The sequence below is a fragment of the Paenibacillus sp. MAHUQ-63 genome (assembly GCF_028765165.1).
GTDB lineage: Bacteria > Bacillota > Bacilli > Paenibacillales > NBRC-103111 > Paenibacillus_E.
In genome coordinates this window covers 1-45016 of the sequence record NZ_JARADB010000018.1, presented here as the reverse complement: position 1 = coordinate 45016, position 45016 = coordinate 1, and the positions used below count along the sequence as shown (strand labels likewise).

Annotated in this window: 42 protein-coding genes, 7 tRNA genes and 1 rRNA gene; 6 read left to right on the top strand and 44 right to left on the bottom strand. The window is 53.1% G+C overall.

Going from position 1 to position 45016, the window contains the following annotated elements:
* Positions 1-365 precede the first annotated feature (365 nt).
* A complete protein-coding gene (locus tag PUT07_RS35000; RefSeq protein WP_274473477.1) occupies positions 366-1238 on the bottom strand; it encodes a nucleotidyltransferase-like protein in 873 nt (290 codons plus the stop codon).
* Positions 1239-1360: 122 nt separating this feature from the next.
* Between PUT07_RS35000 and PUT07_RS34995 the strand changes: the two genes are divergently transcribed.
* The gene (locus PUT07_RS34995; RefSeq protein WP_274473476.1) at positions 1361-1765 is read left to right on the top strand and encodes a YgzB family protein; all 405 of its coding nucleotides are present in this window, start codon (positions 1361-1363) and stop codon (positions 1763-1765) included.
* A 54-nt stretch (positions 1766-1819) separates the two neighbouring features.
* Here the strand turns inward: PUT07_RS34995 and PUT07_RS34990 are convergent, their stop codons facing one another.
* From PUT07_RS34990 to PUT07_RS34920, 15 genes are all read right to left on the bottom strand, one after another.
* Complete coding sequence (locus tag PUT07_RS34990) at positions 1820-3532, bottom strand: glycosyl hydrolase family 18 protein (RefSeq protein WP_274473475.1); 1713 nt, start codon at positions 3530-3532, stop codon at positions 1820-1822.
* 123 nt (positions 3533-3655) lie between these two features.
* Positions 3656-4090, bottom strand: coding sequence for a peroxide-responsive transcriptional repressor PerR (gene perR, locus PUT07_RS34985; protein ID WP_274473473.1), 435 nt, complete (start codon positions 4088-4090; stop codon positions 3656-3658).
* A gap of 103 nt (positions 4091-4193) precedes the next feature.
* On the bottom strand, positions 4194-4775 hold the full coding sequence (locus tag PUT07_RS34980; RefSeq protein WP_274473471.1) for a DUF6677 family protein: 582 nt from the start codon (positions 4773-4775) through the stop codon (positions 4194-4196).
* 25 nt (positions 4776-4800) lie between these two features.
* Positions 4801-5109: a hypothetical protein gene (locus PUT07_RS34975; protein WP_274473470.1), complete on the bottom strand. Its 309-nt coding sequence runs from the start codon at positions 5107-5109 to the stop codon at positions 4801-4803.
* Complete coding sequence (locus PUT07_RS34970) at positions 5060-5662, bottom strand: RNA polymerase sigma factor (protein ID WP_274473469.1); 603 nt, start codon at positions 5660-5662, stop codon at positions 5060-5062. The genes PUT07_RS34975 and PUT07_RS34970 overlap by 50 nt, the downstream gene beginning before the upstream one ends.
* Before the next feature lie 61 nt (positions 5663-5723).
* Positions 5724-6431: an MgtC/SapB family protein gene (locus PUT07_RS34965; RefSeq protein ID WP_274473467.1), complete on the bottom strand. Its 708-nt coding sequence runs from the start codon at positions 6429-6431 to the stop codon at positions 5724-5726.
* Positions 6432-6484: 53 nt separating this feature from the next.
* The gene (locus tag PUT07_RS34960) at positions 6485-6976 is read right to left on the bottom strand and encodes a GNAT family N-acetyltransferase (protein ID WP_274473466.1); all 492 of its coding nucleotides are present in this window, start codon (positions 6974-6976) and stop codon (positions 6485-6487) included.
* A gap of 64 nt (positions 6977-7040) precedes the next feature.
* On the bottom strand, positions 7041-8492 hold the full coding sequence (gene gatB, locus PUT07_RS34955; protein ID WP_274473481.1) for an Asp-tRNA(Asn)/Glu-tRNA(Gln) amidotransferase subunit GatB: 1452 nt from the start codon (positions 8490-8492) through the stop codon (positions 7041-7043).
* Positions 8493-8525: 33 nt separating this feature from the next.
* On the bottom strand, positions 8526-9983 hold the full coding sequence (gene gatA / locus PUT07_RS34950; RefSeq protein WP_274473465.1) for an Asp-tRNA(Asn)/Glu-tRNA(Gln) amidotransferase subunit GatA: 1458 nt from the start codon (positions 9981-9983) through the stop codon (positions 8526-8528).
* Positions 9984-10024: 41 nt separating this feature from the next.
* On the bottom strand, positions 10025-10312 hold the full coding sequence (gene gatC, locus PUT07_RS34945; RefSeq protein WP_274473464.1) for an Asp-tRNA(Asn)/Glu-tRNA(Gln) amidotransferase subunit GatC: 288 nt from the start codon (positions 10310-10312) through the stop codon (positions 10025-10027).
* Between the two features lie 144 nt (positions 10313-10456).
* Positions 10457-11761, bottom strand: a complete 1305-nt coding sequence (locus PUT07_RS34940) for a TolC family protein (RefSeq protein ID WP_274473463.1) — start codon at positions 11759-11761, stop codon at positions 10457-10459.
* Between the two features lie 24 nt (positions 11762-11785).
* A complete protein-coding gene (locus PUT07_RS34935; protein WP_274473461.1) occupies positions 11786-12994 on the bottom strand; it encodes an ABC transporter permease in 1209 nt (402 codons plus the stop codon).
* Positions 12995-13002: 8 nt separating this feature from the next.
* Entirely contained in the window at positions 13003-14277 is a 1275-nt protein-coding gene (locus tag PUT07_RS34930; protein WP_274473460.1) for an HlyD family secretion protein, read from the bottom strand.
* Positions 14278-14298: 21 nt separating this feature from the next.
* Positions 14299-14865: a TetR/AcrR family transcriptional regulator gene (locus PUT07_RS34925; RefSeq protein WP_274473459.1), complete on the bottom strand. Its 567-nt coding sequence runs from the start codon at positions 14863-14865 to the stop codon at positions 14299-14301.
* Between the two features lie 142 nt (positions 14866-15007).
* Positions 15008-15382: an ATPase gene (locus PUT07_RS34920; protein WP_274473458.1), complete on the bottom strand. Its 375-nt coding sequence runs from the start codon at positions 15380-15382 to the stop codon at positions 15008-15010.
* A gap of 195 nt (positions 15383-15577) precedes the next feature.
* Between PUT07_RS34920 and PUT07_RS34915 the strand changes: the two genes are divergently transcribed.
* Positions 15578-15862: a DUF3817 domain-containing protein gene (locus PUT07_RS34915; RefSeq protein ID WP_274473457.1), complete on the top strand. Its 285-nt coding sequence runs from the start codon at positions 15578-15580 to the stop codon at positions 15860-15862.
* A 60-nt stretch (positions 15863-15922) separates the two neighbouring features.
* On the top strand, positions 15923-17320 hold the full coding sequence (locus PUT07_RS34910; protein ID WP_274473456.1) for an MATE family efflux transporter: 1398 nt from the start codon (positions 15923-15925) through the stop codon (positions 17318-17320).
* A 129-nt stretch (positions 17321-17449) separates the two neighbouring features.
* Here the strand turns inward: PUT07_RS34910 and PUT07_RS34905 are convergent, their stop codons facing one another.
* From PUT07_RS34905 to PUT07_RS34875, 7 genes are all read right to left on the bottom strand, one after another.
* On the bottom strand, positions 17450-17941 hold the full coding sequence (locus tag PUT07_RS34905) for a YhcH/YjgK/YiaL family protein (protein ID WP_274473455.1): 492 nt from the start codon (positions 17939-17941) through the stop codon (positions 17450-17452).
* A gap of 117 nt (positions 17942-18058) precedes the next feature.
* Positions 18059-18715: a fructose-6-phosphate aldolase gene (gene fsa / locus PUT07_RS34900; RefSeq protein ID WP_274473454.1), complete on the bottom strand. Its 657-nt coding sequence runs from the start codon at positions 18713-18715 to the stop codon at positions 18059-18061.
* A 31-nt stretch (positions 18716-18746) separates the two neighbouring features.
* Positions 18747-20777, bottom strand: a complete 2031-nt coding sequence (gene tkt / locus PUT07_RS34895) for a transketolase (protein ID WP_274473453.1) — start codon at positions 20775-20777, stop codon at positions 18747-18749.
* A gap of 1420 nt (positions 20778-22197) precedes the next feature.
* Positions 22198-22446 carry a hypothetical protein gene (locus PUT07_RS34890; RefSeq protein ID WP_274473452.1) on the bottom strand — a complete coding sequence of 83 codons (249 nt, stop codon included), beginning with the start codon at positions 22444-22446 and terminating at the stop codon, positions 22198-22200.
* Positions 22433-23446, bottom strand: a complete 1014-nt coding sequence (locus PUT07_RS34885; protein WP_274473451.1) for a zinc-binding alcohol dehydrogenase family protein — start codon at positions 23444-23446, stop codon at positions 22433-22435. The genes PUT07_RS34890 and PUT07_RS34885 overlap by 14 nt, the downstream gene beginning before the upstream one ends.
* Positions 23447-23460: 14 nt before the next feature.
* A complete protein-coding gene (locus PUT07_RS34880; RefSeq protein ID WP_274473450.1) occupies positions 23461-24405 on the bottom strand; it encodes an aldo/keto reductase in 945 nt (314 codons plus the stop codon).
* Positions 24402-25232, bottom strand: coding sequence for an amidohydrolase family protein (locus tag PUT07_RS34875; protein WP_274473449.1), 831 nt, complete (start codon positions 25230-25232; stop codon positions 24402-24404). The genes PUT07_RS34880 and PUT07_RS34875 overlap by 4 nt, the downstream gene beginning before the upstream one ends.
* A 152-nt stretch (positions 25233-25384) precedes the next feature.
* Between PUT07_RS34875 and PUT07_RS34870 the strand changes: the two genes are divergently transcribed.
* Entirely contained in the window at positions 25385-26248 is an 864-nt protein-coding gene (locus PUT07_RS34870) for an AraC family transcriptional regulator (protein WP_274473447.1), read from the top strand.
* Between the two features lie 3 nt (positions 26249-26251).
* Here PUT07_RS34870 and pelG read toward each other — a convergent pair whose 3' ends face one another.
* The 6 genes from pelG to PUT07_RS34840 are packed head-to-tail and all read right to left on the bottom strand — an operon-like array spanning position 26252 to position 33645.
* Positions 26252-27718, bottom strand: coding sequence for an exopolysaccharide Pel transporter PelG (pelG, locus tag PUT07_RS34865; RefSeq protein ID WP_274473446.1), 1467 nt, complete (start codon positions 27716-27718; stop codon positions 26252-26254).
* Positions 27718-29130 carry a GT4 family glycosyltransferase PelF gene (pelF, locus tag PUT07_RS34860; RefSeq protein ID WP_274473445.1) on the bottom strand — a complete coding sequence of 471 codons (1413 nt, stop codon included), beginning with the start codon at positions 29128-29130 and terminating at the stop codon, positions 27718-27720. The genes pelG and pelF overlap by 1 nt, the downstream gene beginning before the upstream one ends.
* Positions 29127-30971 carry a DUF2194 domain-containing protein gene (locus tag PUT07_RS34855; protein WP_274473444.1) on the bottom strand — a complete coding sequence of 615 codons (1845 nt, stop codon included), beginning with the start codon at positions 30969-30971 and terminating at the stop codon, positions 29127-29129. The genes pelF and PUT07_RS34855 overlap by 4 nt, the downstream gene beginning before the upstream one ends.
* Complete coding sequence (locus PUT07_RS34850) at positions 30931-31995, bottom strand: hypothetical protein (protein WP_274473443.1); 1065 nt, start codon at positions 31993-31995, stop codon at positions 30931-30933. Before PUT07_RS34850 ends, PUT07_RS34855 begins: the two co-directional genes overlap by 41 nt.
* 2 nt (positions 31996-31997) lie before the next feature.
* A complete protein-coding gene (locus PUT07_RS34845) occupies positions 31998-33227 on the bottom strand; it encodes a hypothetical protein (RefSeq protein ID WP_274473442.1) in 1230 nt (409 codons plus the stop codon).
* A gap of 16 nt (positions 33228-33243) precedes the next feature.
* Entirely contained in the window at positions 33244-33645 is a 402-nt protein-coding gene (locus PUT07_RS34840; protein WP_274473440.1) for a response regulator, read from the bottom strand.
* Positions 33646-33760: 115 nt separating this feature from the next.
* Between PUT07_RS34840 and PUT07_RS34835 the strand changes: the two genes are divergently transcribed.
* Complete coding sequence (locus PUT07_RS34835) at positions 33761-34594, top strand: endo alpha-1,4 polygalactosaminidase (protein WP_274473439.1); 834 nt, start codon at positions 33761-33763, stop codon at positions 34592-34594.
* A gap of 2 nt (positions 34595-34596) precedes the next feature.
* On the opposite strand, the gene PUT07_RS34830 is transcribed toward PUT07_RS34835, so the two are convergent.
* From PUT07_RS34830 to PUT07_RS34820, 3 genes are all read right to left on the bottom strand, one after another.
* Positions 34597-35529 carry an NAD-dependent epimerase/dehydratase family protein gene (locus PUT07_RS34830; RefSeq protein ID WP_274473437.1) on the bottom strand — a complete coding sequence of 311 codons (933 nt, stop codon included), beginning with the start codon at positions 35527-35529 and terminating at the stop codon, positions 34597-34599.
* A 182-nt stretch (positions 35530-35711) separates the two neighbouring features.
* Positions 35712-36968: a (Fe-S)-binding protein gene (locus tag PUT07_RS34825; RefSeq protein ID WP_274473479.1), complete on the bottom strand. Its 1257-nt coding sequence runs from the start codon at positions 36966-36968 to the stop codon at positions 35712-35714.
* A 64-nt stretch (positions 36969-37032) separates the two neighbouring features.
* On the bottom strand, positions 37033-38448 hold the full coding sequence (locus tag PUT07_RS34820) for an FAD-linked oxidase C-terminal domain-containing protein (protein WP_274473436.1): 1416 nt from the start codon (positions 38446-38448) through the stop codon (positions 37033-37035).
* Between the two features lie 119 nt (positions 38449-38567).
* Between PUT07_RS34820 and PUT07_RS34815 the strand changes: the two genes are divergently transcribed.
* On the top strand, positions 38568-39302 hold the full coding sequence (locus PUT07_RS34815) for a FadR/GntR family transcriptional regulator (protein ID WP_274473435.1): 735 nt from the start codon (positions 38568-38570) through the stop codon (positions 39300-39302).
* 1 nt (position 39303) lies between these two features.
* Here the strand turns inward: PUT07_RS34815 and PUT07_RS34810 are convergent, their stop codons facing one another.
* The 12 genes from PUT07_RS34810 to rrf form a co-directional block, all read right to left on the bottom strand.
* Positions 39304-39852, bottom strand: a complete 549-nt coding sequence (locus tag PUT07_RS34810; protein WP_274473434.1) for a D-lyxose/D-mannose family sugar isomerase — start codon at positions 39850-39852, stop codon at positions 39304-39306.
* 124 nt (positions 39853-39976) lie between these two features.
* The gene (locus PUT07_RS34805; RefSeq protein WP_274473432.1) at positions 39977-42262 is read right to left on the bottom strand and encodes a glycoside hydrolase family 95 protein; all 2286 of its coding nucleotides are present in this window, start codon (positions 42260-42262) and stop codon (positions 39977-39979) included.
* A gap of 153 nt (positions 42263-42415) precedes the next feature.
* The gene (locus PUT07_RS34800; protein WP_274473431.1) at positions 42416-43513 is read right to left on the bottom strand and encodes an alpha-L-fucosidase; all 1098 of its coding nucleotides are present in this window, start codon (positions 43511-43513) and stop codon (positions 42416-42418) included.
* 146 nt (positions 43514-43659) lie between these two features.
* Positions 43660-44103 carry a chemotaxis protein CheC gene (locus PUT07_RS34795; RefSeq protein WP_274473430.1) on the bottom strand — a complete coding sequence of 148 codons (444 nt, stop codon included), beginning with the start codon at positions 44101-44103 and terminating at the stop codon, positions 43660-43662.
* Positions 44104-44275: 172 nt separating this feature from the next.
* Positions 44276-44354, bottom strand: a tRNA-Leu gene (locus PUT07_RS34790).
* 6 nt (positions 44355-44360) lie between these two features.
* A tRNA-Leu gene (locus tag PUT07_RS34785) sits at positions 44361-44440 on the bottom strand.
* Position 44441: 1 nt separating this feature from the next.
* Positions 44442-44517: transfer RNA gene (locus PUT07_RS34780), tRNA-Thr, on the bottom strand.
* Between the two features lie 22 nt (positions 44518-44539).
* Positions 44540-44615, bottom strand: a tRNA-Phe gene (locus tag PUT07_RS34775).
* 15 nt (positions 44616-44630) lie between these two features.
* A tRNA-Asp gene (locus PUT07_RS34770) sits at positions 44631-44707 on the bottom strand.
* Between the two features lie 8 nt (positions 44708-44715).
* A tRNA-Val gene (locus PUT07_RS34765) sits at positions 44716-44791 on the bottom strand.
* Positions 44792-44801: 10 nt separating this feature from the next.
* Positions 44802-44876: transfer RNA gene (locus tag PUT07_RS34760), tRNA-Glu, on the bottom strand.
* A gap of 5 nt (positions 44877-44881) precedes the next feature.
* Positions 44882-44998 (bottom strand): 5S ribosomal RNA (gene rrf / locus PUT07_RS34755).
* Positions 44999-45016: the final 18 nt, after the last annotated feature.

The window sequence follows — 45016 nt, the reverse complement described above, 5'->3', positions numbered from 1 at the left end:
ATTGCTCGTCCTTATTGAAAGCTGAATAGCTCAATTGACTTGCTAGCGAGATTGTTAATCTCATTAATGAACGATTGCTCGTTCATGTTTACTCACTCGTTGTTCAGTTTTCAAAGATCAATGTCTTCCGTTTTTCTCGCCATCCGTTTAGCGGCGACTTTTATAATATATCACATCCGGGCTATTCAATGCAAGCTTTTTTTTAATTTCTTTTTTTCTTACCTTCGCTTGCATCTCTAATTCGTAAGCTTTCGTGTGAGCCGTTTTTAGCGGCGAGAGTTAATTTATCATAGAAACACATTCAAAGTCAAGCATTCTTTTAAAAATAAAAAAAGAATCAGATTTGCTCTGATTCTTCTCTGCAATCAGGATACGCTCGTGTAACGCAGCTCGATTTCCGCTGCTTCTTCATCGTTAATCATGGCGACTTCTTTGATCAAACCTTTTTTGACCAGCTTGTTCAATAACAATGGAAGCTCCGCTTTGATTTCGCTCAACTGCTCATGTTGTTGAAGCTCATCCGGACTGAGCGGCTGATCTTGCTCCTTGAGGATTTGAATAAACGCCTCGCAGCATCGCTCCATTTTGGACATCACCGAGAACTCACAGGCCAGCAAGACGAGCTGAACCCTCTGCTTAAGCGTCTCCTTGCTCATCGTCAATTCTTCATACAACTTATACACGCCTGGGTTGATCGCACGAATCTGCCTCCACACGGTGATTTCCGGATGGTAGCCATCTTCAATAATAACAATCCGAGCCCAATGATGAAGCGCCTCGAGAATGTTGTTATAAGCGTCGAGCAGATGCTCGTCTAGGATATATTCCTTGCTTTGAAGATATTTGCGAAGAAAAAGAGAGAACTCAACCAGCAGCTTATGTTCGCGCAGGTCAGCCGGAAATTCAAGGATGCGATGGCGCAGCCCTTCTAAATACGTGTTCTGATCCAGAAGTATCTCCCCTTTTAACAGCCAGTGAAGGATATTTCGGTTATGACCTTGACGTATCCATTGCTCGATGGAGGAAGGATCTATCCACCTTTCTTGTATCCTAGAATCGTCTCTTATATAATTAGAGGTATGATTGTTCAGGCTCAGGTCGTTCGTTACGATAAGTAGAAGGGTATCAAAGCCATCTGTCAGCGAGGGAAGTTGCTTAGGATTATCAACCGCCATGACGCTAATAATGCGCTCGTCATTTCGGAACTTAAGCAATAGCTGCTCTTTATCAATTCCCATGGGTGTCCAAAGCTCCTGTCTCCAATTGTTTATAACTTATTTCTACATGGTCAGAGGAGTTTCCTGCTGTATTCTGTGACAAATCATACAAAACTGAAGCAATTTTATGGGGGGAACATCACGTGCGTTTCAGATCAAGCAAAGTCAATGAATTCCGCTTATGGGGGCTTGCGCTCACAATGGGCGGCATGCTGCTAATGATTATCGGGCTGGCCGGAATCGTGTTCGACTGGGGACAAGCCGGCCGCATTATCGCCGTCATCTTCATGATTGTCGGAATGATCTCGATGCTCGTCAGTATGGGCATCTACTTCTGGGCCGGCATGCTTTCAACATCCGCTATCGCGCTGGATTGCCCGGAATGCGGCCGAAGAACCAAGATGCTCGGCAAGACAGACCGCTGCATGTTCTGCAAAACGATTCTGACGGTCGATCCGAAATACCAGCCGACAGCCGAGAATGAAACGGCGGCATCTCATATGCCCCAACTGGAGCCGAACCGCGATCACGAGCATAAGCCTCATTAAGATTCCTATAGAAGAACCCCAAAAGCCGATCCCTCAAAGGACCGGCTTTTCCTATTATTGCGCGCCCGGCAGCAGTCCGTCCTGGATCACTTTCCAGATCGGCAGCTGTTCGAACCCTCTCCGCCACGTAGCCACTCCGGCAAGATTATACTTGCGCACGAGCTCCAGCCTCGCTTTCATCGATGTTTCATCTTCAAGCCATATACGAATGAGCTTCTCCCCATCCTTGTACTCCACATAATTTTGACCGGCTTCCGGCAAATACACGGGCGTCAGCTTCTTATCTTTGATAATCGTCTGAGCAGCCTCCATCGTCAACGTCTTGGAGGACGCCGTCAGCTTGCCGTTCTTCGTCTCTTCCGTCCATTGGCGTGTATAAAACGGCACACCTAAGACCAGCTTAGAAGGAGGCACTTTATCCGCATTCAAAATTTGGGTTACCGACCGTTCCGTCCAGGCAATGGAGGACACAGAGCCGGATTTGGGGCTCGTCGCCCAGTACTCGTCATAGGCCATCACCATCATATAATCAACAACTTCAGCAAGAGCCGGCCTGTCATAAAACATCGACCACATCTCGTTGGTTGACTTCGGCGTGACATCAATGGACACCGATAAGCCTTGTTCATGCATGAACGGCGTCATTTCACGGACGAATTGAACCAGTGTTTCTTTATCTTTGAGATACACATTCTCAAAATCGATGTTGATGCCCTGCAGTTTATACGTTTGCGCAAAGCCAAGCAGTTGTTTGATGATTTTCATGCGCTTATCGTAGGTCGATAACGCTTGGGACGTTCGGTCGGGATCAAAGCCGTTGCTGAACAGCGCCCACACTTGATAATTGCGGGATTCCGCCCATTTGACATATGCAGCGTCGGCCAAGTTCTTAATGCGTCCCTCGCCGTCGGCGAGCGAGAACCAGGTCGGAGAGACGACCTGCAAGCCGGGCATATCGCCGATCTTGGTTGTGTCCGGGTTCTTGCTAATGACATGCTCCCATGTCAGATTCAGCTTACCGGTCGGCGGCTTCCAAGGCACATAAGTTTCCGCTTGCTCTTGGACAGGAATCGTCTCCTCATGGTCCGCCGCAACATCGGTCTTGCGCACATAACCGATTGGCCCGCTCGCCTGCTGTACACGATACCACTCGCCTTCTTCGCCGAGCAGATAAACGTCCTCGCCGGCTGGGATGCTGGAAACGATCGGCGCCTTGATCGAGGCAAACGTACGGATCGGCACCACTTCCTGTTTCGTCGGTTTGGCCCATTTCAGGGTCTCCCCTCTCTTGAACAACAGAACCGCACCCGATTGCTCGGACTCTCGAATTTCAAAAGGATACAGCTGACGAAGCGGCTCTACCGGCACATAAATGTCGCTTCCCTTCTTCTCTACAGGAAAAGACAGCGTAAGCGGCTTCTCATTCATGAAAGCCGAGAGCTCGGCCGTTTGGAGCCGCAGCACTTTATCCTTCGTGGTAATGATCACGGAATCGCTGCTCTTCTCATACAGTATGGAGGGATCGATCCATTCCTGAATGAGCTCCAGAGGCAGCTTTAATCCTTCTTTTTCACCAACCGCGCTTACTTTATAATAATTCCCTTGATAAAAGACCGGCTTGCTTAACTCATGATATTCGGTATCTACTTGCGTCCGATTCGGGGCGAATTGCTGCCATAGAAACGTAGCCGCACCCGCGGCGAACATCCCCATGACGAGCGAACAGATGAGAAGGACTTTCTTCGACGATCTTCTGCGCTGCTGCAAAATTTCACTTCCTTTATCCGATATAAAAAAGAAAAAACGCGCTCTTACCTCCCGAAACTGAAGAAGGTACGATCACGTTTCATTATACAACATAGGAACCGCTTATGAGGAATTCTGCGCAAGTTAATGCTTAGTAACCCCCGCGCAATCCGGGCAGACGCCATATACTTCCAACCGATAGCCGCCGACCTTAAAGCCTGTTTGGCTGGCAGCCTTATGCTCAATATCATGAATCGGCGGATATTCAAAGTCCGCGATCTTCCCGCATACATCGCAAACGGCATGGTAATGATCCGTCATATCCGCATCAAAACGGCTGGAACTGTCTCCATATGTCAATTCACGAACGAGTCCGGATTCAATAAACACTTTCAGGTTATTGTAAACGGTCGCTACGCTCATGTTAGGAAATTTGGATTCAAGGGACTTATAAATATCATCTGCTGTCGGATGCGTCATGGAATCCAGCAAATAGGCTAAAATCGCATGCCGCTGAGGCGTCATTCGAACACCTGTTGTTTTCAATTTAGCTAAAGCTTGTTCTAATTGTGCTGCCATGGTACACACCACCCGCTGTTAGTCGTTAAAACCTTACATTATATTGTACGTTCGGTTATTCCCATTTGTCAATGATGGTTGTGCGGAATGGTGTGTCCTAAGGCTATTTATTTTTGCGGGAATCCCAGAGGTAAAGCGCCATGCCGCCCACAACGAGAACGGCAGCCCCCAGATAGGAGCCCATGAAATCGAAAAGCCCGGTTACCCAGCGCGGTTTGTTGCTGAGCATGAAGAAGAGAACGCCGGCAACGATCAGCAGCACGCCCATATTCGTGCCTTTGATCAGCTTCTGCAGCGGATCTTGAAAATGGCTTTCATACGTACCGGCGAACTCTCCAAGCTCACTGCGGCGGTTGACATAATCCGTAATTTGCAGCGCGTCGAATAGATTGTAGAAGTAAATGACAGGCAGAAACAAGGCGAACAGCGTAACCGCGGGCACGCTTGTATCGTCTTGCGAAGCAAGCGATGTGATGATGAAAATATCGAGGATGAGCAGCATCATGAGGAATACGCCGCGTTGCATGAGGCCAAGGTAAAAATGGCCGGTCCCCGGGATGATGAAGGAGAGGACGCCGGCAACCCATTTCCGCTTGCGCGGAATCGGATAGTAAGGCGCATAGCTCGGATATGAGGATTCCGCCGAGTATGGGGGGATGTACGAGCTGTCTTTGGGCATTTGCATAGGGATAGCCTCCGTTCTGTTCATGTTATAAAAACTCTGATAAATGATGGATGTAAGCGGTTAGCTGTATGATTCCGGAATCGATATTCATGATTTTGTGAATCAAGCCCGATTGGAACAGTAGCACCGTTGCCGTCGCAGCGACCATACCGTTCATCCAAGCCTTGCTGCGGGTTCCTTGCGCATTCGCCGGCTGGACGGGGACCTTATCCTCTTGCACGGCAAGCATGATCCGTTCCGTTAACGATGGGTTCGGCTCGTGCACCGGCATTTCATCCAGCAGCTTATTTAGGTATTGCGTGAGCCGGATGTCTTCCTGCCCCTTGGGATTCATGAGGATTCACCTCCAACCATTTCTCTTTGAGCATCGCTTTGCCCCGGTATAGGCGGGTTTCCAGCGTTTTGACCGGCAGACCGGTAACCTCGGACATCTCCTGGTAGGAAAGCTGTTTGTAATGATACAAATACATAATGAGCCTGTACTTGTCCGGAAGCTCGGACAGCGCACCTTGCATCCGCTCCTGCTCATCACGCAAAAGAGCCTTCTCCTCCGGCTGCTCCCGGCTATCCGTAAACCAACCCTTCATCTTATCCAACAGCGCCTCATACGGCTTGCGCTTCTGAGAGCGCCGGTAATCCGTGACCAGATTCGTTGCCATCCGATATAACCAAGTCGTAAACTTAGCATCCCCGCGGAAATGGGATAAAGAACGAAACAGCTTGACGAAAACGTCCTGGGTTAAGTCCTCAGCAGTTTCCTTATGCCCCACCATCCGGTAAATAAGCGTATAAATATAGCTTTTGTGCCGCTCTACCAGCACCCGGTAAGCATCGGAGTGACCTTGACGGACCCGATCGATCAGCTGCTCATCCGTCAAATGTTCCATGCCTGACTTCCCCCCTTTCTCTTCGTCCATATGCTTAGACGTTCAGCAGAGAAGGACCCCTTCAACTTTTGCTTTTTTCGATCGCCACACCGCTAACGCCCTCAATTTGATTGATGCCTTCCAGCATGGTCACGATAATTGACGGATTAGGCACGGTTACATGAAACGTGATCTGCACCTGATTGGGCTTGTCATCGTTCTGCTGCTCTTCCATCGTGATCTTGCGGATATCGACTTTCTGTTTCCCGAGCAGCGTCGTGACGAGACCAAGCGTTCCCGGCTGGTCGACCGCCTGAATTTTGAGAATGCGGACCTTCTTCCCGTTAAAAAACTTATGCTCGAGCTTATTAAGGCTCCATAAAGAAATCAGCACCATAACGCATGCCAATACAGCCGGATAGTAAAAGCCCGCCCCTACGGCGAGCCCTATTCCCGCCACAACCCATAGGGAGGCCGCAGTCGTCAGTCCCGTAATCGATCTCCCGTTAAAAATAATCGTACCGGCACCTAAGAACCCGATGCCGCTAATGACTTGCGCCGCCAAACGCGACGGATCAATCCGCACGTTCACTTCGTTCACAAAAGCGCTGAATCCGTACATGGACAGCAGCATGACAAGCGCGGAGCCCACACAGACGAGAATGTGCGTGCGAAGTCCTGCCGCATGCGAGCTGACCTCCCGTTCGAAGCCGATTAACCCCCCAAGCAAAAGAGCCAGAACTAACCGTATGGTGATATGAATCTGATCAATAACCCATGGATTACTCATAGATATCCGCTCCCTCTTCGGCATGAATAGATGTGGCAACCGCCTAGCCCGCGTCACCTCGTCGCAGTCGGCCGCTCAAAGGTCGTTAATGACACGCCGGGCGGAACGGTAAATACACGTTTGGCCGCAAACCCGAAGTTCTCATAAAGCTGAATAGCCGGTGCATTCGCCGTTCCGGTGGAGACGATAAAAAGCTGGGCGCCAGCATGTTCTTGTTCTTGTAGTATATGTTCCAATAAAGCTCTAGCAATCCCGCGTCGAAAAAAATTCGGATGAACCATCATCCGGCAAATCGTCACCACGCAGCCTTCGCGGGAGAACGAAATCGCCCCGACGAGCTTGCCCTCTTCAGCTTCATTCTCTTCCTGCACATAGTAACCATAGAATGTCTCGTCCGCCTCGCGGATCGACTGGATGCCGTCTTTCAACGGAGGAATGTCATCAAAGCCGATTAACTCCGCTTCCACGCGGTAAGATGCGAGTTGTAACGCCAGCAAATGCAAAATGTCCTCATTCGTTTGCAGTGAAAGCGGTTGTATACGCATTCGGTAGCCCCCTCGATGAAAGTGAAAAAAGTGGTGACCGCCAAGCGATCACCACTTTACTTTATCATTTGCTGTTCAGGCACTCCACAATTAATTTGTTCACTAACCCTGGGTTCGCCTTGCCTTTGGTTTCTTTCATAACCTGTCCGACCAGGAAGCCCACGGCTTTGTCCTTGCCCGCTTTGAAGTCGGCCACTGATTGCGGATTGTTGTCCACCACTTGTTGGACTACCGCCTTGATGGCGCCTTCGTCGCTGATCTGAACGAGGCCTTGCTCTTCTACGATTTGCTGCGGATCCTTACCGGATTCAAGCATTCCCTTGAACACGGTTTTGGCGATCTTCGAGGAAATCGTGCCTTTCTCGATCAGCCCGATCATCTCGCCCAGGCCTTTGCCTGTAATTCGGACATCCGTTAGCTCCAAATTGTTCGCATTCAAATATCCGAGCAGATCGCCCATGATCCAGTTCGAGACGGCTTTGGCATCCTGCGTATAGTTCAAACTCTCTTCGAAAAAGTTAGCCAGCTTCATGGAAGAAGTGATGACATCCGCATCATAGCTAGGCAAGCCGTACTCACTGGTGTATCTTGCTTTGCGTGCATCCGGCAGCTCCGGAATGGTCGCTTGGACACGGGCTTTCCATTCATCGTCGATATACAGGCTCACGAGATCCGGATCCGGGAAGTAACGGTAGTCGTGCGCATCCTCTTTGCCGCGCATCGAGAGCGTGCGTCCCTGCGCATCGTCCCAGCGGCGCGTCTCCTGCTCAACTTCGCCTCCGCTGCGGAGAATGTCCGCTTGGCGGTATTCCTCGTATTCCAGGCCTCTCTGGACGCCGCGGAACGAGTTCATATTCTTAAGCTCAGCGCGCGTGCCGAATTTCTCCTGGCCGTATGGCCGCAGGGAGATGTTCGCGTCGCAGCGCATGGAGCCCTCTTCCATCTTGACGTCCGATACGTCGCAGTAAATCATGATCGCTCTCAGCTTCTCCAGGTATGCGCGCGCTTCCTCCGGCGAACGGAGATCCGGCTCGGAGACGATCTCGATGAGCGGCGTGCCGGCGCGGTTCAAGTCGACAAGCGAAGCATATCCGCCGTCTACGTGCGTCAGCTTGCCCGCATCTTCCTCCAAGTGAACGCGAGTTACGCCGATGCGCTTGGTCTCCCCGTTCACTTCGATATCAATCCAGCCGTTCAGACCGATCGGCTTGTCGTATTGGGAAGTTTGGTAAGCGTCCGGCGAATCCGGATAGAAATAGTTCTTGCGGTCAAATTTGCTATGGGTGGAAATGGTGCAGTTCAGCGCCATTGCAGCCTTCATCGCATATTCCACCGCTTGGCGGTTCAGTACCGGCAGTACGCCGGGGTGACCTAAGCAAACGGGACATGTATTCGAATTCGGAGGTGCACCGAACGAGGTTGCACAACCGCAAAATATTTTGGATGCCGTATGAAGCTCCACGTGAACCTCAAGACCGACGACCGTTTCATATTGGGTATCTGTTGCCGACAAAATGATTGCCTCCTTCGTTACTCAAGAACTGTGAACTTACAATTGCGGGCGCTGCTTATGGTGATCGGTATGCTGCTCGAAAGCGTGAGCGACACGCAGAAGCGTCGTCTCATCCAGCGCTTTGCCGATGACTTGCAGGCCAACCGGAAGCTCGTTCACGAATCCGCAAGGGACGCTGATTGCAGGAATACCCGCTAAACTGACCGGAATGGTCATGATATCGTTCAAATACATCGTGAGCGGGTCATCGCTTTGCTCGCCGATCTTGAAAGCAGGCGTCGGAGCCGTAGGCCCGATAATAATATCGAACTTCTCAAACACTTGATCGAAGTCTTGCTTGATCAAAGTACGCACTTGCTGTGCTTTCAAATAATAAGCATCGTAATAGCCCGAGCTTAATGCATAGGTGCCCAGCATGATCCGGCGCTTCACCTCAGGGCCGAAGCCTTCGCTGCGGGACAGATGGTACAAGTCGAGCAGGTTGTTCGCGTTGTCGGAGCGAACGCCGTAGCGAATGCCGTCAAAGCGCGCCAGGTTGGAGGAGGCTTCGGAGGAAGCCAGCAGATAGTAGGTAGCCACCGCATATTCGGAATGCGGCAGCGACACTTCTTCCCATGTAGCGCCCAGCCCTTCAAGCACTTTCAGCGCTTCCAGCACCTTGTCCTTCACGGCAGGGTCGATGCCTTGGCCCATGTATTCCTTCGGCACGCCGATACGCAGACCCTTCACATCTCCGGTCAATGCGCCGAGATAGTCCGGGATGTCCACTTTTGCCGAGGTCGAATCCTTCGGATCGTAGCCGGCAATCGCCTGCAGCAAGTAGGCGGAATCTTCCACGTTCTTCGTCAGCGGCCCGATCTGGTCGAGCGAAGAGGCGAACGCGACGAGACCATAGCGGGACACAAGACCGTACGTCGGCTTCAGCCCGACGATCCCGCAATAGGCTGCCGGTTGGCGGATCGAGCCGCCGGTGTCGGAGCCGAGCGAGAAGTACACCTCGCCTGCAGCCACCGCCGCAGCGGAGCCGCCGCTGGAGCCGCCCGGCACATAAGCCGTGTTCCACGGATTGTGGGTCGGATGGAAGGCGGAATTCTCGTTGGAGCCGCCCATGGCGAACTCGTCCATATTGAGCTTGCCGATCGTGACGGTTTGCGCTTCCTTCAGCTTGCTGACAACCGTCGCATCATAAATCGGATTGTAATTCGACAGGAACTTGCTGGCGCAAGTCGTTCTTAAGCCTTCCGTGACCATGTTATCCTTGATCCCGATCGGCAGACCGAACAGATCGCCGCGCGCTGCGCCGCTGGCAATCTGAGCGTCCAGCTTGGCCGCAGCCGCTCTTGCATTCTCTTCATCCAATGTAAGGAAAGCGCGAATCTTGCTCTCCACTTGCCCAATTCTTGTATAGGATTGATCCACGAGATCGGCAACGGTAATCTCTTTGCCTTGAAGCTTCTCGTGAATTTGTTGTAGGTTCAGATCAAACAAAGACAACGACAGGCACACCCTTTCATATGACTCTCTAATCTACAGAATTATTCCAAAACAGCAGGTACTTTGAACTGCCCGTCCTCATGATCCGGCGCATTGGCAAGCACTTTCTCAATCGGCAGCGAAGGTGTCACCACATCTTCACGCATCACGTTCGTCAGCGGCATAGCATGGCTCGTTGGCGCCACGCCTTCGGTATTCAGGCCGTTCAACTGATCTGCATATTGTAAAATGGCATTAAGCTGGCCGGTAAACAATTCTTTCTCATTCTCGCTCAGATCGAGTCTAGCCAACTTCGCGACATGATCGACATCTTTCCTTGTAATGCTCAAGTTTTCTACACCCCTTTGAACAGCATTTGGTCATTCTTTTCATTATATCCCAGAAATTTTGCGAACTCAATCCAGAAAAAACCACAGTCCCTTGACGGCTAAGGTTCTGAGAACCCGCAGCGCATCAGGGACTGTGGTTGCCTATTATTGAATGAACCCGGTGTCCATCGCTTTCGCTTTTTCCTTGAGCACATAATATTTAAGCTTGGCGGCGGCAAGAGCCGTCTCGCTCTGAGTCACTTTGATCTGAAATTTGTTCAGATCGTGCTTGGAGATAACGCCGATGTCGTAGCGGAGCTTCATCTTCTGCCAGTCCGCCTGCACGTCGCCCGCATTCCGCTGCTCGGTCAAAACGGCGTCGTAAGCGTTGCGGGCATCATGGTAGGTGGCTTGAATTTTCTTGGTCAATTCAAGCTGTGCCTGCTCGTTTTTCTGACCGCTGATGGCCACATTAACACCTAAATACGTATCCCCGTAAGTATTCTGGGTGACGGTATGGACCGTTTCCCAAACCGCTTCGTCGATGTTGTTGCCGGATGCTTTCATCTGATAAGAATTCCTCAGCAAGGTCATCGTGTCCGTTTCGGTTACTGGCTCCACCGTAATTGGAGCAATTTCTTTCAGCTGCAGATTGGGATCATAGGAAATTCCGATATCCGTAGAGAGCTGGACGAGCCCCAAACGATAATTGTTCAGCAGAGCGGCAGTGTCGTCCTTCTGCTTATTGACCGCTTTCTGCGCCGTCAAAATATCCTCCGGCGAGGCCAGGCCTTGCTGCGCCAGCAGCGTTGCCCGAAGCAGCTCCTTGTCAAGCACGCCGGCATACGCGTTCATGAAGTCAAGCTGCTTCTTCTGGCCGAGAAGCTGCGCATACTGCGCGATCGTCTGCAGCCGAATGCCGGCCTTCGCTTCGTCCGACTGCAGCTGCGAGTTGCGCTGATCCGTGCCGAGCTGATGCGCCGCCGTTTTCATTTGGGCCCGCTGGGCTGCGATGATGCTGTTCATGCCTCCGGCGAGAGCGCCCATGCCCTGCATCATTTGGTTCATAGCATTGTTCTGCATAACAGTCCAGGCAATATCGGACGGCTCCGTCAAATTCGGCAGCAGCGGATTGCCCGTATTCGTCACCTCCGCAGGCGTACTCGGCAGATGCCCCGGCGTGAACGAGGCTGCGCCCATCGCGTCCAGTGCGTCCATCTGGGCCTCCAAATCCGCCTTCTTGCTGCCTTGAGCGGCATATTTGAGCGCCAGCAGATTTAAATTATGGGAGTCTTTCAGCGCTTTATCCAACACAAAATCCAAATCTATAGAAGTTACCGTCTCCAGAACTTCTTCATGAACATAAACATTTTGCTCGGGTTCTTGCACCGTGTCCTCATCGGCATAGACCAAGCCGGAGCTGGCAACGAGAAGCAGTGCCGCCGTGAGGCTAATGAGCGTTTTTTTCACCAAAATCGCTTCCTTCCTGAATCGTTATACAGTGAGATTGGAGCCGGACGTCAGAACGGGCTGGGCGGGATCCTCTTTCTTTTTCGCGAAAACGACGAAACGCGTCAGCAGCATCGCAATGAAGTACGTTAATGCTCCGGTCAGAATGAGCGCGACGCAATCGTGCCAAACCACTTGAAAGTCATTGCCTTTCACGAACACGCTGCGCACGCCGTCCAAGAAATACGTAAGCGGCAGCATATGGCCGAGTACCTGCAGCGCTTTCGGCATCGCCTCAAAAGGCCAGGTGAAGCCCGACAGCATGAACGAAGGCACGGCAATCAGCATCGCCGTCTGTGTCGCTCCGAGCTGATTGCTTGAAAACAGGGAGATCAGATAGCCGATCCCGCTGACGGCGAAGGTGAAGCTGAGAATGATGCCGAGACCGACGAGCAGGCTGCCGCCCATCGGCGCGCCAAAGGCATACAGAGCAATCACCAAGGCGACGGATGTGTTAAACAGATTAATAAGAAAATAAGGTGCGGTTTTCACGTAAGCGATACGCCAAGGATTCGTCTTCCACGGTTCATAACGGCGCCAGGTGCCGGCGTCTTTCTCCCTTGTAATCGTCAGAGCGATTCCGAGAAACAACACTTGCTGCAGAATAGCCCCGACAAGGCCATACAGCATGAAGTCGCTATAGTTAAAAGCAGAGTTATACATAATCCGATACCGGTAAGGAATCGGCGACAACGTATTCATGACCTGCTCGTTCTGCAAGCCTTGCTGCAGCTGGAGCTTTTTCTGCGAATAGCCCATGCTGAACGTTGTGATGACCTCGTTCGCTCCCTTGGTCGCCGAGTTGGAGATCATCATGTTGCTGCCGTCGATCAGCGTGAGAAGCGGCAACGTTTCGCCATGCTTCAGCTTCGCTTCGAAATTAGCGGGGATAACGAGGCCAACCTTCGCTTCGCCGGTTTCCAGAGCCCGCTTCACTTCGTCTTCCGAGTGATATTCCTTCTTGATCTCGAACGACTCGCTCTGCTCGAAAGCTTGAATCACTTGCCGGCTGAGCGGGCTTTGATCCTCATCGATCACGACGGTCGCCATCTCCGTCACTTTGTGATGAACATAGATGGAACCGAAGAGCACTGTATACATGACCGGTACGAAGAACAAGATCAGAAACAGGCGCCGGTCCTTCAGAATGTGCATCCATTCCTCCGCTATCAGCTTGCCAATCCGAAGATCCATCTCCTTCATCATCCTTCCGTTTTACCGTTCCATTGCAGCGTCATGCCCGTCGTAGCCGTATCCGGCAATGCGCTCAAATCGATTTTGATGCCGAACGAGCGGATATCCGTTTCGCCTGAGGTTTGTGTCGCTTTCTTGATGGCGAAATCCGGCGCTGCCGCTACCGAGGTGATCGTACCTACGATTTCCTCGCCGGTGGACAACATCTTCATGCTGATCTTGCTGCCTGCTTGGAGTCCGGCGATATGCGTCTCGGGCAAGTAAAACTTCGCCCATCGCTTCTCGGCCGACTCCAGCGAGAAGACCGGGAAGCCCGAGCCGACGAGCTCGCCAACCTGTGCGGACTGGTACAGCACCACGCCGTCCGCCGGCGCCACCAGCTCCGTGTAGCTGAGGTACGTCTCCGCTTCCAGCTGCGCCGCTTTGGCCTGCTGCTCGCCGGACTGCGCCGACTTGACCGCGCCTTGCGCTTGCTGCACCGCCGCTTCCGCCGCCTTAACGTCGCCTTGTCTCACCTGCACGGTCCCGCGGTTCGCCTCCGCCAGCTTCAGCGATGCCTTCGCTTGTTCCAGCAGCGCCTCCGCTCCGCGAATCTCTTCCTCGCGCGGACCTTGATTCGCCATGTTCAGCTGCTGCTGCGCCAGATCGCGCTTCGTCTTCGCTTCCTCGTAGCTGATCTTCACTTTGTCCACGTCCGCTTGCGAGACGAGCCCCTGCTCCAGCAGCGCGTTCATCCGATTCAGATTCTGCTCGGCAAGCGCGTATACTTCAGAAGCCGCCTGGAACTGAATCTCCGCTTGCTTCTTCTCTTCCGGCCGGGCACCGCTCTTCAGCGCGTCCACTTTGGCTTGGGCGGCGTTAACCGCCGCTTGCGCCTGCGCCACCTGCTGCTCGGCGGTATCCGCCGTCACGGTCACGCCCGCGATGCCCTGCTGCTTCTTCGCCTGTGCCGTTGCCGTCGCGCCTTGCGCTTCGGCGATCTTGCCTTGGGCAAGCGCGACAGCCGCTTTGGCTTGCTCGACCTTCGCTTCAATCTCGGCGCTTTGCAATCGTGCCAGCACTTGCCCTTTTTTCACCGTATCCCCTTCTTTCACGAGGATCTCCGTCACTCTTCCGCCGACCTTGAAGCTGGCGCTCACTTCGTTCGACTCAATATAAGCGGTCGGATGCAGTTGATTGGCCGCATCGCTCTGGCTCGTCGCCTCTCGGGTCGTCAATAGAAAAGCGCTCGTCCCTATCACAACAGCCATCACAGAATAAACCATCGGTCGAATAAATCGCATGAAAATTCCCCCTACGTATAGCTAGTTCAAAAAATTGCCAAAATAAATCTGCAGCAAGCTTAAAATCTTCTCATCGGTCAATGGCTCGTTCTGCTTCTCCCAATCGAACACGAGCGCGACATACAGCTTAAATAAAATAAAAGCCGTCATTTTCGGCTCGCAAGCTTTCATCGTGCCGTTATGTATCGCCTTCTGAATATGCTCAGCGATAAACTGAACCACTTCCTTCTCGATACTGGCCATAGCCTCAATCGTAACCGGACTGCCGAATTGCTGAACTTCATGCGCCAGCTGGATGAGCAGCTCATGCTCTTTGCGGAACACAAGAATTTCATATAGGGCGCTATGAATTTTGGCGATCGGCGTTTCGCCTTCGGCAAGTGCTTTCCCGGCGACGTCCTTCATCTCGGCGATAAGCGATTGAATGATATCGTTCAGAAGCACTTCTTTATTTTCGAAAAACGTATAGATCGTCGCCTTGCCGACACCGGCAATTTTGGCGATTTGATCCATCGTCGTGCCTTTATACCCGAACAGGGAGAAAGATTTCTTCGCGGCTTCCATAATTAACTGTTTCTTGGCATCCATATGCGCACCTCAGAACTAAAATACTAAATTGGTTTTGTGTTCGGATACTAATGTACCACCATTTACCGAAATTATCAATCCATACGCAGAAAAAAAGAAAAAACCGCCACACGGGCGGTTTCCAATTCCTTATATATGACGCTTAAATCCAGGCCTTCAAGCCGATTTGTTTAATGAAATCCTCTCTGGACTGAACTTCCTTATCGCGCTCTTTGTCCGGCAGCGGCTCACCGTTCATCACTCTGCGGAATAGCTCCTCGTTCTTCGTGGCCAGCGCAAAATCGATCAGCGCTTCCTTCTCGATTTGTTCCGCTTCCTGAGACAGAATGACGGTTTCCAGCTCGATATCCGAAGCAGGCACGTAATAGTGCTTATTATCTTTAGGCACACGAATGACGTAATCGAAAATATTATCGTTATTCCGGTCGTAAGCAATGATATATCCGTATCCGCCGATCGGCAGGTTTTGTTCCAAACTGTCTCCAATTACAATGACTCTCTCGCCAAGACGAAGCATCCTATTTCCCCCTACCTCTACGAAACTACTAAAATTTAGTTACTAATGTTAAACTACTATTGTTAAGCTATTCCTATTATCCTACTAAAAAAACTAGATTGTGTCCAATTGAAAACATTTGTTCATACTCCCTACATATTTCTCGTTTACAATAGGATAGTTTTAACAATATTTTATGCTAAGGAGCTGTACGAGTTGCTAAACCAATCGCTAAAAACGCTGCGCTATGTCGGGTGGGCGGAAGGACTTTCTTTTCTAATTTTGCTGTGCATTGCCATGCCGCTCAAATATGCCCTCGATATGCCGCAAGCCGTAACCGTAGTCGGAATGGCTCACGGGGTTCTCTTCTCCCTCTATCTGCTGGCCATCGCCTGGGCAACGATGGCTCATCGCTGGACCGTGTGGCGTGTGCTAGGAGCGTTCCTGGCCGCTTTCATTCCTTTCGGTCCATGGATTCTCGACCGCCGGATTTCGAAATAGCGCTAAGTCATTGTAGAAAGAAGCATTTGATAGCAAGTCAGAAACAGCAGGAGGCTAACAATGCGTGATCATGCAAACGCACCTAAGAAAGCACGACCTTCACTAACGGAAGGCCCAATTACCAAAACATTGATCTTATTCTCCATGCCGATTCTATTAGGCAATGTGCTGCAGACGCTGAACGGTTCCATCAATACGGTCTGGATCGGCAAATATTTAGGCGAAGCCGGCCTGGCCGCAACGTCCAATGCCAACCTGATCATGTTCTTCCTGATCTCCTCCATCTTCGGCTTCGCGATGGCTGCGGTTATCCTGATCGGCCAAAATCTCGGGGCTCAGAAGACGCATGAAGCCAAAAAGGTGGTCGGGACGAGCACCGTCTTCTTCTTGATTCTATCGATTATCGTCGCCTTGTTTGGACTCATCTTCTCGCACACGATTCTAACGTGGATGAATACCCCGCTGGATGTGAAAGACCTTGCGGTTACCTATACGAGAATTATGTTCGCCGGCGTGCCGTTCATGTTCGGATTTAACCTGATCATGGCGATTTTGCGCGGTTCGGGTGATGCGAAAACGCCTTTCTATTTCCTGCTGTTGTCGGCTGTATTGGACGTTATTCTGAATCCGCTGCTGATCGACGGGATCGGGCCGTTCCCGAAGATGGGCATTGCCGGGTCTGCCGTCGCCACCTTCATCGCCCAACTGGTCAGCCTCGTGCTGCTCGTTATGTATTTGTACAGGAAAAAATATTTTCTGCGGATTACCCGGGAGGATCTCCCGCTGCTGCGCATTAATTGGACGATTATTCGGACCTTGGTGCAAAAGGGTGTGCCGATGGGACTCAACATGGTCGTCGTCTCCGTCAGCAACTTATTGCTGGTTCATCTCGTGAACTCGTACGGCTCCGAGTCGACGGCCGCCTTCGGCGTTGCGATGCAAATCTCCAGCTACGTGCAGATGCCGGCAATGGCCATTGGCGGAGCCGTCACCTCCATGGCCGCGCAGAATATCGGCGCGGGCAAATGGGACCGGGTGAACCGGATCACATGGACCGGCGTCGGGGTCAACATCGCCATGACGGGACTGATCGTCGTCGTGCTGCATCTGTTCAACCGCGAAGCCGTGTCGCTCTTCCTTCCGCCGGAAGGCAAGGCCATTGATCTGGGCGTTCACATCAATAATTTGACGCTATGGTCGTTTATTATTTTCGGCGTGTTTAACGTTGTCGCGGGTGTCGTACGTTCCGCCGGGGCGGTGGTGTTCCCGCTGTTGGTTGCTTTCGTCGCTTTGCTGCTGGTGCGGATTCCGCTGGCTACGGTGCTATCCCACCAATACGGCTTCGATGTCATTTGGTGGAGTTTCCCTGTCAGCTTTACCGTTGCTGCGGCGCTGAACCTGATCTACTACAAGTTCGGGAAATGGAAGCAAGCAAGAATGATTCCGGGAAAAGCTTAATGTTGGAGGACCGTCTTCAAGTCATTGTGACTTGGGGGCGGTTTTTTGGTTATCGAGGCATCGTTAGAAGAATAAAAAGAGGACCATCCCCCGGTCACGGCAGCCCCTTGGAGACAGTCCTCTATGTCGTTATAGCTGCAGCAAATCCTTATGTACCTTGACGACAACCTTCTTGTTCGCAGTCGGCGCTGTGACGGTACAGTTCGGACGGTGAACATCCGAAGGGAAACAGACCGCGAACATGCCTGGCTGCAAAATAACGCCGGTCTCCTGCTGTGCAGGATCGGATTCATAGAAAGCCACATCGTGCGTGTCAAATTTATTATCGCTTATTTTGGCACCTTCATGCAGCTTATAGAAACACAGCTTCTCCTCGCCGCGAATCAGGAATTGAATATCCGTATACACGACGTGAGATTCAGCCAGCTGCTCCGCGGCCGGACAAGTGACGACCTCCTGCACATTGGCATACATAAGCTGCCCGTTATCGCCTTCCAAATCGTAACGTCCAGGCTCCGCTTCACCTAGATTGCGGCTAACGATGTAATCGATTCCACGGCCGATAGCGGCCGGCCACAGATGGCGTTCCTTCTCGAAGTGCTGCAAATTGCTGATGATCATGCCTAATCCTCCCTCATCTTGTCCAATTTCAATCTCGAAATCCTACAATTACTATAGCGCATCCAGAGAAAAAAGACCCGCTTTAAATAAAGCGGATCTTTGCTTTAGGACCATAGATTAAAACGTTTTTTGGTTTGCGCCTTCCCAGTCAGCCAGGAATTTCTCGATGCCCGCATCGGTCAGCGGGTGTTTGCTCATGGATTCAATGACTTTATAAGGCACTGTTGCGATATGGGAACCTGCAAGCGCCGCCTCGATAACGTGAGCGGAGTGACGAACGCTCGCTGCGATAATTTCGGATTGGATGTTGTGCACTTGGAAAATTTGGCTGATTTCCTTGATCAAGTTCATCCCGACTTGGTTGATATCGTCCAAGCGGCCGATAAACGGCGATACGAAGGTTGCTCCTGCACGCGCAGCCAGAAGAGCTTGCGTCGAGGAGAAGATCAGTGTAACGTTCGTCGGAATGCCTAGTGCCCGGAACGCGCTTGTCGCTTGCAGACCGTCAAGTGTCATCGGCAGCTTAATGACGACATTCGGGCTCAGCTGAGCCAGCTTCTTGCCTTGCTCGATCATTTCGTCCGCTTTCAAGGAAACCACTTCGGCACTGATCGGAACATCGCCTACAATGGAGATAATTTCTTTCACGGTTTCGAAGAAATCTCTGCCTTCTTTGGCAATAAGTGAAGGGTTAGTCGTCACGCCTGCAACTACTCCTAGTGCGTGTGCTTTGCGAATTTCTTCTACATTGGCTGTGTCGATAAACAATTTCATCCTGATTCCCTACCTTTTCTCCCTCTGCGGGTTAATCTTGGAAATACTTCTGTCTGATTTGTTCTACGATTGCTTCTGCGGTAAAGCCATATTCACGAATCACCCGATCCGCCTTCGCAGATGCTCCGAATTTGCGGATGCCTACGACGAAGCCCTTGCCTCCTGTGATCTCGTCCCATCCGGCAGGATATGCCATCTCGATGACGACATTCGCCTTCGCATCAGGGCGAATCACCGCCTGCTGCACGTCGGCAGACTGCTGCTCGAAGAGTTCACGGCTTGGCATGGAAATGACGTTAGCTCCAATACCATATTGCGCCAACTGCTTCTTCACGTCAAGTGCAAGACTGACCTCGGAGCCTGTGGCAATGAGCTGCACATCCGGCTTCTCGCCGGGCGCCGCTTCAGCCAGAACGTAAGCCCCCTGATGAATATGGGCGAAAGCAAGCTGATCCGTGCCAGGCAGTACCGGCAGGTTCTGACGGGACAGGGCGAAGACGAACGGGCCTTCCTTCGCTTGGAGAACATACTCCCAAGCGGCCGCCGTTTCGTTCGCATCCGCAGGGCGGAACAATGTCAGGTCCGGAATCATCCGCAGGGATGGGATCTGCTCGATCGGCTGATGCGTCGGACCGTCCTCGCCGACCGCGATGCTGTCGTGCGTGAAAACGTACGCCACCGGCAGCTTCATCAGCGCGGACAAGCGGATAGCTCCGCGCAGGTAGTCGCTGAACACCAGGAAGGTGCCGCCGAATACCCGCACCCCGCCATGCAGCGTCATGCCGTTAAGCGCCGCGCCCATGGCGAACTCGCGAACGCCGAACCAGAAGTTGCGGCCGCTGTAATCCGCGGCGCTGAATGCGGCATCGCCGTTCAGCATCGTCATGTTGGAGCTCGCCAGGTCAGCCGAGCCGCCGACAAGCTGAGGCACCCGCTGCGCCAGGGCGTTGAGCACTTTGCCGGACGCGGTGCGCGTCGAGATCGCGCCGCTCTCCGGTGTGAAGCGCGGCACGTCGGCGTTCCAGTCCGCCGGCAGGTCGCCGCGGCTGGCGAGCTCGAATTGCTTGGCGAGCTCGGGGTATGCTTGCTGGTAGCCGCTCCACAGGAGCTCCCAGCTTTGTTGCGCTGCTGCGCCCTGCTGCTTGAAGTGCGCGAAGTGCTCGTATACTTCAGCCGGCACATAGAAGTCCGGCTCAAGCGGCCAGCCCAGCGACTGCTTCGTGAGGCGCAGCTCATCTTTGCCCAGCGGCGAGCCGTGCGTGCCGCCGTGGCCGCCTTTGCCGGCTTTATTCGGGGAGCCGTAGCCGATTGTGGTTTTGATCTCAATCAGCGTCGGACGGTTCGTATCCGCCTTAGCCTCTGCGATAGCAGCGGAGATCAGCGCGACGTTGTTTTCTTCTTCGACGCGAAGGTACTGCCAGCCGTAGGATTCTATCCGTGTCCGGACGTTCTCGGAGAACGACATGTTTAGTTCCCCGTCAAGCGAAATGTCGTTGGAATCGTATAGCACGATTAGCTTGCCCAATTTCAAATGTCCGGCCAGTGAAGCCGCTTCGGAGGAAACACCTTCCATGAGGTCGCCGTCACCGCAAATTGCGTACGTGTAGTGGTCCACGATCGGGAAGTTCGGCTTATTATAGACGGATGCCTGATGTGCCTCCGCCATCGCCATCCCTACAGCCATCGCTACGCCTTGACCGAGCGGACCCGTCGTCGCTTCTACGCCGACCGTATGGCCGTATTCCGGGTGTCCGGGCGTAAGGCTTCCCCATTGACGGAATTCCTTGATATCGTCCAGGGTCAGGCCGTATCCGCTAAGGTGCAGCAAGCTGTACAGCAGCATAGAGCCGTGTCCTGCCGACAGCACGAAGCGGTCGCGGTCTGCCCACTGTGCGTCAGCCGGGTTGTGCTTGAGATGCTGCGTCCACAATGCATAAGCCATTGGAGCCGCGCCCATCGGCATGCCGGGGTGACCCATCGCTGCTTTCTCGACGGCGTCGATGGTCAGCGTGCGGATGGAATTGATGCTTAACTCTTCAATGCCAACAGTTGTTTGATTCAAGATCTATTCGCCTCCATCATGTATGTTCGTGAGTAGTTCGTTTAGCTACTCCTTATTATAAAGATTGTTTCGGCATTCAAATAATTAATAGTTTCGATACTCACTATAGATGAGGTCTATAGTATTTGACCATGTTGCGGTGACTGTTCGAATAGGGGAGCCGCTAATGTGATTGACGGTGTAAGCGTCTGGGGAGGGCGCATCTGCGATATGGGTTAGCCGAACCCTGGCCATCGGAGGCTCGCCCTGGACGGGAAGCCCCAGGCCAGGGGCTCTAACGGACACAGCGGCCGCTAATCGCGTGAAAAGCGGCGCATTTCGCCGCTAACGGACACCAGGGGCCCTATTTGCCCAATTTCTGGGTGAAATCAGGCCCGAGCGGGCAAATAACGGCACTGGTGTCCGTTACCTTCTCTTCGAGGCCCTTGTCCGCCGAATAGGGGCCTCTCAGTCCGTTAGCGTGCCTCCCGTAGCTCACGCCGGCGGCTCGCCCCGCACAGGAAGCCTCCTGCCCAGCGGCTCTAACGGACACAGCGGCCGCTAATCGCGTGAAAAGCGGCGCATTTCGCCGCTAACGGACACCAGGGGCCTTATTTGCCCAGTTTCCGGGCGAAATCAGGCCCGAGCGAGCAAATAACGGCACTGGTGTCCGTTAGAATTCCCAAATGTCGCAAGATCATCGAATAACGGCCGCTGTGTCCGTTAGCTAGTCTACTAGTGTGCCGTCACCCGCCAAGAGTGCCTTATCCCCGCCGGTATCCGAATTTCCACCCAAAGTAGCTTATCCCGCCAGTATATAGATTCTGGCATGGCAGCTGCCTGCTCCATAAGCCGTCAGGTCATGCAGCACGCATTCTAACGGACACGGGAGCCGTTATTCTCGTGAAAACCGTGGTGTGCCGATTCTAACGGACACCCAAGGCCTTATTTGCCGATTTGGCAGCCAAAATCGAGTGAAAACAGGCTAATAACGGCACTGGAGTCCGTTACCTTCTCCTCGAGGCCCTTGCTCGCCGAATAGGGACCTCTCAGTCCGTTAGCGTGCCTCCCGCAGCTCACGCCGGTGGCTCGCCCGCACACGTTGCCCCCGGCCCGGCGGCGCTCTAACGGACACAGCGGCCGCTATTCGCGCGAAAAACGGCGCATTTCGCCGCTAACGGACACCAGGGGCCTTATTTGCCCAGTTTCCGGGCATAATCAGGCCCGAGCGGGCAAATAACGGCACTGGTGTCCGTTACCTTCTCCTCGAGGCCCTTGTTCGCCGAATAGGGACCTCTCAGTCCGTTAGCGTGCCTCCCGTAGCTCACGCCTGCGGCTCACCTCGCACAGGAAGCCCCGGACCGGCGGCGCTCTAACGGACACAGCGGCCGCTATTCGCGTGAAAAGCGGCGCATTTCGCCGCTAACGGACACCAGGGGCCTTATTTGCCCAGTTTCTGGGCGAAATCAGGCCCTAACAGGCGAATAACGGCACTGGAGTCCGTTACCTTCTCCTCGAGGCCCTTGCTCGCCGAATAGGGACCTCTCAGTCCGTTAGCGTGCCTCCCGCAGCTCACGCCGGTGGCTCGCCCCGCACACGTTGCCCCCTGCCCGGCAGCGGCGGACTCCACACCGCAAAAAACGCCCAACCGCCATAACAGCGGTTGAGCGCTTCTTTTACAAACATACAACGGCCTTAATCACCTTCGACTCCGGCTTCAGCCAAGTTTCGAATTGGCCGATCATCTCATCGAAGGAAGCACGGTGCGTAATATAACGCTCTACATCAATAACGCCGGCCTGCATGGCGGCCCGTACGGCAGCGAAATCCTCCAGCGTGGCATTGCGGCTGGCCATCAACGTCAGCTCCCTCTTATGGAACTCGGGATCGTGGAACGAGATATCGGCCTTCACGAGTCCGACATACACCAGCTTGCCGCCGTGGGCGACAAGCCCGAACGAATCCGTCATCGACCGGGCATTGCCTGTCGCGTCGAAGACAACGACCGGAAGCTCCCCGTTCGTCAGCTCCAGCAGCCGATCCTTCGGCTGCTCCAGCGCGTTCACCGTGTAGTCCGCCCCCGCCCAATTGCGGCAATACGCCAAGCGCTCCTCATTGATATCCATGGCGATGACGGTCGCGCCGCGCTGCTTGGCCAGAACCATGACGCCAAGCCCGATCGGCCCCCCGCCGATCACGAGCGCGGTCTGACCGGCGCGAAGCTCCGACCGGCGCACCGCATGGGCGCCAATGGCGAGCGGCTCCAGCATGGCCGCTTGCTCCAGCGTCAGCCCGTCGGTCTTGATCAAATGGCTGGCCGGTACAGCGATCAGCTCCCGCATCCCCCCGTCGACATGGACGCCAAGCACTTTCATGTCGGTGCAGCAGTTCGTCTTGCCCTCGCGGCAGGCAATGCAAGATCCGCAGTGGAGATAAGGCACAACGCTGACTTGATCGCCGACCGCAAGCCCCGTTACCCCGTCTCCGATTGATTCGATATAACCGGAAAGCTCATGCCCCAATACGCGCGGATAGCTGAAAAAGGGTTGGTTCCCTTTGTAAGCATGCAAGTCCGTTCCGCAGATGCCGATCCTTTGAATACGAACGATAGCCTCTCCGGCTCGAAGCTCAGGAGATTCCAGTTCTACCATTCGAAACTGCTCAATCTGTTCACATACGATCGCTTTCATTCGGTTGCCCTCCTCTACACAAACGTTCTTTCGTTATATTCAGATCTTCCGCTTAACCAAGATTTGTTATGAACCGGCTTCAGAATGTCCAGCACCTCTTGCAGCAGCTGAGTATCCATGGGTTCATCCGTCCATGCGATGTTCTTGCGGATATTCTCCGGGTTGGCGGTGCTGACCAGCGTCGTCGGGATCCGTTCGTCTGCTGTTGCGAACTGCACCGCCAGCTTGGCGATATCCGTGCCTTGGCGGGTGCAATGCTCCGCCGCCTCCCTGCAGGCCTGCTGAATATCAGCCGGTGCCGGGTGCCAGGCCGCCGGCGGTCTCGTGCTCAGCAGCCCCATCGAGAGCGGCGACGCATTCACCAAGCCGACGCCGTGCTGCTCGAGAAGCGGCACTACATCCAGCAATGACGTGTCATTCAAAGCGTAATGGCAATAAGACAGGACGGAATCCAGCGGTTTCACGGCCAGCGATTTTTCAAATACGGACAGCGGCAAGCCGGATACGCCGAAATACCGAATTTTGCCGGACTGCTTCAAGGCATCCAGCGCGGGAAACGCCCCTTCGGCAACCTCATGAAAAGGGACGAATTCAATATCGTGCAAATACAAAATATCGATATAATCGGTTTGCAGCCGCTTCAGGCTCTCATCGACGCTGCGAATGATCCGCTCGGTCGAGAAATCGAACTCGGCTTCCCCGTAACGCCCGGCCTTCGTCGACAAGATGAAGCGTGACCTATCCATTTGCCCGATCGCTTTCCCCAGCACCGTCTCCGCCTTGGTCAGTCCATAATACGGGGAGACGTCGATCAGGTTAATGCCTAAGTCAACAGCCTCATGCACGGTCCGGATGCTCTCCGCCTCATTCGTCTCCCGGAAAACGGAGCCGAGCGATGAAGCCCCGAAGCTCAGCACCGAGACGTCCAGCCCGGTTTGGCCTAATTGTCGGTATCTCATAATTTATAAAACTCCTTTGCGTTTAGTCCGAATAATCGTTCCCGTTCCCGATCCGTCCAAGTTTCCGGCAATGCGCGCTGCACGATCTGCATGACTTCATCGTAATCAGCCGCCAGCAGGCAAACCGGCCAATCGCTGCCGAACATCACCCGCTCCGACCCGAACACATCCAGCACATGCCGGATATATCCGGTGAAATCCGCTTCCTGCCAACGCTCATGATCCGCTTCCGTCACCATGCCCGACAGCTTGCAGTAGATGCCCGGATGCTTCGCGATCGCCGTCATCTGACTCTTCCAAGGCTCGGTCACGCCTGCTGCGATCTGCGGTTTGGCGATGTGGTCGATAACCCCGCGCAAGCCCGGCACCTTGTCGAGCAGCTCGACGACCGCCTCCAGTTGCTGTGACTTCACGAGTAAATCAACAGGCACGTCCTCCCGGGCAAAATACCGCAGCGCCTCCACATAGGAAGGCTGAAGAATGACGCTCGCATCCGGCATTTCCTGGATCATCACGCGAAAGCCGACGTACTTCGGATGTTCGCGAAATCTTGCATAGTGCTGCAAGTGCTCGGGATCGCTCAGATCGAGCCACCCTACTACGCCTGCAATCGTCTCGGAACCTTCGCTCAAGGACAGGAGATAATCCGTTTCCGCCAAAGTAGGCGCCGCTTGAACCGCGATGGTGCGATCCAACTGATGCCGCTGCAAATGAGCGCTAAGGTCTTCCGGCAAATAGTCACGATACAAGACCGGCAGTTCGGGCCCGATCCAGCCGTAGTCCCCGCGGTCGATTGTCCAATAATGCTGGTGAGCATCGATTCGCATCCCGACTTCATCCCTTCTTTTATGAGCATATTTATGATATCGCTTTCTTTCATTTTAACAGCATTTCCGAACAATAAAATAATGATTTTTAGCACATTTATACTGTTTTTTGATATCATTGCTTCATACAGAAACGGAAGGAGCTTGTCGCTGTGGGGCCCATTCGCAAAATTTTCGATAACCAAGATACGTTCCCTTTCTCCTATGCCTATAAAAACACAAAAAGCTCGCAAAGCGAGCTTCCTGACCATCTGCACGACTGGTATGAAATTGTGTATGTGTACCGCGGCAACGGCACTTTCTTCATCGATCACACGTTCTACGAAATGAAGGCCGGAGACGTGTTCCTGATTCCGGGCAATACGATTCATCGGGCGACACCCGATAAAGAAACCCCCGTCACCTCTACCGCGGTGTATTTCAGCCCGGGGCTCGTTCAAGCGCCGCAGCTTGGCGATACGTTCTCCTATTTGCACAGCTTCGAGCAGGCTGCACAGCTGCGCCATTACAAGCTGGCCACACTGCTGCCGCAGCGGCAGCACCTGGAGCATTGCTGGGATGCGATCCGGCATGAGCTTAAGCTGAGGAGTCCCGGCCACCGGCAGGCTGTCTACGTACAGCTGCTACAAGTGCTGCTCTACTTGCAGCGGGACATAGGCTCGGATATGCCGCTGCATACAGGCGATCCCCTTGCCGCTCCCGGCTGGATGAGAGAGAGTCTGCTCTATATCGATGAGCATTTCTGCGAGGATATCGGGCTTAACACGCTGTCCAAGCAAGCCGCCGTCTCGCCGGCGCATTTCAGCCGGGTGTTCAAGCAGTTGACCGGCCTGAATGTGACCGCGTACATCATGACGAAGCGCATCATTCGCGCCAAACAGCTGCTTGCCGAAAGTGATACCACCATTCAGCATATCGCCGAGCTTTGCGGCTTCGAGAGCCTTCCCCATTTCCATGCCATGTTCAAAAGAGTGCTGGGGATGACGCCCGCCGCAGCCCGAAAAGCGTTCAAATAAAGATTATTTGAATAACCGCCGGGCATCGCTTATCCTACTGAGCCATGTAAACAATCCGGACCTATCCTTGTAAACGATGCTTTGCGTAATAAAAGTATGCACCTCGATCCGTTTCAGAAAGGCCAGCAGTCTGTACCCGCTCCACGCGTAAGCGGCAAGACCCGCCAGGAAGTAACTGAACCCGTAATAATCGACCCCCAGAGGCAGCAGGCCGGCCGTCAGCAGCACATTCATTGCACAATAAACCGCTCCGGCGATGACGGCGCCCTTGCGATCCTCGAAATACAGCAGGAGCAGAATATGGATGAGCATAATCGCATTCAACAAAGCCCCCAGCGCGCATAGTCTGAAAATGTCGATGACGGTTTTCTGCAAGCCGATTCGCTCCAGCAGCAATTCGCTCACGAGAATCACGAACACGGTGATAATCCCCTGCAGCTTCGTGAGCCTGTACAGCTCCCGCCACAGCACCTCCACCATATGTTTCTTCGCTTTATGGATCATTTCGAGCGTCCCGCCATTCGCCACATAGCCATAGAACGATTTGTACTTGTCATAAAACTGCGTTTCCACGGAAACGACGAACAGAACAAGCGATGGGATAATCGTCAGGTTGGCCAGGAATACCGCCGTATCATAGATCGGACTGTACACGAACGTCTCCTCGATCCAGACCCCGGAAGGTCCCATCCAAACGATCATATTGTGTGTCCACACCCCGATGTTGTATAGGAACCCGACCCATAGGAGTGATGGGTATTTATCGACATATCTTAGGAATGCGTACGGATTGGAGGAAATCTTCGCAGGGAAAGCGCGCAGCAGCACAAACACCAGCATACACATCGTCGTCAGAATGCCGCAGCCGAACCCCAGCAACATATTGACCGCCTGCTCGTACGCCCCGAAGATAACCGGAAAGCGGAGGAAAACGAAAACTCCGGCGACCGAAACGGCGGACCCGGCCAGGAAGGAATAGGCGATCATTTTATAATCTTTGGCCGCAGTCAAGAAAACCATCGCCAGCCATATTTGACCGCACATGAAAAATAGCATCACGCTTATCCCTTTGTATAGGATGGGTAAAGGAGAAGACCCGTAGAAAATGACGGCGGCTGCGAGCGATATGGCGAAAACGATTCTGGAAATACCGGTGTAGGTGGGCGTAACGACTTCCAGCCGGTTCAAGAAAAAATGGTCGGCCAAATATCGTGTTACGAGGAGCTGCCATCCTCCGGAGAGCATCTGGGAGAAGATGAAGCAGTAGGAAACCGTGACGATGAACAGCTGACGCTGGGAGTCCTCCACATTGGCGACATGAACGAGGATGACATTAATGAAGGCAATGCTCCCGACGGATAAGATCCACGGGCCCGCCGCAATGAAAGAAGCGTATGCGTAAGCGCGAACGCGCAGCGATAAATAATCTTCGCGGAACAGCTTCTGCAGGGTGAATCCGATTCCTGCCATCAGGTTACCACCTCATCATATAACTGCTTGTACGCCTCAATAAAATGATCGATCTGATACAAGGCTTCTACCCGCCTGCGGCCGACTTGCCCCATGTAGACCCGCTGATCCGGGAGGCCGTGCATCTTCACCATCATATCGGCCATCGCTCTGGGATTCACGGGAGGCACGATATAGCCCGCCATGCCTGTGTCCCGCTCATCTTTTCCTTCCAGCAGCTCCCGGCAGCTGCCGACGTCCGTACAGATCCACGGGACTCCCGCCGCCATGCCTTCCAAGACGGCGAGGGGCTGCCCTTCGCTAATGGAGCTCAGGATCAGCACATCGATGGCCGGCAGATAGTCTTCGACGGCAACCTTGCCGGTGAACGTCACCATGTCCTCCAACTGCAGATTGCGTCTCAAAGCGAGGCATTCCTGATAATAATCGGGGTCCTCGTCGGTAGGTCCCATGATCCACAGCTGCATGTGAGGAATCTCGCTGCTGGCCAGCCGCGCCGCATAGAGCAGCGTCTTGATATCCTTGATCGGCACGAGCCGTACGACGGCTCCGAAGACGATCCGGCCGCTCGCACAATTTGCCCGCCGGGGAAGCTGCGACAATCGCTTGTAGTCGACTCCATTTGGAATGACCAGAGCTCGTTCCGAAGGAGCGCCGAGCTCCAATTGAATCTGGCGGGTTCCGCCGTAGAGTGCAATTGTACGGTCGGCCGTCCGGTAAGCTCCTTTGGACATATGGTAGAAATAATCGATCCAGCGCCGCTTGAAGGGCGGATCGACCCATGCCGACTTCAGGATCTCCTCCTCCCGCTCCCGGGCATACACGCCATGCTCGGTCAGCAGAAACGGCTTCTTGCGCTTCATCCGCAAATATGTGCCGATCAAACCGGCATAGCCCGTAGACACGGCATGATAGACATCCGCCGGCGGATAAGCTTGCTGCAGCAGGTACACCGCAGGCAAGTACATCGACCTCCACGTCCAGAAATAGCTATTGAACGAGTGGTTCGGCATCTCCGTCTCGTAGGCGGTGACGAGGAAATTCCAGAAGCTTTCGCTCTCCATGAACGAAACGGGGTTGCCCAGCTTCGCTGGATCGGCGATCAGCGTGAGCGCCTCTTCCGAGCCGGGGTGAAAGCCGAACCAAGCCAGACATGCCTCCGCCTCGGCAGCGGACAGACGCGGTTTGCGCCCGCCTTCCAAATTCTGATAATCCATGATGTAGATATCATGGATACCGGAGATATTCGCCGGCAGCTGGTACTTATAGCCGGCCTCCTCCTGCCGGGAGGAAGAGATGGCAATGATCTCGAACTGATGCTGGGGCATGGACGCAACGAGCATCTGAATCCAGCCGGCTACGCCCCCGGATATGTAGGGATAGCTTCCTTCAACGATCAAAGCGATTTTCATGGGCTGCTTTCCTTCAACTGAATATTTACGGTCGGCTGGCGAGCTTCCAGATGCCAGATCCCTTCTTTTTCATCCAAAGGGGTGAGATTGCCCGACTCTTTGGAGATTTGAGGAACTAGACGAGCGGGCACCCGAACCGTGTAATGCATCGGAATCAATTGATCCTTCGTTGTAATCGTAATGCTTTGGGTTCCATAATGAACATCCGCCGTTCCGGCTTCGTAGAGGCTGAACTTTTTCACTGCGTCTCGAACCGTAAGCGGGTCTAAGTAAGGATACGTTTTATTCAACCAGGACATCCAGCCCTCGAAATGTTGGATAAGATACTTCCAGCCTTTGCCCCCTGACCTTTGGATATCCAGCGCATCGTCCGGATGAACGAAATGGTTGACCAAGCCGAAATTGGCGATAACATCGTTGATGAAAAACAATTGGCCTTCATCGATTGCGTAACCGGAAGAAATGCGCGGATAGTTCGTAAATTGCGGGAATTCGCTATCGACGCCGAACTCCTGCTCGAGAAAGCCCTTCTCTCCCCCAACCGAGTACAGGGACGAAAGAATATCAATCGACGGCGCAGCTTCTGCCAACGCCATCTTGCCCGTTCTGTTCATAACGTTCGAAGGAGGCACATACGTCTTCAATTCATGCCCTGGAAATAAGCTGTCGGTCAGCTCAGTCAACCGCCTTAGACTCTTCGCCATCGCCGCTTGGTTCGGCCAAGGGACATAACCGAGCTCCGGCTTGATCGGCTCATCGGCCGTTACGAGCGATTGGTGATTATAGCCGTGCAGGCCGATTTCGCCGCCGAGGCCGAGCAGTCTGGAGCCGAAATAAGGGATGAGCTCCGGCGTGCCGTCGAGCAAGGAAGGAAGCGGCGGTTCGGTCCGGTTTTGATAGGTGCCAATTATCAGTCCCGTATATTTCCAACCGTACAGCTTCGAGATGCGTACCATATCCTCCCACCAGATGCGTTCGTAGAAAGCAGGTGTGCTTAAGCCATACTCTCGATGAATGAGCGGGTTATCGACCTGCGGCACCGGAGAGGGGAAATCGTCGATGTTTAAGCTTCGGGCTGCCACTTGCGAGGTCACAAGGCTGTCCACGGCGAGGCCGATGGATTGCACCATGAGCCCCCGCCCCTCCTTCTGGGCTGAAGCCGTGGAATTCCAATACACGACCTTGCCTTGGCCGTACGCATACGTCCACAGCAGAGGCGTTCCCTGTGAGGTTAAATAGACCTCCGCTTCGGGCTGCAGCTTAACATCGAGCATATTGTTGGAGAACAACAAATTCGTCGGCGGCAAGTTTGGATAACCGGGAAACACCGTTTGGTTCACCGTGATGCCACGGTTCGATCCCGGGAAATAACCGTTGTTGGCGGCGATGCCGAACATGCCGTTCCAGGCGGGCGCATAGAAGCGCGTATATACAAGCAGTCTGCCGCCTTGGCGAACGTACGTTTGGACCATGTTCAGATCCAGCTCGCTAACGTCTTCTCCCATCAATAGAAGCGCTGTCCAAGGTCCCGGCTTCAATGTTGCAAGGTCCTCCGCAGCGATCGTATCCCATGGCAGTTTGGCCAGCGCCAGCGCATGCTCCAAATTGTCTCGGACCTTGAGACCTTCCGTATCCTTCGGGTTTACATATAAAGATAAGCCCAATGGAGCGCCCGATATGAATGCCGGCTGCGAGCTTTTCGTCGTGAAGGGGGCTTCTTTGAATACATATCTCGACGGGGACAAAGGAAATACGTCCACAACCCTCATCGTCTGCAGCATAACGCCGAGTACAAGCATACTAACGATAACGCACGACAAAGTGATCAGCTTGCGGGACACCTTGCTCCCTCATCTCCTTCCATAATCGGATGGCGGGCACATATTCCTGCGGAACCTCCACATCGCTATCCAACCACATCTGAGCGAACCGGCTTAGCTCCTCCAGCCTTCCTTCCGCATACAACAGTTCGGCCTTGGTCAGATTCGTTAAATACCGGCAGCCCTCTACTTCGGATACTTCCCCGGCAAGCCGGACCGCGGTCTTATAATCCTTCTCCATGCGGGCCAGATGGCACAACTCCACGGTAAAGCGAGGCTCGTTAGGAAACTGCTGCCTGCCTCTGGCGATCCAACCTTTGAAGGCTTCCCTGACCTCCATCGCCAACTCTTCCGTCAGCAAGCGGCTCTCCAGATAGTGCCGGTAGGAATCAAACAATTCCGTCCACGTCGCTATGGATTTGTCGTTCTGCTGAAGCAGCTGGGTCCATTTCTTAATACTGCGAATATACTGCTCGTTCAAATAATTCAAACTGGTCGCGGCATAGTGCACCACTTCAGGATCGCTGTTCGTCAGCGCCTCATGAAACAGCTCCACTTTGTTACGGCCTTCATATTCCATTAGGGAGAATAGGGCTTCTTTCTTGCCGGCATGCTCCCCTGACATGAGAACTTCCCGGAACGGAACCCGGTTCGACTCGGCTTCGATATCGATGTTATAGGTTTCCAGCGAGTGTGGGACATGATACACGTAATTCTCGTATTCCTCATAGAAGTCTTCCCGGAACCTCAGCAGCAGCAAGCCGCTCAGGATAAGCCCTCCCGCCGCAAAGCCGACTCCCGGGAAGAAGAGGAACAACGTCTGTATCAGCCCGGCGCTCATACGGTCATACGTGCGCAAGCCGACGAATTGAAACATGAAATAGAACAGAACAACAAGGAGAAGATGAACCATGAAACAAATCCATCCAAGGGAGTAATAAACCATTTGCAGGACGTCAAACGCGGCAAATAGGAAACATGCGGCCGCCGCCAGCCATGCGGATGCGGTAACGTCGAAGTGCCGGGCATGCCTGGTTACGCGCATGGCTAAGCCCCCCTGTCGAAGCGGTTGCGAATCCGCTCCTCAATGAGCGCTGCCAGCTCCGGTGAAGTTGCGGGCAGCAGGAACAACAGTTCCCCGCGGAACGCGTCGTAGGACATGGCATCCTCGTCACGCAGCATGCGCTGTGTAAGCTCATTGATTTCCAACAGCGCAGCAGACTCCTCCATATCACCCAGTTCCACGGGCAGCTTCAAGAGCAGGAATTTCTGGTCGAAATCCGTTTCCCGCAGCGCTTCTTCATTTAATTTGGCGTAGAAATATTCGGGCACCATCACTTTCGTACCGGGGAAATAACGCTCATCCTTTAACTTCCGCTCCCTCTCGAACGCCTTCACGCAGCTCTCGCCCATCCAAGTGAGAATAAGCCGGAACAAATCGAGCGTATACTTGTTGAGGGATACGAGATCCATGCCGTTCAGACCGATCACCGCCACGATATTTTGGTTCTGATCAAGCAGCGGTCCCGCCATGATCGGTACATCCAGGGGCTCGCCTTCCAAGCGCATTTGTATGCTTTTCTCCTCGCGAACTCGGCTGTATATCGACGGTTTGTCCAGAAAAACGGTAGCCGGATATCGGGTCTCGGGGCCATAGTACACTTTCAGCCGCAGCACATCGCCATTCTGATTCATCCGGTAAATGACGATGGAGCCGGCTTGGATCAAATCCTTGCACAAGCGGACGGCATCGGTGAAAATAATTTCCGAATCTTCCGAGTCGAGCGCTTTGGCGATTCTATAGAGCGTAAACAAGCTTTCTTGGGCGCCAATGACTTTGGTTTCCAATGCTTTCTTCACAACATGCAGATCGCGATAGCTTCCTTCCACTTTGGCCAGCTGCGCGTTCATTTCTTCCAATTCGTCCGCCACCATGCTGTACTTGAAACGCAGGTCCGAAGCGACGTGACCGACGAATAGCGCGATGCCCCAGTAACAGATGAACCACTTCGCCTGCTCCCAGCGATCAAACAGTCCGTACATATCGCCATGGACCGAGAGATAGGCGGCAATGTGGAGCAAGCTGACCCCCGCTGCAGCCATGACGCCGACCCGGTTCCCGTAACGCAGGGCAAAATACAAGATAAGAAACATGAACGGATTCAAGGACCACGCCAGCCAGTCCAAGCGGTAGACCAGATAGATCGCAACGATGATAGCAGCAACTGCTGCAAGTTCGATGTAGGGCAGCCACCTGCGGTTTTGGCGATAAATCAATCAGGCTTCCTCCCCGCTAACCGTCCATTGGTCGAATGACGATCGGATTGTTTTTTTTCCAATAGGTTTGTTGTAATTGCGTATACATGTCGTCGGTTTGAAAAGGCTTAACGATGTAGTCATCAGCGCCCGCCATCATCGACTTGGACAATTCGCCGGCGGAGTGCTTCCCACTCATGAGGATAATCGGCGTTCTCCCAAACGCCTTATCGGAGCGAAGATCCCGGCAAAAATCAAAACCGCTCATCCCCGGCATCAGCACGTCGGCCAGTATGGCATCCGGCTTTATCGTTTTAATTGCCGGTAACGCGTCGAAAGGATCTCCGTAGGCCGAGATCTGCAAGCCTTTGGCTTCAAACCGTTCTTTGAGAAAACCGAGTAAAATAAGATCGTCGTCTACAATCGCTATATGCTTCATGGTGATCAACTCCCTATGCAAATATAGCATTGCTCTGTTACGTCAACTTTATCTATATCTCTGTCATTTTTTATCATATAATGTAGGAAAATCTAAGGAAGGACAGTGATTAACGATGACCATCACATGGAAATACACGTCAGCGATCCTCGTTTCACTCGCCCTGTTCTCGTTTATATGGAAGCAGCAAGCGCATGCGACCGGCCCTTTTCAACAAGTGAACAATTATTCCCTTTATTATGGAAACCCGAACGTTCAGGCTATGGCCAAGCTAAAGACGAAGGATCTCGTCATTATAGAGCCTCAGCTGTATACCCGTGAGCAGATTCAAGACATTCAAGCTGCCGGCACGTTGGTGATCGGCTATCTTAGCGTCATGGAGACGCCTTCCTGGAACCAATTGCGCACCGAAGAGCTTCGTGAGCAGGATTATTTCCTGCACAATGACGAACGGATCCACTTCTCCAAGTGGGATTCCTATCTCATGGATTTGCGCGAAGCCCATTATCGCCAGCTGCTGCTGTCGGAAATTGAAGCCTCCATTACATCCAAAGGGATGCAAGGCATATTTCTGGATACTGTCGGGGATATTGACGATTATATGAAGGACATGGAAGCGCAGGCCCCCATGCGGGAAGCCTACGCAGCTTTCCTGCAAGAGGTGAAGGCAAGCTATCCGGGACTTTCGGTCATTCAAAACAGGGGATTCGATACGCTGGACGATTCGGCAGCCTATATCGATGCTTTGCTTTGGGAAGACTGGCGCGGCAATTGGAAGAAAGATCCTTGGACGAAGGCTAGAGTGGAACGGCTCCAGCAGGAGCAGAAGAAGGGATTGGTTGTGTTCACCCTTACGATGAACAAAGAGAGCGCTCCCGGAAGAGAGGCTCGCAAATTGAATTTCATACCTTTGAACGCCCCGGACGGATACACCAAGAAGGTGTACTGATCCTAGGATCGTTGATATTGCTCTTTGTAATAGTTCATCGTTTCCCGGAGTCCGTCCCTTAACGTGTAGGTTGGACGCCAGTCCAGATCCTTCATCGCCGCACGGTTATCCAACCGGCTGTGCATAATATCGCCGTTACGAGCCTCCGCATACGCAGGGTTGAAGCTGCCGATGCCGCTGACCTCGTACATCTCTTTCAGAAGCTCGTTAACGCTTGTCTGCTCGTTACAGCTTATGTTATAAATACCGCGGCTGCCTTTCGTTAAGGCGGCCCTATTGGCGTTCACGATATCCTGGACATAGATGAAATCCCTCGTCTGCTCGCCGCTGCCGTAGATAACCGGCTGCTTTCCCTCCAGCAGCTTGTCCACGAAGATCGCGACGACGCCTCCCTCTCCTTTCGGATCCTGCCTGATTCCATATACATTCGCATACCGCAGGATGGTATAGTCCATTCCATAAAGAGAAGCGAAAGTTTCGAGATAGTGCTCCGGCGTATGTTTGGAAATGCCATAGAACGAGAGCGGCTTCACGGGATGAGCCTCGTCCACGCTCAAATATTGCGGGGTCCCGTACACCGCAGCGGAGGAGGCATAGAGAATCTTCCTCACCTTGTAGTCGCGGCAGCCTTCCAGCAGCCCGATCATACCGAGAATGTTGATTCGGGCATCCGTTAACGGATCGGTCAGCGACGCCTGTACATCAATCTGGGCTGCATGATGAATAACCACCTCCGGCTGCGCGGCAGCCAGTACCTTGGCAAGCATTGGAGCGTCCATCACGTCCCCCCGGTGAAAGATGGCTTCTCTGTTCACATTCTCCATGCGGCCTGTCGTCATGTTATCCAATATATGTACACGATGCCCCTCGTGAATCAAGTCATCGACGATATGCGAACCGATGAAACCGGCTCCCCCGGTAACTAGAATATTCATCGCAAACAATCCCCTCCTACAATCAACGTACCCTCTGCGCCAAAAAGTTACTTCTCAGGATTTCCTTCTATCGGACGAATTACCCTTTAATTGAGTTGCTTGGTGCATGTATCCGTTTATTATGGTAACACAAAAACAAGCCGCTCCCCAAGGAAGCGGCTTAAATCTGTAAGCCGTGCGATTTAGTTTTTCACGACCCTGTCATACAGGAAATCGGCGATATGAACGGCCTCCATCTGCCCCTTCTGCCCGTGCTTGTCGATCCCGAGCTTCATCTGCAGCAAGCAGCCGGGATTGCTTGTCACGAGATATCGGGCCTCGGTGGCGTTCGCATTCACCATTTTATCGGCAAGAATTTGATTCGCCATCTCCGGCTGCGTCACATTATAAATGCCCGCAGAACCGCAGCAAGAGCCCGCATCCTTCATTTCGATAAAAGCGACATTGCCCACTTCTTTTAACAGCTGTCTGGATGGATTGCTTCCTTTCATCACGTTGCGCAGATGGCAGGAATCCTGATACGTAACCCGCGTCGCTTTGCCCGCTACAGGTTCCGTGAATTGGAGCGGACGCCCCTTCTCCACGAGAATGGTCGCAATATCCTTCACGCGCGAAGCGAACCACCCCGCAGCTTCTTGCCATTCCGGCTCGTCATGAAGCAAATGGTCATACTCGATCAGGATAGCGCCGCAGCCCCCCGCATTAGAAACAATGAAATCGACGCCTGCTTCTTGGAACGCGCGGATGTTGCTCTTGGCCAGCATTTTGGCTTGGTCGCTTTCGCCGCTATGCGCATGAAGAGCGCCGCAGCAGTTCTGCGTCTCCGGGATCACCACGTCGAAGCCTGCTTCGGACAGCAGCTTGACCGTTTTGATATTCGTTTCGGTGAACATCACGTCCATCAAGCAGCCGCGGAACATGCCCACGGTGGCGATCTTCTCGCCTTTGGCCGGAATGAAGCTCCCTAGCTGCTGGGCAACCCCTTTGCCGGAAGCATCCGGCAAAATTTTCTCCATATCGGACAATTGCTTGGAAAATAAGCCGACAACGCCTGTTTTTCGAACGATCTTCTGAAGGCCTGACTTTTTGTAGAAATGCATGCCTGAACCGAGAAGGCTCATTCTCTGCTGGGACGGGAACAGCTCCTTGAAGACGAGCTTGCGTACGCCGCGAACCCACATGCGGTGCTGCTTGGTATGTGTCTCGATCGCATCGCGCGCCTGTTCGATCAGCTGTCCGTACTTCACGTCAGCCGGACATGCCGGTTCGCATGCGCGGCAGCCCAAGCAGTGATTCATTTGATCCTCGAACGAGATGCCCGGTTCCATGATGCCGTCTACGGCTGCTTTCATCAGCGAAATCCGTCCACGGGGCGATTCCGCCTCGATGCCTGTTTGCTTGAACGTCGGGCACACCGGCAGACAGAAGCCGCAGCGCATGCAGTTCGTCAATTGATTGTAATCCAGCTTCTGGATTAACGTCTCCTGAAGGGTCGCTCCTTGGTTAGCCACGATCGATCACCACCCTGCGTCTCGTTTCTTTGGCGAACATTTTGCCGGGATTCAGCAGATGGTGGGGATCGAATACATCCTTAATCCCTTTCATCAACGCGATGCCGCTGCTTCCGACCTTCCACTCCAGGAACGGCGCTTTCACCAAGCCAACGCCATGTTCACCGGTAATGGTGCCGCCAAGCCGAATCGCCGCTTCGAAAATTTCTTCAAAAGCCGCTTCAACCCGGTGAATTTCATCGTGATCGCGCGCATCCGTCGTAGCCGTCGGGTGCAAATTACCGTCGCCTGCATGCCCGAACGTACAGATCTGTACGTTATGCTTCTCGGCGATGCGATTGATCTCCAACACCATTTCGGCGATCTTGGAGCGAGGAACGGTCGCATCCTCCAGAATCGTCGTCGGACGCAATCGCGCCAGCGCCGTAAATGCGCTTCTGCGCGCCGTCAGCAGCTTCAACGCTTCCTCTTGATTCGTCGCGACGCTGACTTCATCGGCCAGCTCCTCGCGGCAAATGTCGGATATGCGGGCGATGTCCCGCTCGACCATTTCCTCCTCGCCGTCCTGCTCGATGAGCAGGATCGCGGCCATATCGAGCGGCAGTCCCAGCTTCGCGAAATCGTCTACGACGCGAATCGTCGGGTTATCCATGAATTCCAGCGTCGCCGGAATGATGCGGTTCTCGATAATTTTGGACACGGTACGCGCAGCTCCGTACAAATCTTTGTACATCGCCAGCATCGTTTTCTTATACTTCGGCGGCGGGATCAGCTTCAACGTGGCTTCTGTGATAACTGCCAGCGTGCCTTCCGAGCCGATCAGCAGCTTGGTCAGATCGTACCCGGCCACGTCCTTCATCAGCTTGCCGCCCGTGCGCATGATTTCACCGCTTGCCAGCACACACTCCAATCCGATCACATAATCCTTGGTCGTACCGTATTTCAATCCGCGCAGACCGCCGGAGCACTCTGCGATATTGCCGCCGATGGTGGATATCGCCATAGAGCTTGGGTCCGGCGGATAAAATAAACCCAGGCTTTCGATATGCTCGATGAACTGCTTCGTAATGATGCCCGGCTGTACCGTAGCGGTCAAGTTCTGCATATCGATATCCAGAATGGCGTTCATTCGGTGCATCACCATGACGATGCCACCTTCAACAGGCACCGTGCCTCCGCACAGATTCGTGCCGGAGCCTCTGCTGATCAGCGGAATGCGGTGCTCGCTAAGCACCTTCATAATGGCGGATACTTGAGCCGTATCCTTAGGATATATGACGCCGTCAGGCAGTGACTGCAGCATCGGCGTTCCGTCGTACGAATGGGTAACGAGGGATTCCATATCGTCTTTGAAGTAAGCGTCGCCTACAATATGAAGCAATTTTTGTCTAATCGATTGATCGAGCATAACGGCCTCCCATGGACTAATCATGTATGTCATTTGTAAGTGATCATGTGATCAGATGACTTTTCTTCTATTTTAGCTTATGATTGAATAGATGTATATATTTTTATGGAGGAATGGGCATGGCATTTGAGCAAATACGGCCGCAGAAGGGGTCGGAGATCGTCATGGGGCAGATCAAGAGGCAAATCGAATCGGGCACCTATGCCCCAGGCTCCAAATTGCCGACCGTCATTGAGCTGGCAGCGCTCTTTCAAGTCGGGCGTTCGACGATCCGGGAAGCGCTGAGCGGGTTAAAAGCGATGGGCTGGGTGGATATCCGGCACGGCGGGGGTACGTTCGTGAGCAATCCGCTGCCGGCGGAAGGCGCATCCCTCTTCGATCAGGGCGAGTCGCTGCAGGAAGTGCAGGAGGTGCGGCGATTTATCGAGGCCGGCTGCGCATCGCTGGCTGCAAGCCGCCGGACGGCAGAGGATGTTGCGGCGCTGCGCGATATTTTGCGGAGGATGGAACAAGCGCTGGACAACGAGGAAGAAAGCGAGGGAGCCGACATCCGCTTCCACCTGGAGATCGCCAAAGCCTCCCACAATTCCCTCATGATCGGAATGATGGAGTCTTTGACGGAGAGGCTTCAGGTCAGCATGAAGGCTTCTCGCCGTCTATGGTTTTTCGCTGAGCGCGCATCCGCGGAGAAGCTTCTGCAGGAGCATCGCGACATCGTTGACGCCATCGAGGCCGGGGATGAGAAGCTTGCCGCAGAGCGAATCTCTCAGCATATTCTGAAGGTCGATCAAGTTGCGCAGAAGCTGGCCAAGAATAATGCCGGAGCTTCATCATCATCGGAGCCGAGCCTTTGATTTACAGGTCGTCTTCGATTACCGGTATGCGCTGGATCCGCGGATCGGTGAATAGATCGAATTCATCCCGGCTCGTGCTGGAGAACTCCGATACGACGGCCCCTTGTTCGCCTGCCTGGAACCAGTGCTTCGTGCCCGGCATGATCGTGTATTGCTCGCCGGGCTGCAGCTCAATTTCGTGGAACACCGTATAATAAGCTTCACTGCCAAGCGGCACAACAGCTTGGGGGCTTGCGGCGGGTTCCCCTTCGACATAGAGCAGAACGCTTCCCGCTCGGCAGCGGAACGTTTCCATTTTGCCGGGATCATCGCCTACAGGGGGATGCAGATGCTCCGGACACGTCTGTCGCGGGAACAGCACCAATTCTTTGGCACAATACCGATCCGTATTTACGTAGGTAATGAGTTCAAGACCTTGAACCGGCAGCTCATTGAGCCCAAAACCGGCCACCTCGATATTCTTGATCTCCTCCTCTGTCAGCACAATACCGCTATGCCGAAGCACTTCCGCCGTACGTGCCTGGGCGGCCTTAACCTCGCTTCTTTCCATCGTCGAATATCCTCCTCGGCTTGAATCGTCATGTAGTTTTATCGACTACTATATTCGCCGTATTTGAACATTCGCCTCTTCCGGGAACAAAGAAACCTCCGCCGTTGTCGGCAGAGGATTCTTATCAGCATATAAGTTCATAGTATTCTTCAGGCAAGGTGTCGAACGCCAATGTTCCGTCACTAAGGCTTGTTGCAACGATTGTTCTGGAGTTGTGAACTTCAATCCCCTCTTGGAAAGAGTACCTTAACCGGCAGCGCCTGCCTAGCTTGGAGTGGATAAACGCCTTATCCAATACTCCGCCGCTCCATTGGAGCTCCAGCTCGAACCCGTTCCTCGCGCATACGCCGCGAATGCTTCCGTTCGACCATTCGGCAGGCAGCGCCGGCAAGAGCCGGATTTCCTCCTCATCGCTCTGCACAAGCATTTCTATGATGCCGGCAGCCGCCCCGAAATTCCCATCGATCTGGAATGGCGGATGGTTATCGAAAAGATTGCTATGCGTCGAGTGGTTGAATAGCGTCTTCACATACAGATTGGCCAGCTCCGCTTCTCCCAAATGAGCCCATAAGTTAATGATCCAGGCGCAGCTCCAGCCCGTATGTCCGCTCCCGTGTTGAAGTCTCCGCTCCAGCGTCGTCCGAGCTGCGGCGAGCAATTCCGGTGTTTGGCGGCTGATGCTGTGCCCCGGGAACAAGCCGAACAAATGCGAGATATGCCGGTGACCCGGCTCTGTCTCTTCATGATCCTCCAGCCATTCCTGCAGTTGTCCATACTTGCCTATTTGCAACGGAGGCAGTTGTGAACGCTTCTGAATGAGCAGCTCTCTGAAATCATCGTCCACCCCGAGCTCCTCGCTTGCCCGGATACAGTTCTCGAACAGATCGTCAATAATTTGGACGGCCATGGTAGGACTCATATCGAGTGCCGTTTCCGTACCGTCCGCCGCCTTGAATTTATTCTCCGGCGAAGTGGTCGGTCCGGTGACGAGCCATCCGTAATGCGGATGCTCGATCATGAAGTCAAGATAAAACCGTGCCGCGTCCTTCATAAAGATGTAAGCCCTATTGCTCAGCAGCTCCTTATCACCTATGAATAGATAATGATCCCAATAATGGCGGCTGAGCCAAGCCGCTCCTTCCTGCCAGAGCAGCGATGAAGTTGCCCGAAGGGACGTATTCAGCCAAGGATTCGTCCTTGTGCTGAGTACGATTCCGCTGCAACCGTAACGTTCTCTCGCAACCTTGCGCCCTGGCCCGACCAGCGAATCCATCAGATCGAAAAGCGGTTCGTGCAGCTCCGATAAGTTGCCTGTTTCGGCGAGCCAATAATTCATTTGGGCGTTAATGTTAATCGTGTAATCCGAGAACCATGGCGGCGTGAAACGATCGTTCCAGACGCCTTGCAGATTAGCGGGCAAAGTCCCCTGCCGCGAACTGGCAATTAATAAATAACGGCCATATTGAACATAAAGCGCCGTTAAATAAGGGTCGTCCTGAACGAACTTCAGCTGCTCAAGACGTTCATCCGTAGGAATGTCGTGAAATCTATCGTCACCCAAATCTATCTCCATGCGGCTAAACAAGCTTTGGTAATCGTGGATATGGTCTTCCTTCAATTGTTCCCAAGATCTCGAGCCTGCCAAGCGGAGCAGGGCTTGGTTCGCTCCTTGCGGGTCCTTGTGCCGGTAAGTCGTATTCGCAGTTACGATTATGGTGATCGCTTGGCATTCCCGAAATATGACGGAATTGCTTGTGGCATAGCATTTCCCCCCTTCGGAATGCGCTTCCAAGTTCGCGGCAAACTTTACGCCTTCATACTCGCATTCGCCGCTGAGCATCAAGCCCATGGAACCATTCTGGCTAACGGTTGCACCGCATTCACGCTCCAGGCGGATCGAACCGCTCAACGTCGGCGTACCGCTTGCCTCCAGACGCACCGCCAGAACAAGATCCGTATTGCTGCAAAAGACTTCTCGCGTGTAGCGCGTTCCCCCTACGTAAAAGCTGGTTAGGCAGAGTGCTTGTTCGATATCCAGTTCTCTGTGGTAGTTCGTTATTTCGCCTTGCGGCAGTTCCATTCGAATATATAGATCCCCTAACGGCTGATAATTGCCGTAGTTCGGGTTAAGCGGCGTTCTCATCGATTGTTCCGCCAGTTGATGCGCGGTCCGGTAATTCCCTTCAAACAGCATGCTGCGAACCTGGCCAATCGTCTGCATTACCCCGGGGCTCTCATCATAATGCGGCTTACCCGACCACACCGTCTCCTCGTTCAAGCCGATCCGTTCTTCATGAATGCCGCCGTATACCATGCCGCCTATTTTGCCGTTTCCTACAGGAAGCGCTTCGGTCCATTGCTCAGCAGGGCGGTTATACCAGAGGCGCCAATGTGCTCTTTTGTTATTCATTACCTTTCCCCCTATGAACATCTACTTCTAATCGAGAAAAAGTATAACATCTTAAATGTTTTCATAATTTCAATAATTTTTGCACTTATTTCAAAATTTTTCGATTGAAAGTAGAAAAAGAACCAGCCGTTATGCTGATTCCGTTTTTTTCTGCTATATAGCCATGAAATCTTCGTGCTCATAGCCGTTCGTGCGAATCTGCCGGCCCATCTCCTGAAGTGTCTGAATATCCTCAAGAGGTATAGCGCCATCCGGGTATAGTCCCGTATTAAGAAGCAAATTGCAGTTGTGTTCGCCCGCAAGCCTGAACTTTCGCATAGCCTCTTCCGTATCCATATGTTTGACCCGATTGACGAACCCCCAGCCTTTGTTTTGCATAGCCACGCAGATTTCATTTCGTTTATCTTGGTGCAGCCTCCATACCTCGTTCGACCGGTTAACCGCTTCCTCCGATGCCCCGCTGCTTCGCAAATTCCCCTCCAACTGGGTGAAACCTTTATCCTGCGACATGAAGTCTTCATCCCCGGTAACTCCTTGCTGGAAAGCAATCAAGCATTGCGGCTGCAAAGCACGTATTAGAGCATATGTCTCCTCTACAGCGAACAACTCCGGCCGATAATAGCATGGGCCTGCACCAATAAACCATAACCCCGCTATCGCACCGTAATTGGTAAGCAGCTCCCGAATTTGAACATGCACAAAAGCGATGTAGCGCCTAAAATCTTGCGGTTCCTTATAGAGATATCTGGGTTCGGGTTCTTGGTAGTTGGGCCGTGATCCCGGCATCCCCTGCTCATTGGACAAGTAATAAGGATGGCGCCAATCAGTGCCATAGCTGTATGAGAGAAACAGCCCTAGTCCTTTCTTCTCGCAAGCCACCGCCAATTCTCGAACAAGGTCTCTTCTTGCTGGCGAGTGAACACTATGGAAATCAGTTGCAGCGGTTTCGAACAAGCAAAAGCTGTCATGATGTCTTGCCATAAAGTTTATATATTTCATCCCCGACTGAACGGCCAATTCAGCCATGCTGTCGGCATCGAAATATTCAGACGTGAAGATATTGCTCAGCTGCTCATATTCGGTAACATGAATTTGATTGTCATACATCACCCATTCACCGCGTCCCAGAAGGCTGTACAGACCATAATGGACAAGCATCCCGAATTTCGCATCGTGAAACCATGCTTGTCCTGCTGCACGCGGATCGACAGCGTAAAACTTCTCATAGCCTTTAAGGTACGATGGAATCATCCTATGGTTTGCCCCCTGAAGCGTATTTCTCTTTATACTATCACGCGGGAATGTGCGGATATCTCCAATATTTTTTGGTCTATTTCCAAAATATTATGAAAAAGAGCCAGCGCATTCGGCACTCGCTCTTAGAAGAACGTTAAATCCTATTTATTCATTAAAATCACGCGAATATCGCCTACTGTCTCAATGCTTATCGGCATTGTCAGTCTGCCCGACCGCTCATTGTAATCAAACCCGTCCTGCAGCAGAGAAGGCGTCGTTATATCCAGCGTAACACCTTGATCCCCCAGAATGGTCGTCGTTCCGCCGGCAATGATGTTGGCAATTTCACTGACACAGCTGTCCAGCATCTCGCCTTCCATATACATTCCGAACACCGCCTCGCTGATTCGGCTAAATACGACGCGCTGCCCATCCAGAACCATGCTATACTCACTGTTCGTAAAATGAATGGCGACGCCGATCTCATCCTTGCTGATCGGCTCGCTGCACGTTCTGACTTCCGCCTGATTCAATGGCTTAGGAATGATATTGCCTATCGATGCCCTTACACTATTCAGTAATAAACTCTGAAAATCCTGCGTCATCCTTTTCTCCCCTGTTCCATATAGTGCTTCGCATTCGCTTCTTCTCGCACTGACGATACTTCCACTTTAATTTATAATTGTTAGCTCATTACAGTCTTAATTGTTAGGAAAGTATTTATAAATAAAAAAAGTGGCTGAACAGAGCTATGTCTGTTCAACCACTTTCTGTGAATACCGGCGAGAGGACTCGAACCTCCACTCGTGAGAACTCGATTTTGAGTCGAGCGCGTCTGCCATTCCGCCACGCCGGCATTTGATGCGCGTAGAGGGACTTGAACCCCCACGGTCGCCCGCTAGATCCTAAGTCTAGTGCGTCTGCCAATTCCGCCATACGCGCGTGGTGCCGTCGAGAGGACTTGAACCCCCAACCTACTGATTACAAGTCAGTTGCTCTACCAGTTGAGCTACAACGGCATATTCAATTTGATTCGTAAAATGGTGGCTCGGGACGGAATCGAACCGCCGACACGAGGATTTTCAGTCCTCTGCTCTACCGACTGAGCTACCGAGCCTTATTCTTCGTTAGATGGCGGAGCCGACGGGATTCGAACCCGCGGTCTCCTGCGTGACAGGCAGGCATGTTAGGCCTCTACACCACGGCTCCACGAAAAATGGTGAACGCTGACGGGATCGAACCGCCGACCCTTACCCTGTCAAGGTAATGCTCTCCCAGCTGAGCTAAGCGTTCATATGGAAAATGGTGACCCGTAGGGGATTCGAACCCCTGTTACCTCCGTGAAAGGGAGGTGTCTTAACCCCTTGACCAACGGGCCATACTGCTTGGCAACGTTCTACTCTCCCAGAACCCTGCGGTTCAAGTACCATCGACGCTGGAGGGCTTAACGGTCGTGTTCGAGATGGGAACGCGTGGATCCCCTCCGCCATCATCACCAAACAGTCAAAGCGTGTTTGC

What these genes read in the sequence shown, in the direction of transcription:
- PUT07_RS35000 (WP_274473477.1), bottom strand. Translation starts at nt 1,238, where the DNA reads ATGGGAATTGATAAAGAGCAGCTATTGCTTAAGTTCCGAAATGACGAG.
- perR (WP_274473473.1), bottom strand. Translation starts at nt 4,090, where the DNA reads ATGGCAGCACAATTAGAACAAGCTTTAGCTAAATTGAAAACAACAGGT.
- PUT07_RS34980 (WP_274473471.1), bottom strand. Translation starts at nt 4,775, where the DNA reads ATGCAAATGCCCAAAGACAGCTCGTACATCCCCCCATACTCGGCGGAA.
- PUT07_RS34975 (WP_274473470.1), bottom strand. Translation starts at nt 5,109, where the DNA reads ATGAATCCCAAGGGGCAGGAAGACATCCGGCTCACGCAATACCTAAAT.
- PUT07_RS34970 (WP_274473469.1), bottom strand. Translation starts at nt 5,662, where the DNA reads ATGGAACATTTGACGGATGAGCAGCTGATCGATCGGGTCCGTCAAGGT.
- PUT07_RS34965 (WP_274473467.1), bottom strand. Translation starts at nt 6,431, where the DNA reads ATGAGTAATCCATGGGTTATTGATCAGATTCATATCACCATACGGTTA.
- PUT07_RS34960 (WP_274473466.1), bottom strand. Translation starts at nt 6,976, where the DNA reads ATGCGTATACAACCGCTTTCACTGCAAACGAATGAGGACATTTTGCAT.
- PUT07_RS34935 (WP_274473461.1), bottom strand. Translation starts at nt 12,994, where the DNA reads ATGGATCTTCGGATTGGCAAGCTGATAGCGGAGGAATGGATGCACATT.
- PUT07_RS34930 (WP_274473460.1), bottom strand. Translation starts at nt 14,277, where the DNA reads ATGCGATTTATTCGACCGATGGTTTATTCTGTGATGGCTGTTGTGATA.
- PUT07_RS34925 (WP_274473459.1), bottom strand. Translation starts at nt 14,865, where the DNA reads ATGGATGCCAAGAAACAGTTAATTATGGAAGCCGCGAAGAAATCTTTC.
- PUT07_RS34920 (WP_274473458.1), bottom strand. Translation starts at nt 15,382, where the DNA reads ATGCTTCGTCTTGGCGAGAGAGTCATTGTAATTGGAGACAGTTTGGAA.
- PUT07_RS34910 (WP_274473456.1), top strand. Translation starts at nt 15,923, where the DNA reads ATGCGTGATCATGCAAACGCACCTAAGAAAGCACGACCTTCACTAACG.
- PUT07_RS34905 (WP_274473455.1), bottom strand. Translation starts at nt 17,941, where the DNA reads ATGATCATCAGCAATTTGCAGCACTTCGAGAAGGAACGCCATCTGTGG.
- fsa (WP_274473454.1), bottom strand. Translation starts at nt 18,715, where the DNA reads ATGAAATTGTTTATCGACACAGCCAATGTAGAAGAAATTCGCAAAGCA.
- PUT07_RS34885 (WP_274473451.1), bottom strand. Translation starts at nt 23,446, where the DNA reads ATGAAAGCGATCGTATGTGAACAGATTGAGCAGTTTCGAATGGTAGAA.
- PUT07_RS34880 (WP_274473450.1), bottom strand. Translation starts at nt 24,405, where the DNA reads ATGAGATACCGACAATTAGGCCAAACCGGGCTGGACGTCTCGGTGCTG.
- PUT07_RS34875 (WP_274473449.1), bottom strand. Translation starts at nt 25,232, where the DNA reads ATGCGAATCGATGCTCACCAGCATTATTGGACAATCGACCGCGGGGAC.
- pelG (WP_274473446.1), bottom strand. Translation starts at nt 27,718, where the DNA reads ATGGCAGGAATCGGATTCACCCTGCAGAAGCTGTTCCGCGAAGATTAT.
- pelF (WP_274473445.1), bottom strand. Translation starts at nt 29,130, where the DNA reads ATGAAAATCGCTTTGATCGTTGAAGGAAGCTATCCCTACATATCCGGG.
- PUT07_RS34850 (WP_274473443.1), bottom strand. Translation starts at nt 31,995, where the DNA reads ATGCGCGTAACCAGGCATGCCCGGCACTTCGACGTTACCGCATCCGCA.
- PUT07_RS34840 (WP_274473440.1), bottom strand. Translation starts at nt 33,645, where the DNA reads ATGAAGCATATAGCGATTGTAGACGACGATCTTATTTTACTCGGTTTT.
- PUT07_RS34835 (WP_274473439.1), top strand. Translation starts at nt 33,761, where the DNA reads ATGACCATCACATGGAAATACACGTCAGCGATCCTCGTTTCACTCGCC.
- PUT07_RS34830 (WP_274473437.1), bottom strand. Translation starts at nt 35,529, where the DNA reads ATGAATATTCTAGTTACCGGGGGAGCCGGTTTCATCGGTTCGCATATC.
- PUT07_RS34825 (WP_274473479.1), bottom strand. Translation starts at nt 36,968, where the DNA reads ATGCGCTGCGGCTTCTGTCTGCCGGTGTGCCCGACGTTCAAGCAAACA.
- PUT07_RS34820 (WP_274473436.1), bottom strand. Translation starts at nt 38,448, where the DNA reads ATGCTCGATCAATCGATTAGACAAAAATTGCTTCATATTGTAGGCGAC.
- PUT07_RS34815 (WP_274473435.1), top strand. Translation starts at nt 38,568, where the DNA reads ATGGCATTTGAGCAAATACGGCCGCAGAAGGGGTCGGAGATCGTCATG.
- PUT07_RS34810 (WP_274473434.1), bottom strand. Translation starts at nt 39,852, where the DNA reads ATGGAAAGAAGCGAGGTTAAGGCCGCCCAGGCACGTACGGCGGAAGTG.
- PUT07_RS34805 (WP_274473432.1), bottom strand. Translation starts at nt 42,262, where the DNA reads ATGAATAACAAAAGAGCACATTGGCGCCTCTGGTATAACCGCCCTGCT.
- PUT07_RS34800 (WP_274473431.1), bottom strand. Translation starts at nt 43,513, where the DNA reads ATGATTCCATCGTACCTTAAAGGCTATGAGAAGTTTTACGCTGTCGAT.
- PUT07_RS34795 (WP_274473430.1), bottom strand. Translation starts at nt 44,103, where the DNA reads ATGACGCAGGATTTTCAGAGTTTATTACTGAATAGTGTAAGGGCATCG.